Origin of the sequence: Streptomyces sp. NPDC044984 (genome assembly GCF_040646935.1) — a bacterium.
Classification (GTDB): domain Bacteria; phylum Actinomycetota; class Actinomycetes; order Streptomycetales; family Streptomycetaceae; genus Streptomyces.
In genome coordinates this window covers 1-57,671 of record NZ_JBEZBE010000037.1, presented here as the reverse complement: position 1 = coordinate 57,671, position 57,671 = coordinate 1, and the positions used below count along the sequence as shown (strand labels likewise).

Below are 57,671 nucleotides of genomic sequence, written 5' to 3'. Positions count from 1 at the left end.
GGCCTGCAGGCGACGACCTCCGCGGCCGACGGAACCGGTTCCGCCGATACGGCGGCGAAGCAGGTGCTCACCTGGACCTCCGGCGACAGCATCACCGAGTACACGTCCGCGCCGACGACCGCGGTGGCCGGTCCGGCGACCATCGTGTTCGAGAACAGCGCGGCGACCGGCAACACCACCGGGATGCCGCACACGCTGACGTTCGTGACCTCCGACCCGGAGTTCAACAACGACGTCCAGCTGAACATCCTGGCCAACCCGGCCGACGCCCAGGGCGGTAAGCACACCGCCGAGGTGACGCTCACCCCGGGCCGCTACTTCTACCACTGCACCATCCCCGGCCACGGCGAGATGCAGGGCATCCTGACGGTGACCGAGGGCGGTGGCGAGGACACCACCGCGCCCGAGGCCACGGCGAAGGTGACCGGTTCGCAGAACGCCGAGGGTCAGTACGTGGGTTCGGCGAGCGTGACGGTCGAGGCCACCGACGAGGGCTCGGGCGTGGACCGGATCGAGTACGCGGTCGGGGCCGACGGCGCCTGGCAGCCGTACACCGCCCCGGTCGTGGTCGACCGGGTCGGCACGCACACCGTGCGCTACCGCGCCCTGGACAAGGCGGGCAACGTCTCGGCGGAGAAGAGCGTCGCCTTCACGGTCGTCGCACCGCCGACGGACGACACCACCGCGCCGGAGACCTCGGCCACGGTGGACGGCGAGAAGAACGCCGACGGCGCCTACATCGACATGGCGACGGTCACCGTCACCGCGTCGGACACCGGCTCCGGCGTCAACGCCATCGAGTACGCGATCGGGGCCGACGGCGCCTGGCAGGCGTACACCGGGCCGGTGATGGTGCACCAGGTGGGCACGCACACCGTGCGCTACCGCGCCACCGACAGGGCGGGCAACACCGCGGCGCAGAAGAGCGTGGAGTTCACGGTCGTCGCCGCTCCGCCGCAGGACACCACCCCGCCGGCGACCGGTGTGACCGTGGAGGGCACCAGGAACTCCGACGGCGCCTACGTCGGTGACGCCACGGTGACCCTCAGCGCCGACGACGGGCACGGGGGTTCCGGCGTCGCCGGCATCGAGTACTCGCTCGACGGCGGGCCGTACCTGGCCTACACCGATCCGGTGGTCGTCGACCGGGCGGGCCGGCACACGGTCGCGTACCGGGCGAGCGACAAAGCCGGCAACACCTCCGAACCGCTCACGGTGAGCTTCACGGTCGTGGCGGACGGCGGGGTGCCCGCGCCCAACTGCCCGGAGTACGACGAGCGGTTGACGGTGATCGTCGGCACGGTCGACTCGGGCGTGCCGAACCGGGTCACCAACAACCGGTGCCGGATCGGCGAGCTGATCGAGGACGAGAAGGAGTGGACCTCGCAGGCGCTGTTCCTGAAGCACGTGAAGAGCGTCCTGGACAAGCTCAAGAAGGAAGGGGTCGTCGACCAGCGGGAGTACCGGGCCATCAACAAGGCGGCCCGTCAGTCCGGCATCGGCGAGCCGGGACAGACCGAGGGCTACCGCAAGATCATGGACGGCACCCGGGAGTCGTTCGCCGAGTGGGAGCAGGTGGGCGGCGGTTCGTTCGCGCTGAACCCGGACGGCTCGATCACCTCCGGCACCACCCGGGGCGGTCTCGGCATGCTGTGGTTCCCCGAGCGCACGTACGGCGACTTCTCGCTGAAGCTCCAGTGGCGTGACGACGCCCCGGGCACCGGCAACGCCAACTCCGGTGTGTTCGTGCGGTTCCCGCAGATCCACGACCACCCGGAGGAGCCACGGCCGGAGTGGGCCGCCATCAAGTACGGGCACGAGATCCAGGTGTTCGACTCGCCCGTCGGCGACATGTACAAGACGGGCTCGGTCTACGGCTTCGACCGGGTCGGCCTGGCCGGCGCGGGCGTGACGCAGAAGGGCACCTGGAACGACTACGAGATCCGGGTGGTGGACCAGCACTACTCGGTCTACCGCAACGGCGTGCTGATCAACGAGTTCGACAACACCGGCGGCCAGGACTTCACCCCGCCACGCTCGGACGACCCGGGCACGGACGGGCGGCGGTTCGCCTCCGGCTACATCGGACTGCAGGTGCACGGCACGACGGACGTCGTCTCCTACCGGGACGTCCGGATCAGGGAGCTGTAAGTCACGGGCGGTCACGACGGGGCGGGAGACCGGGGTTCGTTCCGGTCTCCCGCCCCGGCCGCATCCGGTGGGCCCCCGGCTCCCGGGTCAGGGCTTGATCAGTACCTTGACCGCGCCGTCCTGCTTCTTCTGGAACATGTCGTAGGCCCGCGGTGCCTCGTCGAGCGGCACGCGGTGGGTGGCGAAGTCGTCGACGCCGAGCGGGTCCTCGTCGGTGAGGTAGGGGATGATCTCGTCGCTCCAGCGGCGTACGTTCGCCTGGCCCATGCGCATCTGGATCTGCTTGTCGAACAGGGTGAGCATGGGCATCGGGTCGGCCATGCCGCCGTAGACGCCGCTGATCGAGATCGTGCCGCCGCGCCGCACCAGTTCGATGGCGGTGTGCAGGGCGGCGAGCCGGTCGACGCTGAAGCGTTCCGCCATCGGGCCGCTGAGTTTGCGGGGCAGCAGCGCCGAGGCGTTCTGCACCATGCGGGCCGCCGCGCTGCCGTGCGCCTCGGTGCCGACGGCGTCGATCACGGCGTCGGGGCCGCGGCCGTCGGTCTGGTCACGGATCGCGGCGACGAGTTCCTTCTCGTCGTCGAAGGAGCGCAGGTCGAAGGTCTCCACGCCCCGCTCCTTCGCCCGGTTCAGCCGCTCCGGGACCAGGTCCACGCCGAACACCCGCCCGGCGCCCTTGACCTGGGCGATCCGGCAGGCCATGTCGCCGATGGGGCCGAGCCCGAGCACGGCGACGCTGCCGCCCTGCGGGACACCGGCGTAGGCGACCGCCTGCCAGGCGGTGGGCAGGACGTCGGAGAGGTAGACGAACCGGTCGTCGGACGGCCCCTCGGGCACCTTGATCGGGCCGTACTGGGCCTGCGGGACCCGCAGGTACTCGGCCTGGGCGCCCGGAACCGCGCCGTACAGCCTGGTGTAGCCGAACAGGGCCGCGCCCATGCCCTCGGCGGTGACCTGGGTGGTCTCGCACTGGGTGGGCAGTCCGGTGAGGCACATCCAGCAGTTGCCGCAGGCGATCTGGAACGGCACCACGACCCGGTCGCCGACCTGGAGGTCGGGCACCGCCGCGCCGACCTCCTCGACGATGCCCATCGGCTCGTGTCCGAGGATGTCGCCCGGGGTCATGAACGGGGTGAGGACCTCGTACAGATGCAGATCGGATCCGCACAGTCCGGTGGAGGTGACGCGGATGACCGCGTCCGTCGGCTCCTCGATCCGGGGATCGGGCACGTTCTCCACCCTCACGTCCCGTTTTCCCTGCCAGGTCAGTGCCCTCATCGCCGCCCGCTCCCTCCGTGGTGGCCGGTGTGTCGTTCGTGCGGTGGGCGTCCGGGTACCCGAGGGGCCGCCTGCCGAACCGCCGGCCGTCGAGCCGATCGGTGGAAGCCACCCCGCGGGAGCGCCTCTGACCGCCCATGGCCAACGACGATCGGAAAAGCGCATAATCAAGACAACGGACGATATGAGGCGAATGCGGTGGCGACGGCGGGCACGGAGCGAGGGACGCGCCGACGGCGCGGCACGGGGGTGGGGATGCTGGTGGCCGCGGTGCTCGCGGCCGGACCGGTGGCGGGCTGCACGGCGTCGGACGGACCGCGCGACGACGGGCGGGGTTCACCGAGCGGGTCGCCGACAGGGCGGGGCGGCCCGCCGGTACTCGCCGTGAAGATCGACAACGCCTCCGCAGCCCGGCCCCAGACCGGCGTGGACGCCGCCGACGTGGTGTACGCCGAACAGGTCGAGGGTGGGACCAGCAGACTGATCGCCGTGTACGCCACCGAGCTGCCGGATTCCGTCGGTCCGGTGCGCAGCGCCCGGGAGTCGGATCTGGAGCTGCTGCACCAGTTCGACCGGCCGGTGCTGGCCTACTCCGGGGCGCAGAGCAAGCTGGTGCCGCTGATCGAGCGGGCACCGCTCGAGACGGTGACGCCCGGGTCGGAGCCCGATGCCTACACCCGGGACCCCGGCCGGTCCGCTCCCCACAACCTGTATCTGCGACCGGAGCGGCTCATGGACGACCCGCCCGGCGCGGCCGCCCTGACCACCGGTTTCCGCTTCGGCCGGCCCCCGGCGGACGGCGAGCCCCGAAACGAACTCACGGTGCGCTACCCGGCCGCCCGCTTCACCTTCACCTGGTCCGGTGCCCGCGACCGCTGGCTGGTCTCGATGGACGGCACCCCGGCGCTCACCGCGCGGGGCGAGCGGCTGGCGCCCGCGACGGTGGTCGTGCAGTACGTGACCGTGCGCCCCTCCGGGTTCCGGGACTTCCTCGGCAACACCACCCCGTACACCGAGACGGTGGGCTCCGGGGAGGCCACCGTGCTGCGCGACGGACGCGGGTACGAGGCGAACTGGAGCCGTCCGGCCGCCGAGGACGGCACCTCGTTCACCACCGGGGCGGGCGAGCGGATGACCTTCGCGCGCGGCCAGGTCTGGGTGGTGTACGCGGAGACGCCCTGAGTCTCAGCGCGGTGCGGCCAGGGAGGGGGCGGGATCGCGCAGTCCTTCGGCCGCGTCCGCCACCCGCCGGATCAGGTCGATGAAGAGCGCCTGCTCGCCGGCGTCGAGCGGGGCCAGGAAGACCTGGTTCATCCGCGCGGTGCGCACCGTCAGCCTGCGGTGGGTGCGCACACCGTCGTCGGTGAGGCGCAGCAGGAAGCGGCGGCCGTCCTGCGGATCGCGGACCTTGTCCAGCAGCCCGCGCCGGATGAGCCGGCCGATCACCTCGGCGATGGTGGACCGGTCGAGGCCGACCCGCTCCCCCACGGTGCGCTGGTCCAGGCCCGGCTCGGCGACGAGCGCGTTGAGGACCGCGAACTGCGGCGAGGTGATCTCCTCGGAGACCATCGTGTTCCACAGCAGGTGGTGCGCCTGCTGGAGCCGCCGGGCGAGGTGCCCGGGATGGGTGGTGAGGTCCACCGCGGCCATGTGCGCTCCCCAGTCGTTTTCGTTGGTGCACTGAACAATACCCGCACGAGTGCGTCTTCGTCGTGACCTCGCGTGTCGTTCGATGCGGAAATGACCAGGGTATTGACGCTCCGGCCCTCTCGATGGCAGCGTGAGGCCGACCTCGCGGAAATACTCAGTGCCCTGACTAACTCGGTCGGGCCGCCTCGAAGGGACGGGATTCCTCGGATGGACAAGGTGGTCGCCTCGGCTGCGGAGGCGGTGGCTGACGTGCCGGACGGCGCGTCACTGGCGGTGGGCGGCTTCGGCCTCAGCGGCGTGCCGAACGTGCTGATCCAGGCGCTGTACGAGCGGGGGGTCGACGGCCTGTCGATCGTCTCGAACAACTGCGGGGCGATGGAGTCCGGGCTCGCGGTGCTGCTGGCGGCGGGCCGGATCGCCCGGGTGACCGGTTCCTACATCGGCGCGAACAAGGAGTTCGCGCGGCAGTACCTGGCCGGCGAGCTGGAGGTGGAGCTGATCCCGCAGGGCACGCTCGCCGAAAGGCTGCGCGCCGGGGGCGCCGGCATCCCCGCGTTCTACACCCCGGCGGGTGTGGGCACGCAGGTCGCCGAGGGCGGACTGCCCTGGCGCTACGACGGCTCCGGCGGGGTGGCCCTCGCCTCGCCGCCCAAGGAGGTCCGGGAGTTCGACGGCACCCAGTACGTGCTGGAGCGCGGCATCCGCACCGACTACGCGCTGGTGCGGGCGGCGAAGGGCGACCGGCACGGGAACCTGGTGTTCAACAAGTCCGCCCGCAACTTCAACCCCCTCGCGGCGATGGCGGGCAAGGTCACCGTCGCCGAGGTGGAGGAGCTGGTCGAGCCCGGGGAGATCGAGCCGGACGCCGTGCACCTGCCGGGCGTCTTCGTGCGGCGGGTGGTCGCCCTCACGCCCGAGCAGGCGGCGGACAAGAAGATCGAGCGGCGGACGGTGAGCGGCTGATGGCCTGGACACGGGAAGAGATGGCCGCGCGGGCGGCCCGGGAACTGCGCGACGGCCAGTACGTCAACCTCGGCATCGGCCTGCCCACGCTGATCCCCAACCACCTCCCGGCCGGTGTCGAGGTGGTGCTGGAGAGCGAGAACGGCATCCTGGGCACCGGCCCCTACCCCGCCGAGGACGCCGTCGACCCGGACCTGATCAACGCGGGCAAGGAGACCGTCACCGTCCTCCCGGGCGCCTCCTTCTTCGACTCGGCGCTGTCCTTCGGGATGATCCGGGGCGGGCACATCGACGTCGCGGTGCTGGGCGCGATGCAGGTCTCCGCGCAAGGTGACCTGGCCAACTGGGCGGTGCCCGGCAAGCTCGTCACCGGCATCGGCGGCGCGATGGACCTGGTCCACGGCGCCCGCACGGTGATCGTGGTGATGACCCACACCGCCAAGGACGGCTCGCCGAAGATCCTGACGGAGTGCGCGCTGCCGCTGACCGGCAAGGCGTGCGTGGACCGGATCATCACCGACCTAGGCGTCCTCGACGTCACCGACGACGGGCTCGTCCTCGTCGAGACCGCTCCCGGTGTCACCACCGAGGAGATCACCGCCAAGACCGGAGCCGAACTCACCCTCGGGGAGGGCCTGTCGTGACCGACGCACTCACTCAAGCCGACATCGACCGGGAGATCGCGGCCGAGCACGCCGCGTACGAGAAGCGGGTCGCCGACGGCGCGCCCGTCGAGCACCAGCCGCGCCGCGACTACGCGCCGTACCGCTCCTCGGTGCTGCGCCACCCGAAGCGGCCCCCGGTCGCCATCGACGTCACCAAGGACCCGGAGCTGGTGGAGCTGTCCTCCCCCGCGTTCGGCGAGCGGGACATCACGGAGATCGACAACGACCTGACCCGGCAGCACCCCGGCGAGCCGATCGGCGAGCGCATCACCGTCTCCGGCCGGCTGCTCGACCGCGCCGGGCGCCCGGTCCGCGGCCAGCTCATCGAGATCTGGCAGGCCAACTCGGCGGGCCGCTACGCCCATCAGCGCGAGCAGCACGACGCCCCGCTGGACCCGAACTTCACCGGCGTGGGCCGCACCCTCAGCGACGACGAGGGCCGCTACCACTTCACCACCGTCCAGCCGGGCCCGTACCCCTGGCGCCAGCACCTCAACGCCTGGCGGCCCGCCCACATCCACTTCTCGGTCTTCGGCACGTCGTTCACCCAGCGGCTGGTGACGCAGATGTACTTCCCCAGCGATCCGCTCTTCCCGTACGACCCGATCATCCAGTCGGTGACGGACGACGCCGCACGGCAGCGGCTGATCGCGACGTACGACCACAGCCTGTCGGTGCCGGAGTTCTCGATGGGCTACCACTGGGACATCGTGCTCGACGGACCGCAGGCCACCTGGATGGAAGAGGGGCGCTGACCCGCCATGACGAAGATCGACACCACGCGTCCGGAGACCGTGCTGCCCACCCCGTCCCACACGGTCGGCCCCTTCTACGGCCACGCCCTGCCCTTCCCCGGCGGCGGCGACATCGCGCCCGTCGGCCACCCGGACACCATCACCCTCCACGGGTACGTGTACGACGGCGACGGCGCCCCGCTGCCGGACGCCTTCCTGGAGCTGTGGGGCCCGGACCCGGACGGCAACGTGCCCCGGGTCGACGGCTCGATGCGGCGCGACCCGGCGACGGGCGGCTTCCTCGGCCGCAACGGCGTGGAGTTCACCGGCTGGGGCCGGATCCAGACCGACGCGAACGGTCACTGGTCCGCGCGCACCCTGCGACCCGGAGCACGCGGCCGCAGCGCGCCCCACCTGAGCGTGTGCGTCTTCGCGCGGGGTCTGCTGGTACACCTGTTCACCCGGATCTACCTGCCCGGCGACGACGCGGCGCCGGCGGCGGACCCGCTGCTGTCCCGGCTCGACGAGGAGCGACGCGACACGCTGATCGCGAAGGACCAGGGCGCCGGCACGTACCGTTTCGACATCCGCCTTCAGGGCGAGGGCGAGACGGTCTTCCTGGAGTTCCAGTGACATCAGCCGACACCGACACCGGTCTGCTCGCCCCCGGGTGGGCCGGCTCCCCGGCCGCCGCCGAGACGGCAGACGCGGCGTTCCTGCGGGCGCTGCTCGACGCGGAGGCCGCGCTGACCCGCGCCCAGGCCGCACTGGGGCTCGCCCCGGCACGGGCGGCGACGGCGGTGACGGAGGCCGCCGACCCGGCCGGTTTCGACGTCGCGTCCCTCGCCGTGCGGGCGCGGGGCGGCGGGAATCCGGTGATCCCGCTGGTCGCGGAGCTGACCCGGGCGGTCGGCGAGGAGTACGGCCCGTACGTGCACCGGGGTGCGACCAGCCAGGACATCATGGACACCGCCATGATGCTGGTCGCCCACCGCGCCCTGGGCCCGGTCCTCGCCGACCTCGACCGCTGCCGGCGGGCCCTGGCCGAACTGGCCGCCGAGCACCGTGACACGCCGATGCCGGGCCGGACGCTGACCCAGCACGCCGTACCGACGACGTTCGGACTGAAGGCGGCCGGATGGCGGTCGCTGGTGCTGGACGCGCGGGACCGGGTGACGGCGGTACGCGGCTCACTGCCCGCCCAACTCGGCGGTGCGGCCGGGACGCTGGCGGCCTTCTCCGCGTACGGGGCCGAGGACGCCACCGCGCTGCCGGGCGCGTACGCCCGTGAACTCGGGCTCGTCGAGCCCCTGTTGCCCTGGCACACGCTCCGCACGCCGGTCGCCGATCTCGCCGGCTGCCTCGCCTTCGCCGCCGGCGCGCTGGGCAAGCTCGCGGCGGACGTCCTCACCCTCTCCCGCACGGAGATCGCCGAGGTCGCCGAGGGCAGCGGCGGCGGGTCCTCGGCCATGCCGCACAAGGCGAACCCGGTGCGCTCGACCCTGATCGCGGCGGCGGCACGGCGCGCACCGCAGCTCGCGGCGACGCTGTACGGCTCACTGGCGGCCGAGGACGAGCGGCCGGCCGGTGCCTGGCACGCCGAATGGGAACCGCTGAGGGACCTGCTCCGTCTGGTGGGCGGTGCCGCCCGGGACGCCGCCGAACTGACCGAGGGGCTGCGGGTGCGTCCGGAGGTCATGGCCGAGCACCTCCGGCTCACCCACGGACTGATCGTCTCCGAGCGGCTCTCCGCCGAGCTGGCGCCGGTCCTCGGCCGCGCCCGCGCGAAGGAGCTGCTCACGGAGCTGACCCGGCGGGCGTACCAGGAGGGCCGTGACCTCGGTGAACTGCTCGCCGCCGAAACCGAGTTGAAGGAGACCGACGTCTCCTCCCTCATCGACCCCGCCCGTTACACCGGCTCCGCCGGACCTCTCACCGACCGTGCTCTGGAGCGACGTTGACAAGCGCACTGCTCAATCACCGTGCCGAAGGCCCCGCTTCCGCTCCCCCGCTGCTGCTCGGCCCCTCGCTCGGCACGTCGTACGCCCTGTGGGACGAGGTGGCGCCCGAGCTGTCGGCCGCGCACCGCGTGGTCCGCTGGGACCTGCCGGGGCACGGCGGTTCGGCGGCGGGGCTGATCGGTCCCGGTGCGACCGTCGGCGACCTCGCCGGTCTTGTGCTCGCGCTCGCCGACGCGCTCGGCGTCGAGCGGTTCGCGTACGCGGGCGTCTCGCTGGGCGGTGCGGTGGGGCTGCATCTGGCCGTGCACCATCCGGACCGGCTGTCGTCGCTGGCCGTGATCTGCTCCTCGGCGCACTTCAACGGCGCGAAGCCGTGGGAGGAGCGGGCGGCGCGGGTGCGGAGCGAGGGGCTCGCCGCACTCGCGGAGGGCGCAGACGCCCGGTGGTTCACGTCCGGGTTCACCGTGCCGGGGCTGGTCCGGGACCACCGGGAGGCCGACCCGGAGGCGTACGCCGCCTGCTGTGACGCGCTGGCCGCGTTCGATCTGCGGGACCGGCTGGCGGAGGTGTCCGTGCCGACGCTGCTGGTGGCCGGCCGGGAGGATCCGGCGACGCCCCCCGAGCATCTGCGGGAGATCGCGGACGCGGTGCCGGACGCCGCGCTCGTGGAGATCCCGGGTGCCTCGCACCTGGCGCCGGCCCAGCGCCCGGAGGCGGTGCTGGCCGCGTTGCGGGCGCACTTCGACGGGACGGCCCGGCGCGGCATGGAGGTGCGCCGTGAGGTGCTGGGCGACGCGCACGTGGACCGGGCGCAGGCCCGGCAGACGCCGTTCACGGCCCGCTTCCAGGACTTCATCTCGCGCTACGCCTGGGGCGAGATCTGGACCGACCCGACCCTCAGCCGCCGCGAACGCAGCATGATCACGCTCACGGCGCTGGTCGCGCACGGCCACTACGACGAACTCGCCCTGCACGTCCGCGCGGCGCGCCGCAACGGGCTCACCCCCGAGGAGATCGGGGCGGTGCTGCTCCAGACGGCCGTGTACTGCGGGGTCCCGGCGGCGAACTCGGCGTTCGCGACGGCCCAGCGGGTGCTGGCGGAGGAGGCCGAGTAGCCGGGGGCGTCCTCCCGGGACGGAACGGCTAGCGCGGTTCCACGGCCGTCCCGAGCTCCTCCCTGGCCCGCTTCACCAGGCCGTCCGCGCCGCAGGAGCGGGCCAGGGCGAGGCCGCGTTCGAGGTCGGGTACGGAACGGGCGAGGATGCCGTACTCGACGCGGGCCGCGGCGTGTTCGTACTGGCAGGGGGAGGACTCCAGGAAGGTGACCGCCTGGGCGGCGAGGCGGACCGCGCGCTGGCCGGTCTCCAGGGCGGCGGCGACGCGCAGGGCCTCTCCTATGGCGGTGTCCGTGCCGAAGCGTTCGGCCTGCCGGCGGACGTCGACGGCGAGCCGGGCGGCACGGGCGGGGTCCTCGGTGGCGAGGGCGCGGGCGAGGTCGGCGGCCCAGAAGACGTGCACCGGATTGTGGTGGCCGCGTGCGGCCGCCGCCTTCTGGGCCTCCTCCAGTTCGTTGACGCCCTCCTGGACTCGGCCGACGGCGAGCAGCAGCCGGCCGCGCACGGAGCGCGGGTCGGGCAGCACGATGGTGGACGGGTAGGGCGGCGCGAAGTCGTGCCGTTCGGCCACCGCCCAGGCCTCGTCGACGTGACCGCGGGCGAGCAGGGTGTCGACGAGGTTGCAGGTGGCCGTCCAGTACAGGGGCAGTCCGCGGCCGACGCGTTCGGCCAGGCGCAGGGACTCGCGCAGTTCCGCCTCCGCCGCCTCCAGCCGGCCCCGCCTGCGGTGCCCGAGTCCCACGTAGGCGTGGGCCAGCGCCAGGTGGCCGCCGCTCCAGCCCGCCGTGTCGTAGGCGTGCAGGGCCTCGTTGTAGAGGCTCTCGGCGCGGTCGAGGCGGTCGGTGTAGGCATAGGCGTCGGCCAGCATCAGCAGCAGTTCGACGCCCCACTCGGAGTCGGTCCAGCCGAGGCCGGGGGCGAGGCGGCCGTTGACGAGGGCGCGGTCGCAGATCTCGACGATCTCCTCGGCGTTCTCGCCGCGCATCATGGCGTCGAAGCCGCGCACGATGAGCAGCGCGCGTTCGGAGTTGTCCCGGCCGGTGCAGGTGGCGGCGAGTTCGGCCAGCCGTTCGGAGCGGCCGGGGGAGGCGGCCTCGCCGGCGTGGATGCCCTCCCACATGAACTGCACGGTCCGCAGCCGCATCTGTGCGGGGCCGGGTTCGAGCCGGGCGGCCTCCGCCTCGACGGTGCGGACGGCCTCCTCCATCTGGTCGTTGTGCAGCAGCGCCTGGGAGAGGCGGACCACGGCGTCCACCCGTCGGTCGCCGTCGAGGCCGGGCATGCCGAGGGCGGCCCGCAGATGGCCGATGGTGCGGGCGGGCGCGGTGAGGAAGGTGGCGCAGCCCAGTTCGTAGAGGACCTGCGCGTGGACCTCGGGGCGGGGCGGTTCCTCCAGGGCGCGTTCCAGGCAGCGGCGGGCGGCGTCCGGGGCGCCGACGGCGAGGTGTTCGCGGGCGGCCTCGCGCAGTTGCCAGACGAGTTCCTCGTCGTCGTCCGGGTGCACTTCGAGGAGGTGGCGGGCCGCCGCGGCGGCGCCGTGTCCGGAGTCGGTGACGATCCGGGCGGCTATGCCGTGCATGGCGCGGCGCAGCGCGTCGGGGATGGAGTTGTAGACGGCGGTGGCGATCAGGGGGTGGACGAACTCGAGGTCGGCGGGTGCGGTGCGGCCCGTGGTGGAGGGGTCCGGGGCGGTGAGGATGCGGGCGCTGCGCAGGAGCTCGGCGCAGCGGGCGGCGTCGTCGACGTCCAGGGTGGCGAGCCGGGCCACCAGGCCGACGGTGATGTCGTTGCCGAGGATGGCGGCGGCCCAGGCGAACCGGGTGGCGTCTATGCCGAGTTGTTCCAGGCGGGCGACGAGTCCGCCGCCGCGGGCGGAGCGGTTCAGGTCGCGCAGTTCGCCGGCGTGGGCCTCGACGGGTTCGAGTTCGCTGTCCTGGACCTTGGCGAGGAGTTCGACGGTCTCGTAGGGGTTGCCGCCGGTGACGGCCCAGACCTCGCGGCAGAACGCGGCGTCGGCGTTCTCGCCCAGTGCGGCGCGGGTGAGTCCGGCCGTGGCCTCCGGGGTGAGGGCGCTGAGGGTGGTGACGGGCCGGTCGGCGGCGACGGCGTCGAGGTACCGGGCGCTCGCTCCGGAGATCTCGCCGGGCCGGCGGGCGACCACGACGAGGACGGACAGGTCCGCCAGGCGTTCGGCGAAGGAGGCGAGCCAGCGCAGGGTCTCCTGGTCGGCCCAGTGCGCGTCGTCGATCAGCAGGACCAGCGGCCAGTCCCGGCGGGCCAGCCGGCGCACGGCGGCGACCAGTCCCTCGCACACGCCCCGCGGGTCGGCGTGCCCCTCGCCGGGGTCGGCGATGCCGAGGGCGGGGCCGGCGATGTCGTACCAGTCGCCGAGGTACTCGCGTGCCTCCTCCGGCAGCATCGACACCAGTGCGGGCTGGAGGAGTTGGCGCACGACGTTGAAGGGGACGGAGCGCAGGGTCTCGCCGCCGCGGGCCGACCACACGGTGCAGCCGCGCTGTTCGGCGATGCGGCGGGTCTCGGCCAGCAGCGCGGTCTTGCCGAGTCCGGCCTCGCCCCGGAACACCAGCAGGCCGCCCGGCGAGGAGCGGTCCGCACACAGGGTGTCGACGGCCTCCGCGATCGCGGCGACTTCCTCGTCACGCTCCCACAGAGCGGCCGAGGGGACGGCCGGGGGCCGTACCTCCGTCATCCCGCTACCTCCCCAGAGTCGCCCGAACGACGTACAGGCCTTGAGCCTAGTCCTCCTGCCGTCGAAGCGGTGCCCGCTCTCGCCACGTGTTGCCGTGACGGGTGACACGGCCCCACGGAATCGACGCGCACCGTCCCCTACCAGGGGTCCTGATGGTCAACTGCTGTCAAGGGGCGGGGAGAGGGCAATCACCGGGCGGTCCGTACGGGGGTGTGACGGGGCTCTCTCATCCGGCTTTCACCGAGGCCTCATACGGTGGGGGCATGACGCAGGTGACTCCTCCCGGGTGGTACCCCGACCCCGGGCAGACGAATGAGGGGCCGGCCACCGAGCGCTGGTGGGACGGCGACGCCTGGACGGAGCAGGTCCGTCCGGTGGGGCAGGCCGCTGCCTGGGGTCCCCCGGCGCCGGGCGGCGCGGGCGGGCCGGCGTATCCGGCCTACCCGGCGTATCCCGCTCCGGCCCCGCCCGGGCGGGGCCGGCGGGTGCGGAACGGGATAGCCGTGGCGGTGGCCGTCGCCGTCCTGGCGAGCGTCGGTGTGGGTGTGTACGCGCTGACGGACGACGGCGGGAGCGGCGGTACCGCGACCTCGCAGGGGCCGGGCGGGCGGGACGGCGGGCCGTTCGGCGACCCGGACGGGCAGGACGGGGACTCCGGCGGTTCCGGTGGTTCCGGCGGTTCCGGTGGCGAGGAGCCCGCGCCGGACGGGTCCGAGGCGCCGCGGGTGGAGAGCGGGTCGGTGACCGACGGACTGAGCGGGATCAGCCTGCCCATCCCGGACGGCTGGTACGGCCAGGAGCTCCAGGTGGGTGCCTCGGTGACGTCGGAGGACTCGTACGACTGCCCCGGCGACACCTCCAAGACCTGCACCAAGGGCGGTGCGTACTCGGCGCCGGCCCTGGCGTTCGGCATCAAGGGCTCCACCGCCGAGGAGGTCGCCAAGGCGGACATCTCCGCCAACGCCGAGGAGAGTTACGGCGGTGAGGCCTACGGGAAGATCACCTCGCACGACGTCCTCGCGTCCAAGGCCGTGACCGTGGCCGGGCAGAAGGGTTACCTGGTGCGCTGGAAGGCGGTGACCAGCAAGGGCTCCGACGGGTACGTCCAGTCGCTGGCCTTCCCGTCCCCCGCGCAGCCGCAGCAGATCGTCGTGGTCCGCTTCGGGGTGGACACCGATCAGGAGCAGTCCGTGCTCGACGAGATCACCGAGGGCATCGAGGTGTCGTCGGGCGGCGGCGGCAACGGCCAGGACGTCTGACACCCGTACCGTGACGGCCGGGTGGGGCACCCCTCCGCTCAAGAGGTGTCCCACCCGGCCGGGGTGGGCGCCGCCCCCGTCCCCACGGTGCGGCGCGGTCAGGCCGCCGTACGGTCATCCCGTCGACGGCGGCCTGCGTCTCATTCGAGGCCGAGGGCCGGCAGTACGGCGGCCTCCACGAACCGGAGCAGATAGTCCGGGTCCGCGTTGCGGCCCTCCAGTATGGGCCGGACCCGCAGCACACCGAAGATCTGCGCCGGAACGTACTCCAGCGCCGGGTTCCCGGCGGTGACCTCCCCGCGCTCGACGCCGCGCCGCAGGATCTCCTCCAGCGCGCCGATCTCCGGGTCGACCAGTGCCTCGCGCAGCGCCTGCGCCAGTTCCCGGTCCTGGACGACCGCGTGCCCGAGCGCCTGGAGCAGCGTGGTGTCCTTCGGCGACCACTCCCCCGCGCACCGCGCGACCTCGCGCAGGTCCCCGGCGAGGGTGCCGGTGTCGACGCGGGCGAACCGCGCCTGCCGGCTGGAGCGCAGGGCGGCGGCGACGAACCGGGGCTTGGTCCGCCACTGCCGGTACAGCGTGGACTTGCTGCACCGCGTGCTGGCGGCGACGCCCTCCATGGTGACGGCGTCGTAGCCGCACTCGCGGATCTGGTCCAGCACGGCGTCGAAGAACTCCCGCTCACGCTCCGGCGTGATCTTGGAGCGGCGCGAGGTCCCGGCCGGCCCGGGGCGGTCCGCGTCCTGCGACGTCATCGGCTCGGCTCCTTGTCCCTCATGTGAGGCGTGCGCCATCGGTGCACCAGTGTACCGGTACGCGGACGTACCGGTACGCAACCGTATCGGTACACTGGCGTATCGGTACGAACCCGTATCGATGAGAGTCGGTACCCGCGCGCACCGTCTGCACCACGACAGAAAGGGCCGGGGATGAATGGCCGCGAGGAGCCTGGACCCGCGGGGTCCGACGCACCGGCGCGCCCGCCGCTCGTACGTGAACTCCTGCTGGTGGCGGGGCTCTTCCTCGTCTACAAGCTCGGCCGGCGGCTGGCGACCGGCCACACCGGCGAGGCGTACCGCAACGGCCACGGGGTGTGGGACCTGGAGCGCGCGCTCCGCCTGCCCGGCGAGGGCGCGGTGCAGTCCCTGCTGCTGCGCGGCGACGGGCTCGCGCACCTCGCGAACACCTACTACGCGGTCGTCCACTTCCCGGCCACCGCGGCCTTCCTGGTCTGGCTCTACCTGCGCCGCCCGGCCCACTACGTCTGGGCGCGCCGGATCCTGGCGGCGGTCACCGCCGCCGCGCTGGTGCTGCACCTGGCGTTCCCGCTCGCCCCGCCGCGGATGCTCGCCGCCACGGGCCTGGTGGACACCGCGCGGGTGTACGGGCCGTCGGTGTACGGCCCGCCGGGGACCGACCGGTTGTCGAACCAGTTCGCGGCGATGCCCTCGCTGCACTTCGGGTGGGCGCTGATGGTGGCGGTCGGCCTGGTCGTCGTCACGCGCGCGTGGTGGCGGTGGCTGTGGCTGCTGCACCCGCTGGTGACGCTGCTGGTGATCGTGGGGACGGCGAACCACTTCTGGCTGGACGCGCTCGTGGCGGCGGCGCTGCTGGGCCTCGCGCTCGTGGTGCTGCGCCCGCCGCGGCACCCGGCGGCGGGTCCGGGCCGGGTCCGGGCCCGTCAGGTGCCGGCGCGGGACCGGGCGCTCGCGGGGGCGGGCCGGTGAGCTCCGTCGTCGTGGCCGTCCTGCTGTCCCTCGTCTCCGCCGTCGCCTACGCCGCCGCGGCGGTGGCCCAGGAACGGCTGGCCTCCCGGTCCGCCGGCACCGGCACGCTGCGGCTGCTGGCCGAGGGCGCCTGGTGGTGGGCGGTCGCGCTGAACGCCTCGGCCGCGCTGCTCCACGTGGTGGCGCTCAGGTACGGCCCGCTCACCGTGGTCCAGCCGCTGGGCGCCCTCACCCTGGTCGCGGCGGTGCCCCTGGGGGCGCGGATCGCGGGGCGGCCGGTGAGCGCGGTCGAGTGGCGGGGTACGGCGTTCACCCTCGCCGGTCTGGCGGCGGTGCTGGCCACGGCGTCCGGACCGGCGCCCGATGACGTGCTGGGCGTGCCCGAGGCGCTGGCCGTCGCGGGCGGTACGGCGGCCCTGATCGGCCTGCTGTCGTGGCCGGGGGCCCGGCCCGGTCTGCGGCACGCGTCCGCGTCGGGCCTCGCCTCCGGGGTGGCCTCGGCGCTCACCCAGACCGTGACGGTCGCGGTGACGGACCGGTCCGGTCCGCTGCCCGGCGTCCAGGTGGCCGTGGTGGCGCTGCTGGTGGCCGCCTTCGCGGCCGGCGGGCTGCTGCTGTCCCAGACCGCCTACCGGGGCGGCCTGGGCGCCCCGCTCGCGGTGGTCACCCTGGCGAACCCGCTGGCGGCCGCGGTGATCGGCCTCTCCCTCCTCGGCGAACGCCTCCGCGACGGCCCGGCGGGCATCCTGCTCGCGCTGGCCGGCGCAGGGCTCGCGTCCTGGGGCGTGCTGCTGCTGAGCAGGGCGACGCCCCAGCGGACGGGAGCACCCCCGGACCCGGCTCACCTGAACCCTCCCGCGGCGCGGCAGCGGAGCTCCGCGGAGGACCACCCTGCCGCAACTGCGGGCAGTCACGCCGCCGTCACTGCGGGCAGTGGCGCCTCCCCCAGTGCCTCAAAGGCCTAGGAGGTACCCCCGGGGGCGGCACGGGCGGGCGGTGGGGGTCCCCCCGCCCATGGGGTCCCCCCGCTCGAGCGCAGCCGAGAGTGGGGGAGAAGCCGAGAGTGGGGGAGGCCCCCCGCGAACGCCGGGCTGCGTGACACCCCCGGCCCAGCCCCGACGGCGGTCAGTCCGTGACGATCGCCGGATCGCTGACGCCCGGCCGGCCGTTCTCGACGTGCCCCACGAAGCGGCGCAGGTAAGCCGGTTCGGCCGCGGAGGTGACCGTCAGGTCGTACCAGCGGTGGCCGGCGCGCAGGTCGACGGTGCGGTGCACGGTGGCGCCGGGGCGGACGGTGACGGTCGCGGGGCGGCGGCCTCCGTAGCCGTCGGCCAGCCGCAGCCGGGCCGTGCCGGAGCCCTCGTTGACGAACGTCAGCCGGACGTCGTCGCCGGTGTGGCGGGCGGTGACCTCGCAGCCGGCGGTCCCGTTCGGGCCCTTGAAGACGCGGAGGAACCCGTTCGGGCCGTGCACGGTCAGGTCGTACGAGCCCCCGGAGTACGCGGAGTTCCAGGTGTCCGAGATCTCCTTGCCGGCCTCGGTCGTGTAGGTCCAGGGACCGTCGGCGCGGTTGCCGGACGTGACCAGGAAGGCGGCGCCCGCCCGGGCACCGGAGGCGAAGGTGAGCGTGAACTTCCCGGTCGCCGGGTCGGCGGAACCGTCCACCGCCGGGGCGTACTTCAGCGGGCGGGCCGGGCGCAGCCCGCGCTCCTGGCGGGGCATGCCGGTGTCGGCCGGGGGCGTGGGCCGGTAGTCGGGGTGACGGTCGCGGTCCTGCGGCTCGTAGGCGTCGGTGTCCGGCAGGCGGGGCGGCCGGCTGTCCTTGCGGGAGAAGTCGAAGGCGGAGGTCAGATCGCCGCAGATCGCCCGCCGCCACGGCGAGATGCCCGGCTCGCGCACGCCGAAGCGGCGCTCCATGAACCGGATGACCGAGGTGTGGTCGAACGTCTCCGAGCAGACGTAACCGCCCTTGCTCCACGGCGAGACGACCAGCATCGGCACGCGCGGGCCGAGCCCGTAGAAGCCCTCGCGGTGGGTCGCGCTGCCCTCGAAGACGTCCAGGGAGACGTCGACGGTGGACCGGCCCTGCGCGGCCGACTTCGGCGGCAGCGGCGGCACCACGTGGTCGAAGAAGCCGTCGTTCTCGTCGTACGTGATGAACAGGGCGGTCTTCGCCCAGACGGCCGGGTTGGAGGTGAGCGCGTCCAGGACCTGGGAGATGTACCAGGCGCCGTAGTTCGACGGCCAGTTGGAGTGCTCGGAGAAGGCCTCCGGCGCGGCGATCCAGGAGATCTGCGGCAGCCGCCCGGCCTTGACGTCGGCACGGAGCCGGTCGAAGTAGCCGTCGCCGTTCTTGACGTCGGTGCCGGTGCGGGCCTTGTCGTACCAGGGGTCGCCGGGCCGGGCGTCGCGGTACTTGTTGAAGTACAGCAGGGAGTTGTCTCCGTAGTTGCCGCGGTAGGCGTCGGAGATCCAGCCCCAGTGGCCGGCCGCGTCCAGGCCGTCGCCGATGTCCTGGTAGATCTTCCAGGAGATCCCGGCCTCCTCCAGACGCTCGGGGTACGTCGTCCAGTCGTAGCCGAGTTCGTCGTTGCCGAGGACCGGACCACCGCCCTCGCCGTCGTTGCCGGTGTGGCCCGACCACATGTAGTAGCGGTTGGGGTCGGTGGAGCCGATGAAGGAGCAGTGGTAGGCGTCGCAGACGGTGAAGGTGTCGGCGAGCGCGTAGTGGAAGGGGATGTCCTCGCGGGTCAGGTACGCCATGGTGGTGGTGCCCTTGGCGGGCAGCCAGCGGTCGTACTTGCCGTTGTTGTAGGCCTCCTGGCCGTCGGACCAGCCGTGCGGCAGCCCCTCCAGGAACTGCATGCCGAGGTCGTCGGCCTCCGGGTGGAAGGGCAGGACCTCCGTGCCGTCGGCCTTGGTCTGGTGCCACACCGACCTGCCGCCGTCCAGGGTCACCGGGTGCGGGTCGCCGAAGCCGCGGACGCCGCGCAGCCTGCCGAAGTAGTGGTCGAAGGAGCGGTTCTCCTGCATCAGGACGACGATGTGCTCGACGTCCTCGATCGACCCCGAGCGGTGGTTGGCCGGGAGCGCGGCGGCCCGCTCGATGCTCGCGGACAGCGCGCTGAACGCCGTGGTGGCGCCCGCGAGTTGGAGGAATCGGCGCCGGTTGACTTCGGGCATGGATGAGGGCCTCTCGTGCGGTGCCGGATGCTGAGGGGGTGCGCGCGAAAGGAGTGTTCCAGGAGCAGCGAACGTCGGGGAAGGGCGTGGTGGCGCCGGCGTGAAGGTCGTCGGTACGTGGGGTGTGCCGGGTGAACGCCCTAGCCGCGCCAGGACTTCCGGCGCAGGGCCGCTTCGGCGCCGGCGAGGTAGACGGCCGTGGCGAGCCACTGGGCGGGGTAGCGGTCCTGGTCGTCGGCGGCGGGGCGGCCGAAGGCGTCGCGGCTGCGGTGCGCGGCCACCGCGCCGAGCGTGAGGGCCAGCTCCGCGCCGGTGACGAACCCACTGCGGCGCAGGGCGGCCGCGTGGCCGTGCCGGTCGTTGTCGCGCGAGGGTTCGGCAGCGGCCCGGCGGCCGCCGGCGACGGCCAGTTCGACCAGTCGGCGGACGCGCCAGAGCGGCGGGTCGTCCACGGCGGCGGCCGTGGGGACGGGCTCGGACGGACGGGGGAGGTCCGGCGGGAAGTGGTCGTCCCGGAGGTGGTCGTAGCCGAGATCGGCGCGGCCCTGCCAGTCGTCCGGCAGGCGCAGGGTCGCCCCGGTGCCGGACACCGGGGCGACGGCGAGCGGGCGGAGGGTCGTGACCCGGTCGGGGTCGGGGCGTCCGACGACCCGGATCCGCAGCCCGGGGTGCTCGCCCAGGCGCCGCAGGTTCGCGGTGTGGGCGAGGGAGGGGTGGCGGTGCGCGGGGGCCAGCCGGACCGGCCCGTCCCCCCGCCCCGGCAGTACGCGGACCAGCAGGTCCTCGCCGTCGGTGGCGGCGACCTCCACGTCGCGGACGGTCAGTGACCCGGTCTGCCCGGCTCCGCCGGGGTCCGGCGGGGTCCAGGGCCGTCCGGCGGCGTAGGAGGCGCGGACGCCCGGCTCCGGCAGCAGGCGGCCGTCCGGGGCGACGACCGCTCCGGTGACGACCAGGCCCCCGCGCGACACCCGGAAGTGGTCGCTCAGGAAGGACCGGAGGGCGACGTGGGCACTGCCGGCCCGGCGGGCGCGGGCGGGGCCGCCGGGCTCGACGTCGGGGAGCGTGTACCCGTGGCCGTCGTCGTCGACGAGGTGGGTGACCACCCCGCCGAGGCCGTCCGGTCCGATCACCGGTTCGCGGCAGACGCCGTACAGCCGCAGCGGCCCGTCGGGGCGGTGGTGGCGGCGGACGGCACCGATGAGCTCCGGATCGGGGTCGGCGGACTTCAGGCGGTGGGTGACGAGGAGGAGTTCGCGCAGGGCGTCGGCCAGCACGGTGAGGGCGCGGGGCCGGAGCGGGTCGCGCTCGTCGCGCAGGTGGCGCACGACGTCCAGGGCGGCGGCCTCCGCACGGTGGAGACCCGCGAGGCGGGCGGTGTGGGCGGCGCGCAGCAACTCCGCCTGAAGGACCGCTCCGGCCCCGGCCGTTCCGGCGGACAGTACGGCTGCCGCCGCCGTCCAGAGCCCGGAGGCCGCCCGTATCCGGTCGGCGGAGGGGACGTGGACGGACCGGCGCCCCGAACCGGCGAGCGCCTCCGTCCCGGCACCGGGACGGCCGGGGGCGGCCCGGGAGCCGTCGGCGGCGGGACGGTCCGGGTCCGTGCGGGGGGTGGTGCCGGCGGTCCGGTGCGGACCCGGCGTCCGGTCCGGACCGCGGGCTTCGCCGGGGTCACGGCCCGGATCCGCGGGACGGTCCCGTCCAACGGGCCGGGCCCGGTCCGCCGGGCCGTCCGCGTCCGCCGGACCGTCCACGTCCGCCGCGTCGGCCGCGGGCGTCGCGGCGGCGACCGGGCAGGCGCCCAGTACCGCCGCCAGGTGCAGGCAGCGCGGGGCCAGCAGGCAGGTGCAGTGGGCCTGGCCGGGGTCGGTGACGGTGCCGGACGGGCCGGGGGTCAGGGTCACCCGGGCGTCCTCGCCGCAGCGGACGCGGACGGTGCCGTCCCCGGTGGTGACCGGTGTGCCGGCCAGGGCCTCGACGGCCGCGTCCAGCCTGCCGCGGAGCCGTGTGGTGAGGTTCTCCACCGCGGAGGCGAACACCTCCGGTGCGACGGGTGGGAGGGAGGGGCTCATCGGGTCGCTCCGCGGAGGCGCTCGCCCACCCAGCGGGCGAGCGAGAGGGGACTGAGGGCGGCCACCGGCATTCCGGCCGCGACGAGTCGCCGCGCGACCGGTACCGAGTAGCGGGGGGTCCCGTCGCCGTTCAGGGCGGCGCAGCCCAGCAGGTGGACACCGGAGGAGACCAGGGACCCGACCTCGGCCAGCAGACCGTCGACCGCGCCGCCCTCCTCGAAGTCGCTGACGACCACCATCAGGGTGCGGTTCGGCACCGTCACCAGGGTGCGGGCGTGTGCGAGACCGGCCGCGATGTGCGTGCCGCCGCCGACCTTCACCTCGAGCAGCAGGGAGAGCGGGTCGTCGATCCGGTCGGTGAGGTCGACGACCCGCGTGCTGAAGGTGAGGAAGTGGGCGGAGAGCATGGGTGCGCCGCCGAGTACGGCGGCGGTCAGCGCCGACCAGACGACCGAGGACTCCATGGAGGCGGACACGTCGACGACGAGGATCAGCCGCCAGTCGCTCTGCCGGACGGCGCGGGTCCTGAAGACCGGCCGCTCGGGGACGATCCGGACGGTGCCGTCCTCCAGGCGGCGGCTGTGGACGAGGTTGGCCCGCAGGGTACGGGGCAGGTCGAGCCGGCCGCCGGGGCGCCGGGAGGGGCGCGGGGTGGTGAGGCCGGTCAGCGCGGGGCGCAGCCGGGCGGCGAGTTCCCGGGCGAGTTCCTCGACCAGCCGTCTGACCAGGGGCCGGAGGCGGGCGATCCGCTGTTCGGGCATTCCCCTGGCGAGCGACAGCACGGCGGACAGCAGCTCCACGGAGGGGCGTACCGAGTCCGGGTCGAGGTGGTCGATCACGTCCGTACGGCCCTTGGCCGCGGCACGTCCCAGGACTTCCTCCCGGATGTCCGGGCCGAAGAGCGCTTCGAGCTCCTCGGCCCAGTGCCGGGCACTGGGGTAACTCGGGCCCTGGCCGGCGGTGAGTTCGTCCGTGTCACCGCCGTGGTCCGGGACCGCCTCCCCCGCCGCCTCCGCGCCGCCGTCCCCGCCCTCGTCCCCGGTCGGCCCCTCCGCTCCGAACAGCTCGTCCAGGGCTCGGGCGTAGGGCACCAGCTCCGGGGGGAGCCGCGCCGTGTCGTGGCCGAGCAGCAGCCGCCAGCGGTCGGCGGGACCGAGGCGTCGTGGCCCGCGCTCCGTGTCGTCGCCGCCGGGCACCGGCCCGTTCACCGTGTGTCCCGGCCTGTCCGGGACGGGAGTGTCCAGGGGTGGGGGGTTCACCAGAGCCGCCAGGCCCAGTTCGTTCAGCAGGGCGAACCCTTCGTCGTCCGCCTCGGCCCACCGGCCGGTCATCTCGGCGGGCGCGGTGAGCCGGAGGTCGGGCCGGTCGCCGAGCCGGTCGGTCACGGCCGCCAGCAGCCGCCCCCGTCCCTCCGGGGTGAGTGCCTGGAAACCGCCGCGCAGCGCGGGGAGCCGGTCGAGGAAGCCCCGGTCGTCCAGGGTCTCGACGCGCTCCAGCAGCGGGTCGAGGGAGGTGGGCAGGGACGCGACCAGCGGTCCGGCGGCGACGAGCAGACCGGTGAGCCGGCGCTCCAGCCGGTGCCGGCTGTCCGGTGCCGTCGCCGAGTCGATCCAGCCGGCGAGTCTTCCGCCCAGCAGCTCCGAGCTGTCGAGGTCGAGCAGCACCCGGGCGGCCAGGGCCGCTCCCTGGACGAGCGGGGAACCGGTGCGCGCGAGGTCGTGCAACTCGCTGTCCAGGCGCAGCCCGAGCCGTTCCTCACCGCTGCGGACGGCCAGGGTCACGAGGGCGACGGCGTCCTCCGTCTCGTCGCTGCCGGCCAGCCCGGGCAGGGCACGGACGGCGGCTTCCAGCAGGAGGTCGCGGAGCGCCGCGGCCCGCAGGCGTGTCCGCCCGGTCGTACCGGGCAGGTGCTCCCTGCGTATCGACTCCGACAGATCGGCGCACCGCAGCAGTTCGGGGAGCGTGGCCGCCGCGGGCAGGACCCGTGCGGCCTGCGTGAGGCAGTCGCCGACCAGGTCCGGCAGGGCGCACCGGGCCGCCGCCTCCAGCAGTCCGATGACCCGCGCCGGGGTGACTCCGCCGGACTCCGTCGCCCGGCGGTGGTTCTCGCGCAGGGTGCCCTCGGCCGCCTGGGCGGCGGTGACCCCTCGGACGCCCACCAGGTCGAGCCGGGCCGTGACCGACGGGGTCCAGGCCGCCCGCCAGCGTGTGGTGAGGGCGCTCCCCTCCCCCGCGGCGGACACCTCGACCGGCTCCGCGTAGCCCACTCCGCACTCCTTGAGCCGCTGGAGCAGGATCTCGCGCCGGGCGTCGAGGGCGGAGCGCAGCGGCGAGAGCCGGACCTCCCGGCTGCCGGTGCTGCCCGGCCCCGGCAGCCGGAGCGAGGCGAGCTCCGCCTCCACCCAGGGCCCGAGACCGGACCGGGGCGTGCCGGGGGCGAGCCGGCCGCGGCCCGTGCCGACCAGCACCGTCTCCAGGACCCGGCCGGGTGGTGGTCCTCCCTGGCCCAGTACGGACGTCACCGCCTCCAGGAGTTCGCTCCGGCCGGGCGCCGGAAGGCCGCGCAGGGTGCCGAGGTCGCAGGCCAGCCGCAGGGTCTCGATCGCCTCGCCGGTGCCCGCGGGGTGGCCGGCCGCGCGGATCTCCCGGCACAGTTCGGTGACGACGCGCGCGGCGGCGTCGCGCGTCCGGCCGGGATCCCCACCGGCCTCGAGCACCGCCTGCTGCCAGCGCGGGTCGCGGATGCCGGCCGGGTATCCGGAGCGGGGGTCCAGCAGGGCGAAGGCGTACGGCACGAGGGAGGTGACGACCGGGGAGCCCCCGTCGGCCGCCTCCCCCGCGGCCGTGGCCCCGCCCCCGTCGGTCAGTCCGGGCGCGTGGCAGGCGCCGATCACCGCAGCGACCCGGCGCCCGCCGGTCCCGGCCGCCGCGACGGCCCGGCGCATGTGCGCCTCCCGGGCGAGGTCGACGGCCGCGATGCCGCCGCGGGCCGCCCGGTCCCGGCGCACGGCCCAGCCGAAGCCGAGGGCGGCGCGGCGCACTGCGTCGGGAGCGCTGCCGGGCGCGAGCGCCTCCACGGTGCGGTCCCACAGGTCGTCCGCGTCCGGACCGGCCGCTTCCGGGTCGGCCGCCGGGGCGGTCGTCCACTCCGGTGCCGTGAGGGGCAGGTCGCAGCAGATCACCTCCGCGCCCCGCTCCCGCGCCCAGCGGATCGCCACCAGTTCCGGGGAGAAGTCGGCGAGGGGGTACAGGCGCAGCCGTCCGTCCCCGTACGCGCCGGCCAGGGCCACCGGCGCCGTGGTGCGCGGATCGGAGAGGTACGGCAGCCAGGACTGGAAGTCGGCCGGCAGTTCGACGCAGACGGCCTCGGCGTCCGCGGCGTCCAGCAGCCGGGGCACGGCGACGGCCAGTGCGGGACTGTGGTGCCGTACGCCGATCAGGTACGGCCGCGTGCGGGCCGCCAGTGCGGCCACCTCTGCTCTTGCGGTCATGGGTCCAGGGAAGCGGTTCGGCGGGGACGGCCGTACGGGACGGCCGTCCCCCTTCGTGCGGAACTCAGCGACGGCGCTTGCGCGGTCGCGGCACCTCCAGTTCCTCCAGCTGCGGCCCGTCCCCGTCCTGGACCCGCCGCCAGGCCTCGCGGTAGAGGCCGGCGACGGGCCGGGTGGGTACGACGACGCCCAGTACGGGGCTCTCACCGTCGAGCAGGTCGTACATCGGCAGCTTCCACCGCTCCAGCGGCAGGTGCGGGTTGGCGAGCTGGGTCCAGCCGCCGGGCAGGAACAGCGAACGTCCGGCCTTGGAGCGGTTGCCCTCGACCACGAGGCCGGTGGCCGCGAGTTCGGCGCGGGCGGCGCGGAGCCGGGCCGTTCCGCCGCGCTGCGTGCCCCAGCCGGTCCAGCGCGCGGTGTTGCGGTCGGTGGGGTCCGGCATCGCGAGCAGCATCAGGTAGAGGGCGGCGGCGTCCTCTCCGATGCCGTACCGCTCGGCCACCTCGCCGACCAGGTCGGGCACGGACCGGGCCGGGTCCTGCGGCCACCACAGCCCGTCCGCGTCGCGCTCGCCCGCCACCGGGTTCCCGGGGTCGGCGAGCAGTTCGGCGAAGGACCGGTCGTGGACCAGGCGCAGGGCCCTCTCGACGGCGGTCGGCCGTCGGCCGGGGAACAGCGCCGCCAGGTGGGGGTCGTTCCCGGCCGGGTCGAGCAGGGCGGTCCGGAGGGCGACGTAGGGCGTGGAGCTCGCGACGCCCAGCACGACCGCGCCGTAGCGTTCGAAGCCGTCACCGGTCTCCGTGGGGTCGCCGGCGGCCAGGCGGTACGCCTCCAGGTCGATTTCCCCGCCGAGTGCGAGCAGCAGTCCCGGGTGGGCCAGCCGGCCGCGTATCGCGGTCAGCACGCCGGGCAGGACGGCACGGATCGGGTCGCCGGACGGGAGGCGGTGGGCCAGCCACGCGGCCAGGGGCACCGCTGCCTTCAGGGCATGCTCGTCGAAGCCGGCCGTGTCTTCGGTGGGTTCGGGACGGTAGCGGCCCGCCGTCCAGGTCAGGTCCCGGCTCAGCCGTGGTTCGGCGCTCACGTCGAGGAAGCCGCGCAGTGCCTCGCCCGGTGCCCATCCCCGTGGCTCCACGGTGCGGGCGGCGTCGTGCAGCACCTCCTCGGGGACGGGAGCGCGCCGGCCCAGCCGCTCGTTCCAGACCTCGGCCGCCGCGGCCACGTCGGGGCCGTCCGTCCACAGCCGGGACGGCTCGGTGGGCAGCAGCGCCGCCACGACGGCCCGCAGTGCGCCGATGTCGAGGGACCTCAGCTCGTCCTTGGCGACGCGGGCGTCGGCCGCCTTCACGCCGATCACCTTCAGGGTCGCGGAGGGTACCGCCTCGCGCTTGTCGTCGATCTGCGGCATGCCGGCGAGTACCAGCCGGGCCGTGGTCGGGGTGAGGCCCGTGAGCCGGGCGAACTCCTCGGCGGCCGCGGGGCGCCAGGGTGCCGGGCCGCGTTCGGCGAGCTCGGCCCGGAAGGCGGCGACCCAGCCGGGTGCCCTGGTCGGCTCCGGGACGAAGGGTTCGTCGGACACCAGGGTGTAGGGGGCGGGCGTCTCGAACCGGCCGGACGGATCGTGGTAGACCGCGCCGTAGTGCCTTCCGCCGGTATGGGCCGGGTCGTACTCCCGGACGAACCTGTACCACTCGCCGGCGAAGACGAGGAACGCGCCGCCGCCCAGGTCGAGCACGGCCCCCTTCGTGTAACCCTGCACAGCCTCGGGCCCCTGGAACAGGCTGTGGTCCAGCATCACTCGGACACGACGCCAGTGGCCGGGATCCAGCTCCGTCAGCTCCTGCGCGTCCAGTTCCGTGAGGAAGACTTCCAAGGCCTGCCGGTGCTCCTCCACGGTGGCCTCCGAAGCGGCCCGCAGGGCCAGTACGGCGGGCAGTTCGGGCAGGGCCAGGGCATTCAGGTGCTCCACCGACTCCTGCTTGGCCATGGACAGGTGTACGCGGCCGGCGGGGGACGGTTCGCCCTGACCCTGCACCGACCGGGCGAGCAGGTGCGGGAGCTTGAAGATGCCGTGGTCGAAGTCGTAGTACATGCGCTTGTCGCGCTCGGTCAGGCCGACGCCGTTCAGCGCCGAGGCGAGCAGGCGGTCGCCGAGCGCGGGGCGCGGCTCCTCCGGGGTGGCGCCCTCGGTCTCCAGGTCGAGCCGGGCGCGCGCCGCGTCCAGGACGCGCTGCTGCTCGGCGGCGAACCGCACCACCCCGGTGATGCCCGCGCGCAGCGCCTCGTGGCCGACCTGCGGCAGGAGTGTGCGGACCAGGCCGTCCACCACGTCCCGGCCGTCCTTCTCCGCCCGCTCCTTCCCCCGCTCGTCGTCCTGCTCGGCTTCCAGCGCCGCCACGGCCCCCGTCAGAAGCGCCTGCGCGGTGTCCTCGCCGATCTGGCGGAGCGCGGCGGACCCCTGCGGATCGCGCGGCTGGAGGAAGTGCCAGTAGCGCAGGTGCGGAAGCAGGGCCGTACCCGCGGTGAAGGGGCCGGACCGGTAGCCGTACCCGCTCTCGGCGACCAGCGTGCCGTCGGTGTCGAGCAGCCGGACCGTACCCGACTTGTGGATCACGGCCACCGGCCGGTCGGTGCCGGGGAACACCAGCGCGTGCCGCGGTTCCCCGTCCGCTCCGGGTGGCACGACGACCGAGCGTCCGGCCAGGTCCTCGCCCCGCCGCGAGCCGTCGGGGAGGGTCACCACGCGCCAGCCGAGCACCCCGTCCACCGGAGCGCACACCGGCCCCGGTACGGCGGAGGGGGCGGGCAGCAGCCAGGCATTCCCCAGGGTGCTGCCCTCCGGAGCGGTGTGCAGGGCCCCGTCGATCCACTCCGGTGCGCCGGGCTCGCCCAGCGTGTCGCCGACCGGGTCGTACGCGTGCCAGGTGTACCGCCCGTCCTCCCCGTCCTTCCTGGCCCACACCCAGTACGACGTGCCGTCACCGATCACATGCCGCGTCCCCGGCACGAAGGCGTCTCCTCGGCGCAGCACCCCGCGTCCGGTGGTCCGGCCGCCTCCGGGGAGGGGCAGGGACGCGGGGGCCATGCCCCCGTTGACTCCTCCGCTCCCGTCCACCTCGCAGGGCCACCAGGCGTGGACGTCGCCCTCGACCGCCGTGCGCGGCGAGTCGGTGGTGCCGTGCCAGTACCCCTGCCAGGTGTAGGGGAGGTTGGCTGCGGAAGACAGCCGCCACCAGACGAACAGCCCGCCGTCGACGTACTGGCAGGTGAACGACCCGAACAGGTCCGAAGGGTCCGGGAGGTTGGGCTCATGTGCGAGGACCGTGCCCTCCGCCCCGATCACCCGGGCCTCTCCGCCGGACAGGACGATGAGGTACGGCCAGCCGTCGACGACCCTGATGCCCCGGTCCTTCTCCCGCGACGCGGCGGCCCGCAGGGCCTCGTCCCAGGCGGGCCAGCCCAGTTCGTCGAGGACGCCGGTGCGCAGGGTGCGGGCCAGCGCGGGCGCGATGCCGGTGGCCAGGGCTTCCCGTACCTCGTCGGCGGCGACGGCCAGCACCTCCCCCGGCAGCCAGGACAGGGTGCGCAGGGTGCCGGAGTAGCCGGTGAACGCGGGCAGTTCGCTGGTGAGGTACTTCCGGCTGACCTCCGCCACCCAGGTGGCGAGCATCGGTCGTCCGCCGGGTGACCTGGCCAGGTTGACGACGGTCCGCTCGCTGTCGCCGAAGTTCGAGTCGGGGCAGCTGTGCCGGAACGCCGGATGGAAGCGGGTGTCGGCCGCCAGCGCGAGGAGATCTCGCCGGTGCTCGCAGGCCGCCCAGACGTGCAGGTTGAGCCACCGGCCGTCGCCGGGATCCGCCACCGGTATGTCCAGGGCCAGAAGCTGGTCGAGCAGGTTCACGTCGCCGCCGGGGGGCCGCAAGGCGTCCCCGCGGTCCCGGAGTTCGGCACGCAGCACGTCGGCCATGCGGTCGACCAGCGGATACAGTTCCGGCGGCGCGGCGTGTTTCCTGTCGGTGTCGCACAGGGCCAGGAACCTGCGCACCCATCCGGCCGTGCCGTCGGGGGAACGCACCTCGGCGGGCAGTGCGGCGTCGCACAACCCGGCGGTGGCTCCGGCCTTCTCCAGCAGGTCGAGCCACTGGGGCAGTTCCTCCCGCTCCCACTCCGCGGGCAGCAGCCCCAGCAGCGTGCCGCGGACGGCGGGCTCCCGCCGGGCCAGTTCCAGCAGGGCGGCCCGGTGGGCCTTCCACCAGCCGGGCGGTGCCTTGACCGTGCCGGGCAGCGGCAGCATTTCGCGGAGGTAGGCCATCTCCTCGGCGAGCGCGTTCCTGCCCGCGACCGACTTCGTCAGCCGGCGCAGGTCGGCCGCGCCCGGACTCGACGGCGGCACGCCGTGCGCGGCGAGCCGGACGAAGAGCCCGCGCAGGTGCCGGAAGGCCGTCGCGGCCGGTACGCGGGACGACAGGCCCTTGGCGTAACTGGAGAGGATCTTCGTCGGCACGGCACCGGCCAGGGCGAACTCGAGGAACACCGCGTCCATGCGCGCCTCGTCGAACGGCAGCCCGTGGGCCGTCTCGGCCTTGCGCGCGTTGACGAACATCTGGGACGCGTACGCCGTCTCCTCGGCGGCCAGGAACACCCGGCCCGCCTGCTCGTAGAAGGTCGGCAGGAAGTGCGGTACGGAGCCGGCGAGCCGTTCGCCGATCGACTCATAGGCGGCACGGGCCCGCTTCGGGCTCGATCTCGCCTTCCGCGCCACCTTGTTCATCTCCTCGACCAAGGACATGGCGAGGTGACCGTCCGAGGGACGGTGGACCAGCACCCAGTCGGGGAAGCCCAGGGCGCGGGGCCGGCCGAGACCGACCTCCACCGGCTCGCCCTCGGGTTCGAGGCCGAGGAAACCGGTGCGCGGGCCCTCGGTCTGCTCCTCGGTGGTGAGGCGTACGACGATCCTGCCGTCCAGGCCCGGATGGCGGTAGGCCTGGGTGTACATGGGCACGGCCCGGTCGCCCGCCCCGCTGGTGCCCGGCGGCAGTACCGCACCGGCACGCAGGAGTTCCTCCGGGTCCGCCGGCGCGCCGTTCCGTGTCGTCGGGTCGTTCATGAGCGCGTGCCTTTCCTGGGTGTGCGCTGCCGTCGTGTCGTTCACGCGGCGCCGTCCTCGGTCACGGTGCGGCCCGCGTGCAGGGCCGCGGCCATGCGCATGCCCTCGGACCAGGCCACGGGGCCGACCTCGGACAGCGGCAGGCTCCGGTGGCCGTCCTCGTCGCTCCAGCTGAGGCTGCCGGTCCAGGCCTTCTCCTCGGTGTAGGGGTCGCTCATGCCGACCGAGGCGGTGACGACGCGCCCGCCGTCCAGGATCCGGTCGACGGCACTGTTGCCGGAGACCTTGTAACCGAGGGACGTGATACGGGAGGAGAGGTGGAACCACGAGCGGTACTCGGCGCCGGCGAACTCGCGTACCGAGTGGGCGGGCCCGTCGATGCCGGCGGGCTTGTGCCAGGTGGCTCGGTGGATCTGCTCGACGCCCTGTGTCACGCCCAACTCGGCGGCGAACGTGCGGAGTTCCTCCAGGTCCGGGAGGAGGACGGGGTGGGGCATGGTCACCGTGCGGGAGGCCAGGCGGACGGTCTCGCCGTCGAGGGTGACCACCCGCAGTCCGCCCGAGTCGTCCGCGTCGCGCAGGAAGCCGGTCTCGTCGGGGCCGTCACCGACGACGACGATGTCACGCAGCGCGGACCGCCACGCCTCGTCGGGCCAGAGCCGGGCCAGCAGCCCGGTCGGCACCGGCAGCGAGGACACCATCCAGGTGTCGACCTGTGCCGCGCACTCGGCCGCGTGCCACTCCAGCCACTCGGCGAACCGCTGGAGTTCCCGTACTTCGGGGCGGTCCCGTATCTCCTCCGGCAGAGTTCTCGCCTGCTCCGCCGGGGACGGTCCCGACGCGGACCGCGCCACCACCCTGCCCTCCACCAGAGCGACTTCGTACGTGTCGCCCGCTGCCAGCCAGCCCATGGGTTACTCGCCTCTCCCACCACTCGGAATCCGGCACAGCTCGTCCGGCGACGGCCTGATCGGCGTGCCTCGCTGTGACGACGGTCGAAAGACTAGAGGCACCCACCGACAGTCCATCGGCGCTCGCCGCGGGCCGGGTCGGCGGGGAGGTCCCGGGCAGCGCGGTCCGTCCGGGTGGGCGGTGGAATTCACGCCAGATTGGACGATGGCTGTTTCCGGCCGAACCCCGGACGGGCGAACTCGCTGCCCGGTTCCCCTCGTCCGGCGGGGGGTACGGCCGCTCCGGCCGGCGATGTGCCGTCGTAACCAGGGCAACGGGGCCGCCGGCGTGGGCGTGACGGCCGGCTGCCGTGTTCCGCGGGGCGGACACCGTCCGCCGGAGGGCGTGTGGCTCCGTCGTTTTCGGCCGGGCGGACAGGGCCGTTCCCCTCCTCGAGGGGCACTGGGAACGGCGGATTACGTCCGGTGCGGTTCGCACGTGCGTACGTGTCGTGTTGGTCCGGGGCGGATCAGGGCACACGGCTCGTGGCGCGGGAGGGGTGTGGTCGGCTGCCGCAGGCGCAGCCGCTGACAAGAGGTGGGGGAGATGGTCCGTACTGTCGTGGTGCACGACGAGGAACTGCTGCGATCGGCACTGGTGCAACTGCTCAGATCCGATGTCGCGCTGGAGGTCTCGTCCCTGTCACCCGGCGCCGATCTGCCGGATCACGAGGCGGTGCCGACGGACGTGTGGGTCGTGGACGGTGACTGCCTGCGGGGGCCGGGGCAGGCGCACGACGCGCCCTTCCGCGCGCGGTGCGGGGACCGGCTCGTCGTCCTGGCGACCGCCAAGCGGCCGGGGATCCTCCGCCGGGCGTTCGACGGCGGTGCTCTCGGGCTGGTCGACAAGAACGCCCCGGCGGACCGGCTGATCGCGGCGGTGCACACGGTCGCCAAGGGGGAACGTTTCCTCGACCAGACGCTCACGGTCGCCCTGCTGGAGGGCGCGGAGATGCCGCTGACCACCCGCGAGCTGAGCGTGCTGTCCCTCGCCTCCCAGGGGACGCCGATGGCCGAGATCGCGGCCCGTCTGCACCTGTCCCGGGGAACCGTCCGCAACTACATGGCCACGGCGATCCGGAAGGTGGGCGCCCGTAACCGGGTCGACGCGATACGCATCGTCCAGAGCGCAGGATGGACGTGACGGGCCGTGCGGTGACCCCGTAGCCCGCCCGGGGCGGCCGGCCGCGGTCAGGGCTCCCGGGCCGGGCCGCCGTTCCAGTGGCCCGTCAGGTCGCGGTAGAGCGGTGAGCGTTCCAGCACCTCCTCGTGCGTGCCGCACACCGCCTCCGTCCCGTCCAGCACCAGCACCCGGTCGGCGCGGACGGCCGACGACAAGCGGTGCGCCACCACCAGCAGCGTTCCCGGGCGCCGCGCGAGGGCCTCCTCCGCGCGCGCCTCGGACGCCGGGTCGAGGTGGCAGGTGGCCTCGTCGAGCAGCAGCAGGGACGCGGGGGACAGACAGGCGCGGGCGAGCGCGACGAGCTGCCGTTCGCCCGGGGACAGGTCGGCGGGCCGCACCGGTGCGTCGAGCCCGCCCAGGCGTTCGACCAGCGGCCACAGACCGAGGACCCCGACGGCGGCGTCGAGGTCCGCGCGCTCCGCGTCCGGACGCAGATACGCGAGGTTGTCAGCCACGGTCCCGGAGAAGACGTAGGCCTCCTGGGGCACCAGCACGCGCAGCGCGGCGAGTTCGGCGGGGTCGCGCCCGGTCACCTCCCGGCCGGCCACCCGTACCTCGCCGCCGCTCGGCGCGAGTGTCCCCGCGACCAGGCGGGTGAGCGTCGACTTGCCGATGCCGCTCGGTCCGACGACCGCGAGGTGCTCGCCCGGGGCGACGCGCAGGTCGAGCGAGTCGAGGACCGGTTCCGCGCGGGCGCCGTAGGACAGGGTCACGGACCGCAGCTCCACCGCCGCGGTCGGTCCGCCGGGCGCCGGACGTCCCCCGTGAGCCGGTGGCCGGGCGCCGGCGTCAGCGGGGCCGACGGCCGGACGGCACGCGGCCGGGTGCGCGGGCTTCGGCCGCGCGTGGTGCCCGACCGTCGGCGCCCCCGCCCCCGACCCCGTCGGCTCCGGCTCCGGCTCCGGCTCCGGCTCCGGGCCGATGATCCGGTCGAGGACGACCAGCAGCCGGGCCCCCGCCGCACCGAGCGCGGTCATCAGCGTGTGCAGGGCGGGCAGCAGCGACTGGACGAGATAGGTGAAGGCGCCCAGCAGTGCGCCCGCCGTCACCCCTCGTCCGCGCAACCACGGCACCGCCAGCAGAAGCGCGAGGACGGGCAGCTGACCCGCGACACCGAGCGCCGCCGTGCGCACCGCCGCCCAGCCGGCCAGGACACGGGCCGCCGCGGCGGCCCCGTCGACCAGCTCCGCGCCGCGCCGTGCCGCCCCGGGCCCGGTTCCGCAGGCCGTCAGGTCCCGCAGCGCCGCCCGTGACCGGGCCGCGTGGTCGCCCAGCGCCTCGTCGGCCGCCAGAGCGCGTCGCTGAGCCGCCGCCATGGGCCGCAGCGTCGCCAGGAACAGCGCCAGGCCGGCCGCCAGCGGTGGCAGCACCACCACGAGGAGGGCGGGGTGCAGCGACAGCAGCCCCAGCAGCGCTCCGGCGGCGGTGAAGACGAAGGAACGCAGCGTCAGGACGAGACCGGCGAAGCTGTCCCGGGCGATCTCGACCTGATTCGTCAGCCGGGAGACGGCCGCCCGGTCCGTCCCGCCGGCCCCACCCGGGACGGACCGGGCGAGGGACCGGTCGACCGCACGCCGCACCAGGCCGTCGCGCAGCGGCTCCGTCAATCCGGCCAGCTGGGCGAAGACGCCCCGGATCACCGGGGCACCGAACAGTACGGCGACCAGCGCGATCGCGAGCCACAGCAGCCCCCGGGGCGCGTCACCGGCGAGGAACCCCCGGTCGACGGCGCGGGCGACGCCGTAGCCCACGAGGAACGCCTGCCCGGTCTCGGCCAGCGACCAGAGCGCGAGCCGCGCCAGCACCCCTGTGCGGCGGGCGAGGAAACGGCGGGCGGGCGGCGCGACGCGGCGCAGCGCCCCGGACCCGTCGCCCGTGCCCCGCGCGCCCGCGTCCGCGGCGCGCGTCACGACCGCGCCTCCTCGGGCCGGGGCCGGCGCGTGGTGCTCGCCCCCGGTGCCGCGGTCCCGGTGTCCCCGGCGCCGAAGACCGCCCGGTAGTCGGCCACGTCCCACAGTTCGCGATGGGGCGCGACGGCCCGCACTCCCCCGTCCTCCAGCCAGATCACCAGATCCGCCCGGGCCGCCACCGACGGGCGGTGCGCGACCACCAGCCTGGTTCCGGGCCGCACCGAGTGGCGCAGCGCCCGGTCCACCTCGTGCTCCGTGGCGGTGTCCAGACTGGACGTCGCGTCGTCCATGATCAGCAGCCGTCCGGCGTGCGCGAACGCCCGGGCGAGCCCGAGGCGCTGGTACTCGCCGCCCGAGAGCGGCGCCGCGGACAGCGGGGTGTCGTAACCGCTCGGCAGCCGGCGGACGAAGCCGTCGGCGCCCGCGGCACGGCAGGCCTCCCTGACCTGCTCGGGCGACACCCGCCGGGGGCCGGCGGCGACCGCTTCGGCGACCGTGCCCTCGGCCGGCGCCGGGCGCTCGAAGGCGTAGGCGACCTCGGTGCGCAGCGCCTCCCGGGTCAGCCGGTCGAGGCGGACGCCGTCCAGCAGCACATGTCCCTCGTCGGGGTCGATCAGCCGCCCCGCCACGGCGGCCAGGACGGACTTCCCCGCTCCGCTGCGGCCGACCACCGCGGCGGTGGTGCCGCCCGGCACCCGCACACCGTCGACGCGCAGGACCTGCCTGCCGTCGCGCACCACCCGCACACCGCGCAGTTCGAGATCGCCCGGCCCGGCCGGGGGAAGACGTCGCGTCCCGTGGTCCAGCGCGGGCATGCGTGCCAGCGCCAGGGTCCGGTTCCGCGCCTCGCGGCCCCGCACCACCGCGCCCAGCAGTGACGCGGCGCCGCCGACGCCGGCCGTCAGCTGCGCGTACCGGCACACGGCGAGCAGCTCGCCCACGCTCAGGGCGCCCGACGCGAGGCGCAGGCCGCCGACGGCCGTGGCGGCCAGGGTGAGCAGGGGTACCAGGACACCGCTCCGGCCCAGGGCCCGTCCGTGCAGCGCCCACATGCGCCGGCCCAGGGCGTCGAGTTGCGTCAACGGCTCGAGCACGCGCGCCCGTTCACGGGCTCCGGTCCCCGCGGCGGCGATCGTCGCCGCGCCCTCCAGGGCCTCCAGCAGCCGGGACGCGAGCTGTGACTGCGCGTTCTGGTAGGCGGCCACCGAGGCACCGGTGTCGCGGGCGAAGGTCCGCAGCACCAGCGCCAGGGCGGGCAGGCCGGCCAGTACGCAGGCCGCCACCCACACGTCGACGACGGCCAGCGCCGCGAGCGCGCCCACCGGCGTGACCATCGAGGCCGCCAGCGCCGCCCGGGCGGCCGGGGCGCCGCCCGCGTCGGCGGCGTTGAGGGTCAGGCGGGTCCCGACGTCCCCCGGGGTGAAGGGCCGCGCGCGGTCCGGTACGGCGCGCAGCAGACCGTCGAAGGCGCGGGAGCGGACGGATGCCGTCCACACGGCGTTGCAGCGGCCGGTGAACAGGGAGGTGAGGCTGTCGAGCAGCAGTTCGCCGACGAGCAGCGCGGCACTCAGCGCCAGCCAGCGTCCCGCGGCGCCGTCGGCTCCGCCGGTGCCGTCGCGCAGGAGCAGATCCAGTGTGCGGCCGAGGGCGAAGGGCTGGGCCACCGTCGCCGCGGCCGCTCCCACCGAGCACAGCAGGACCAGTACCTCGGGCGCGCGCCCCGGCACCGTGCCGCCGGCTCCGTCCCGCGTCCTGCCCGTCCGCCGCGCCCGGAACCCGGTCGTCGGCACCAGCCGGTCTCCTTCCGTCCGTCCACCGTGACCGGACACCGGCCGCCCCGGCGTGCCGGGTGGCCGGTGTCCGCCGAAGCGGGCACCGGCGCCCCGGGTGAGAACCCGGGGCGCCGGAACCGAGCGACGTGACTCACCGCGTCACCGCGGCGGTCGACACCCGCGTCAGTTACAGGTGGTGACGCTCAGGCTGCTGTCGCCGCAGAGCAGCAGGCTCGCGCGGCTGCCGGTCTCGACGTCGCCCATGGCCTCTTCCTTGGGGGTCTCCATCGACTGCAGGTCGAGCAGGTTCATGACATCTTCCTTTCGTAGGACAACGGATTCTCTTGCATCACGACCCCGGGTGGGGCCGAGTCATGGGGCCGCCTGCGTGCGCGGCGGCGGAAGGAACGGCAGCCCGGCGGACGGGACGCCGTGGACGGAGGCGACGGCCAGCAGGCACCCCGCCGTGCCCGTGGACAGGTCCATGGACAGGCGCATCATCTGCTCACCGGGGAAGGCGAGCCGGTCGCGGTAGGCCATGGCGTGCCAGGACAGCGCGTCGAGCTGGCGCCGGACGGCCTCCGGACCGGTGCCGGGCACCTCGGCCGTCGTGCGGCCGAGGTACAGCACCATCCCGGCCACACCCCGGTACAGGCCCGGCTGGGCGTAGAACATGGCCTGCGCCGCGGCCACGATCTCGCCTCTCGCCCGCGCGAACTCCTCGTCCTCCCGGTGCGCCAGGTAGTCGTCGAGCACCATGCCGATGCCCACGCTGCCCGCGCCCAGGTAGGGCATGGTGCGCCAGCCCTCGTCCACCTGCAGGGCGCCGCCCGCGCCGCGGACGCAGCGGGCGAGGTCCCGGCGCAGGGCGTCCCGCGCGAGGTCGAGCAGGGCGGGGTCCCGGTCGCGTTCGTACAGCCGCAGGAAGAGCAGGGCGCGTCCCGCGGCTCCGTACAGCAGTCCCGCGCGGCCCCGGCCGGTGTTCCCGTCCCCGGCCGGCCCGCCCCGGGCGGTCAGCTCGGCGCAGCGCCGGGCCGCCGCGTGCAGGGCGGTCTCCCCGGTGGCCGCGGCCAGCGAGTCCAGTGCCAGGCCCAGTCCGGCGGTGCCGCTGTGCAGGTCCGGGGCCAGGTGGTCGAAGGGCTGGTCGAGGAGCAGTTCGGCGAGGTCGAGGGCGCGGTCGCGGTGGCCGAGGTGCTCCAGCGTCCAGGCGAGGCCGGCGAGCCCGTCGTGGAAGCCGGGCGGCATGCCGGACGGTGGCTGCTTGGTCCGCTCCAGCAGCCACTCCTCCCCGTCCTCGTCCCTGCCCGCGCCGCTCCCGGCCAGGGCGTACAGCACTCCCGCCGCGCCGTGGCCGAAGGCCAGTCCGCCGCCGGCGGTGGCGAACTGCGCGATGTCGCCGGGGAAGAGGCGGTCGGTGCGGGACGGTGTCGCCGACGCGCGGATGGCGGCGGCCATCGAGTCCCGGCTGCGGGGCCAGTCGTCCGGCCGGACCGGCACCACCGGCCCGTCCGTCCGGCGCGCCGCCCGGGCGCCGGTGGGGGCGGTGGTGCCGCCCGTGATCTCGTCGACCGCCGCGTCCAGGAAGGCCCGGTCCACCGGGAACTGCCCCGCCACCACGTCGGCGAGATGGGCCGCCTTGCGCCGGTCCAGCGCCAGCAGGCTGGTGAGCGGGAGGAACAGCGCGAGCCGCAGACAGGCCAGCGCGTACCGGTCCACCGCGACACCCCGCCGGTCGGACGGCGCCACGAACCCCGGGTTGGCGACGGTCTGCCGGCCGGCTTCGCCGACCTGGTGCGCCGCCTCGAAGTCCAGCAGGACGACGCTGTCGTCCTCGCGGAGCATGATGTTGAACAGGTGCAGGTCGTTGAAGACCACGCCCCGGGCGTGGACGTCCTCGACGGCGCGTTCCACCCGCGCGTGGACGTCGAGGGCCCAGGCCGTGTACTCGGCCAGCCGCTCCTCACCGGGGTCGGCCTCGATGAGCGGGTGGCGGCGGGCGAAGAAGGTGTTGAGCGGCTTGCCGTCGATGTACTCAAGGACCAGGAAGTGGTGCTCCCCGACCGTCAGGTGGTCGAGCACCTCGGGTGTGCAGTCGAGGCCGGACAGCCGCTCCAGCGCCCGGCGTTCGCGGTGCAGCCGGGTCACGGCGTCCGCGCCGTCGGCCGCCAGACCGGCGTGCGGACGGGCCTCCTTGAGGACGACCCGCTCCCCGGTGCGGGAGTCACGGGCGAGGTAGACACCGCCGCCGTTGGAGAAGTGCAGCGCCGACTCGACGGCGTAGGGCAGGCCGCCCACGGTCAGCGCGTCCCGGGCCTTCAGGTGCGGGCGCAGGAAGGCCGGCGGATCCACCCAGTCCGGCACGCGGAAGACGGGGCCGCGCAGGTCGGGCACCAGCACTCCGTCGGGCCCTGTCACGGCCGGCCGCAGCTCGCCCTGCGCGTCGTAGCAGTCGCGCCGGGTGAAACCGCCGTACCGGACGTGCACAGGTCCTTCGCCGAGCCGCAGATCGCTCAGGATGTACGGTCCGGGTTCGCCCGCCAGCAGCTCCGACAGCTCGCCCGCGAGCCGTTCGAACCGCGCCTCGTCCGCCGGGTACACGGTGATGAACTTGCCGCTGCCCGCCCGGTCCGCGTACTTGGCGTTGCGCTGGTGCAGCAGGTAGCGGCTGGGGACGAACTTGAAGGCCGTGCCGCCGGCGACGCAGTGCCGCCACACGCGCTCGAGCACGGACTCGGCGTTGTCGAGACAGGCGGAGACGTGGATCTTCCAGCCCTGGTCGGGCAGTTCGGCGTCGACCGGACGCAGGGCGAGCCAGTCCCCGCTCTCGTTGCGCTGCCATCCCTGCGGGACGGGCCACGAGGCCGCGGCGTACCGGGAACCCCCGGTGCCGGCCGGGGAGACGGTGCGGTGCGGAGCGTCGTAGAAGTACGGGTCCGCGTCGCAGTACACGGCATAGCCCTTGTTCACGCCGGCTCCTTCCCACCGATCGCTGACGGGCATGACGCTGTCACGCGGCGTACCGCCTCGCACAGTCACCGCTGTCATCACTCCGGCGTGCGGAACGCACGGGTAACTTCGTCCGTCAAGCCCTCGACCTCCTCCGCGCCGAGGGCCTCGTGGACCGTCTCCCCGGCGTCGGCACGGTGGTCGTCGCCCGGAAGTGCCCCCACGGCCTCGGCCGTTTGACGGGCCTCGCGGAGACCTGCGCGAACACGGTCACGTCACCAACGAGGTCCGCACCATGGCCCCGTACCCGCTCCCGTCGTCGAACGCCGGCTCCGCAGGGCCGCTGCGGCGGCCCTGCCCCTGCACCGGGCCACCGAGGACGCCCGAACGGCCCTGGCCACGGCGGTGACGGACCCGGACGCGGACGTCAGGGCCTACGCGGCCCGGGCCCTGTGAGGGCACCGCTGTGCCGGTGACGTCCCAGGGCCCGGTCACCGCCCCGGAGCCGTCAGCGATCACGTGGGGCGTCGTGGGCTCCCGGCGCCGGCGAAGGGGACCTGAGCGGTGGGCCCCGCATCCGCCGCCGTGCGGAAGGGGTGGGTCCACAAGCCCTGTGCCGCGAGTTTCGGCAGGACGCCCTCGCCGAACCAGTACGCCTCCTCCAGGTGCGGGTACCCGGAGAGCACGAACTCGTCGATGCCGAGCCGGTGGTACTCGGCGATCCGCTCGGCCACCTCGGTGTGGCTGCCGACCAGCGCCGTGCCCGCGCCGCCTCGTACCAGCCCGATGCCGGCCCAGAGGTTCGGGTGGATCTCCAGGTCGTCGCTGCTGCCGCCGTGCAGGGCGAGCATCCGCTGCTGCCCCTCGGACTCGCTGCGAGCGAGCCCGGCCTGGACGGCCCGTACGGTCTCCGTGTCGAAGCCGGCCAGCAGCCGCCGGGCCTCCGCCCACGCCTGCTCGCTCGTGTCCCGGGTGATGACGTGCAGACGGATGCCGAAGCGGACGCCGCGGCCCTCCTTCTCGGCCAGCGCCCGGATCCAGGCGATCTTCTCGGCGACGGCGGCCGGCGGCTCGCCCCAGGTGAGGTAGACGTCGACATGCCGGGCGGCGATCTCCCCGGCGATCGGCGAGGAGCCGCCGAAGTACACCTCGGGGACCGGGTCGGGCACCCGGGCCAGCTTCGCGTCCTCGACCTGGAGGTGCTCGCCGACCAGGTCGACGGTCCTGCCCTGCCACAACTCCCGGACGATCTGCAGGAATTCTCCGGTACGGCGGTAACGGCCGTCCTTGTCGAGGAAGTCGCCGTAGGCGCGTTGCTCGTGACCTTCGCCGCCCGTGACGACGTTGAGCAGCAGCCGTCCGCCGGTCTGCCGCTGGAAGGTGGACGCCATCTGCGCGGCGAGCGTGGGTGAGACGAAGCCGGGCCGGAAGGCGACCAGGAACTTCAGTCGCTCGGTGTTCTGGCTGACCATCGCGGTGGTGAGCCACGCGTCCTCACACCAGGCACCGGTGGGGGTGAGCGCGCCGACAAAACCGAGGTCCTCGGCGGCGCGGGCGATCTGGCTCAGGTAGGCGACCGTCGGCGGCCGGTCGCGACCGGACTGCGTGGCGGGGGTGCCGTGGCCGCCGCCGACGACGTGGCGGCTGTCGCCGTTGGTGGGCAGGAACCAGTGGAAGGTGAGGGACACGTGGGGGTCTCCGTTCGAAGGGGCGTCGGTCTACAGCAGTCCGTGCCGGGGCGGCCGGGTGCCGTTCAGCACGTAGCGGCCGATGTGCTGGACCTTCCAGCGGGCCGGATCGTGCAGGGTGTGGGTGCGGGCGTCACGCCAGTGGCGGTGCAGGCCCAGGGAGTCGAGGGCGGCGCGGGTGCCGGCGACCTCGAAGAGAGCGCTGCCGACCTCCACGGCGGCCTCCGCCGCGGTCACCTTGGCCGCGGCGACCGCGATCGACGCCTCGGCGGCGGAGTCGTCGGTCAGGTCGTCCCGGGCGGCGTCGACCGTCCGGGCGGCCTCGCGCAGCAGTGCCTGCGCCGCCCTGACCCGGAGGTCGAGCTCGCCGAACCGCTGGACGAGCAGCGGGTCCTCCGCGGCCGTCTCGAACCCGCTCTCGAACCACGGCCGGCTCCTCGTGCGGACGAAGTCCACGGCCTCCGCGAGCGCGCCGGAGGCGATGCCCGCGTCGATGGCGGCGTGCAGCAACTGGGCGACCGCCCCGTGGAGTTGGGGGCCCTGGAAGGTGAGGTGGTGCGGCACGACCCGGTCGGCGGGGACGGGCACCGACTCCAGGCGGACGGTTCCGCTGGCGGTGGTGCGCTGTCCCATGCCGTCCCAGTCGTCCACGACCGTGAGGCCGGGCGCGTCGTGCGGTACGTACGCCACGTGCAGGGTGTCGTCGTCGGCACGGGCGAGGACGGGGATCCAGTGGGCGAACAGCGCGCCCGTGGAGTAGTGCTTCACGCCGTCGAGGACGTACGACCCGTCCGGGCGTCGCGCGAGCCTGGTACGGATGTCCTGCACGTGCTTGGTGCCCGCCTCGGACTGGGCGTTGCCGAATCGCTTGCCGCGCAGCACCTCACCGAAGAAGAACTTCTGCTGCTCGTGCGTCCCCTGCCGGCGCAGCACGTTGACGTAGACGAAGTGGCTCTGCGGGATCTGGGCGAGGCTGGCGTCGGCGGCGGCCAGCAGCCGGAAGACCTCGGCGAGCGTCTCCGCGCGGACGTCCGCACCGCCGAACTCGGCCGGGACACTCACGGCCAGCAGCCCGGAGGCGGAGAGCCGTTCCAGCTCCGTGTGCGGCAGCCGGCGTACCGCGTCCCGCTCCGCGGCGTCCTTGCGGAAGTCCGCGGCCAGATCGGCGGCGACGGCGAGGGCCTCGCCGTCGCCACCGATCACGACCGGGGCGCTCATCCGGTGGCCGCCAGCAGTGCCGTACGACCGCCCAGCGCGAGCGAGAACTGGTCCGTGACCTGGGCCAGCGCCTCGGCCGAGCCCGGCGCGACGATCAGCGAGCCGTCGTCGCCCACGGTGAGGTCCTTGTCGAGGGTGAACCAGCCCGGGACGATGTGCGTGGCACCCATGGAACTCAGCACGGGGCGCAGGGCGTAGTCGATGGCCAGGACGTGGGCGGTGGAGCCGCCCGTGGCCAGCGGCAGCACCGTCTTGCCGGCCAGCGCGTACTGGGGGAGCAGGTCCAGCAGGGACTTCAGCAGCCCGGAGTAGGCGGCCTTGTAGACGGGGGTACCGACCACGACCCCGTCGGCCTGCTCGACCAGGGCGGTGGCCCGGATGATCTCCGGGTGCCGGAAGTCCGCCCCGAGCAGGGCCTCGGCGGGCAGGGTCCGGACGTCGAACGGGATCACCTCGTGCCCCTGCGTGGTGAGCCGGTCGTCCAGGTGGCGCAGCAGTCGGGCGGTGCGGGAGGTGGCGGACGGACTGCCGGAGATGGAGAGGATGGTGGCCATGCGAGGACCTTTCAGGAGTACCAGGTGGGCTGCGGCAGTTCGCCGGTGAGGACGTGCCGGCCGATCTCGCGGCGCTTGTAGGCGACCGGGTCGTGGAGCGAGTGGGTGCGGACGTTGCGCCAGAAGCGGTCGAGGCCCTCCGCGGAGGCGGTGGCACGCGCACCGGTCACCTCGAAGATGCGATTGGTGATGTCCAGGGCCACGTCGGTGGCGCGGGTCTTCACTGCGGCCACCCGGACCTCGAACTCGCCCCGGGCCTGTTCGGTGACCGCGTCCGGGTCGTCGTGCAGCTTCTGCCCCTCGGCGGCCACGGCGTCGGCCAGGGCCTCGACGGCCCACAGCTTGGCGGTGAGGTCGCCGTAGATGTCGATGACGTACGGCTCGTCGACGGCGTGCTCGTGGCCGCCGTGCAGCCAGGGCCGTGACTTGGTCCGGGTGTAGGTGGCGGCGGTCTCCAGTGCGCCGGCGGCGATGCCGAGGTAGAAGTTGACGAAGACGAGCTGGATGGTGGGCACGTTGAGGGTGTTGTAGACGCGCGGCTGGAACCGCTTGTCGACGTAGCCCGCCGCGGCCGACCAGGGGACCCGTACGGCGTCGAGGGTGACGCCGCCGCTCTCGGTGAGGCGCTGGCCGATGTTGTCCCAGTCGTCGTGGAAGGTCACGCCCTCACTGTCGGACGGGACGATGGCGAAGACGTGGTCGTCGGTGCCGGCCAGGACGCCTTCCAGCACGGTGACGTCGGAGACCTTGCTGCCGGTGGAGAAGGACTTGCGGCCGGTGAAGGTGAGCGTGTCGCCCTCGTCCCTCACCACCACGTCCTCGTCGCGCGGGTTGACCGCGCCGCCGAAGAACCACTGGTTGCGAGCGGCCTCGGCCTCTACGTGCTCCCACTGCTCGCGGGTGCCGACCAACCGGGCGGCCCAGTTCCACAGGTAGTGGTAGCCGAGCAGCTGGCCGATGGAACCGTCCGCCTTGGCGACTTCGCGGACGACACGGTAGGCAGTGGGCCAGTCCTGGCCCCCGCCGCCGTGCTCGACGGGGCCGAGGAGGGTGACCAGGCCGGACTCCTTCAGCAGCCGGACCTCGGCGTACGGGGTGGCGGCGGTCTTGTCCCGGGCGGCGGCGTCGGAGGCGAGGATGGCGGCGACCTCGGCGGCGCGGGCGATCCAGCCGGCGGCGTCGGTCGGGGCGGGGACGGTCTTCCAGTCGGCCGGTGCGGCGGTGCTCATGGGGATACCTCTCTTACTGTCGGTGTCGGTCACGGGTGGTCAGGCGCGGGCGGCGGCGGGCTCGGACTCGGGCTGCCGGGCCTCCAGTTCGCGTACGAGGGGCAGCACCCGCTTGCCGAAGTACTCGACCTCCTCCAGGTAGTGCAGGAAGCCGAGGAGGAAGAGGTCGACGCCGAGCCGCTTGTAGGCGACGATCCGCTCGGCGATCTGCTCGGGTGTGCCGATGAGGCCCGTGCGGAAGCCGTCGTTGTACTGGACGAGGTCCTCGAAGTTCGAGTCCTGCCACATGCCCTTGCCGTCAGCGGTGGACTGCCCGGCCTGCTGGACGGCGTCCCGGAAGCCGTGCACGGCCGGGGTATCGGCCTTGGCGACGATCTCGCGGAGCGTGTCGCGGGCCTCGGCCTCGGTGTCGCGAGCGATGAGGAAGCCGTTGAGGCCGAACTTCGGTGGCGTACGGCCCGCTTGGGTGGCGGAGGCGCGGACGTCGGCGATCTGCTCGGTGACGCCGTCGAAGTCCTTGCCGTTGCTGAAGTACCAGTCGGAGACGCGGCCCGCCATGGCGCGGGCGGCGGTGGAGTTGCCCCCCTGGAAGATCTCCGGGTGCGGACGCTCGGGGGTGTTCAGCGGCTTGGGCTTGAGGGAAAAGTCGCGCACCCGGTAGAAGTCACCGGCGAGTTCGGCGTGGTCCTCGGTCCAGATGGTGCGCAGGGCGGTGATGAACTCCTCCGCGCGCCGGTAGCGTTCGTCGTGCTCCAGCCAGGGCTCGCCGAGGGCGGTGAACTCGCCCTTGAACCAGCCGCTGACGACGTTGACGGCGAAGCGGCCGCCCGACAGGTGGTCGGCGGTGGCGCCGAGCTTGGCGAGGACCCCCGGGTGCCAAAGGCCGGGGTGGACGGCGGCGATGACCTTCAGCCGCTCGGTGGCAAGCAGCAGGGCGAGGCTGAAGCTGGTCGACTCGTGCTGGTACTCGGCGCCGTAACTGGCCATGTAGCGGACCTGGCTGAGGGCGTAGTCGAAGCCGTTGTTCTCGGCGAGGACGGCCAGTTCGCGGTTGTAGTCGTAGCCCCAGTCGGTGCGCTGCTCGATGGTGCTGGTGACCAGGCCGCCGCTGACGTTCGGCACCCAGTAGGCGAAGCGGGCGGGGTCGGGTCCGGGGATTGCGGGCATGGGGAAACTCCTGGCATGAGTACGCACGCGCAAGGGGCTCGTGCGTGGCAGGGAAACATGTTCAGTGACCGGGATCCGGACGTGCGGGGACGACGTTCCCGGGAAAAGCCGAAATCACCGCGGACAACGGCTTGCAGTGGAATTCACGAAGAAAGATCAGCGCGAGTGCGAGGGTTTCCCTCGGATGCGCTCAGATCCGACAGCGACAGCAGGAGCTGGAGACACGCGCAAGGTCGACGTGGCGTCGCCGCGTGAGGTCCTGTCGCTTCATGTCATCGATCAAAGCAGCGGGGAGTCCGGCCGGTCAAGAATGCCCGAGCTGATTCCACATGCTGAGAGCAGGAATTCACGAGGTTGTGACAGGGGTTCCCTTGAACCCGGTCGGCGGCGATGGGCAGCCTCGCTGTCGTGCGTATAGAACAGCTTGAATACCTCGCGGCCGTCACCCGGTCGGGTTCACTGCGGCGGGCCGCGGAGGAACTGCACCTGTCCCAGCCGGCGCTCAGCGAGACCGTGCGCAATCTGGAGCGCGAGCTGGGCGTGGACCTGCTGGAGCGCAAGCGGTCCGGGGCGAAGGTCAGCGACGAGGGCCGGGAGCTGCTGCCGCACATCATGGGCGTACTGGACGCGGTCGACCGGCTGCGCAGCGCGGCCGGCGACCAGCATCGCATCAGCCGCATGGTCCGGCTCGGCACGGTCAACACGGCCACCGTTCCCCTGGTGATCCCGACCGTGCGGGAGTTCCGGGCCGCGCACCCGCGCACCCAGGTCGAGCTGGTCGGCGCGCAGCAGTCCGAGATCCATCGCGGGCTCCTGGAGGGCGCTTTCGATCTGGGGCTGGTGAACTACCTCGAGGGCGACGACCTGCCGCCCGGCTTCGAGACCACCGAGTTGCTGCGCGGCCGGCCGGTGGTGTGCGTGCGCCCGGACAGTCCACTGGCCACCCTGGAGACGGTGGACGCGGACAGCCTCCTGGCCGAGCCGCTGGTCGTGATGCGGTCCGGCTACGTCATGCACCGCTTCCTGCACCGGCTGCTCGACGGCCGTACGCCGTCCTTCTCGTACTCCACAGACGGCGCCGAGATGGGCAAGCTGATGGTCGCCGAGGGCCTGGGAGCCACGGTGCTGCCCGACTTCAGTGTCATCGGCGATCCCCTGGAACGGCGGGGCACGATCACCGTACGGCCGCTCGCCGGGGACGCGACCGACGTGCTGCTGGTTCTGCAGCGCCGACACTCCGGTTCCCTCCCGTGGGCCGTCCGCGATCTGCACGCGCTGTTCGTGCGCAACGCCCGTGCGTACCGCGCCCCTTCGTGAAGCGAACGGCCGAGCTGGTGCGCGCATGCCCCTGTGTGGTTACCTGACTCCATGACCGTGCTCGTGACCCGCCGCCACGTCGACTACGTGCGTGTCACCACCACGGGTTGTTCCGCCGTGAGTTGACTTCGTCCTCCGGCGCCCGACCAGCCTTTTCCCACTGTGTCGCGCTGACCGCTGCTGCGGCCCCCCGGGCTCCTCCCTCCGCCCGCGAGCGGCCGCCCCTGTCGCAGGGGGTTCTGGACGGTACCGGCCTCCTTGTCCCCTCTCTCCCCTCTCTGACCATCAGCGCCGTATTCCGCAGGAGTGCACATGACCGTCCAGGATTCCTCCACCGACATCGGCACCTTCGCCACGGAGTGGGAGGCGTGGCACCGGCGAAAGGATTCCGCCCTCGCCCATGAGCACGGATTCCTCGCCGTCACCGGCCTGCACTGGCTGGCCACCGGCCCCCAGCGCTTCCCCGACGCACCCGGCACCTGGTCGACGGGCGAGGACGGCGTCACCGTCGTGCTCGGCGAGGGGGAGGAACTCGTCGTCGACGACGCCGTGGTGCGCGGACGGCACGCTTTCGGCGTCATCCCGGAACGCGGCGGCGTCAACGCCGTCTGGGGGGACGCGGTGATCGAGGTCGCCAAGCGCGGCGGCCACGACCTGATCCGGCCGCGGCATCCGGAGCATCCGCTGCGCACCGAGTTCACCGGGACACCCGCGTACGCGCCGGACCCACGCTGGGCGGTCACCGGCACGTACCTCCCGTTCCCCGGGCCTCGGCCGACCACCGTGGGCGCCGCCGTCGAGGGGCTGCAGCACGTCTACGACGCCCCCGGTCGGATCCGCTTCCGCATCGAAGGCCGCACACTGGGTTTGACCGCGTTCAACGGGCACGCACCGGGCAGCCTCATGGTGCTGTTCACCGACGCGACATCGGGCGTGACCACGTATCCGGCCAACCGCGCCCTGCACATCGACGCACCGGGGCCCGACGGCACCGTGGTGCTGGACTTCAACCGCGCCACCAACCTGCCGTGCGCCTACACCGACTTCGCGACCTGCCCGCTGCCGCCCGCCGAGAACCGGCTCCCGGTCGCGATCGAGGCCGGTGAGAAGATCCCCCACGAGCGGAGTTGAGGCGCTCGTACGAACAGTGAACCGTCGCCCTGTCGCGGGCGGCAGGATGACCCCGTGTTTGTCGTGATCGGCGGCCTGCCCGTCACCGGGAGGACCACGCTCGCCCGTCTACTGGCTGCGGAGATCGGCGCGGTTCACGTGCGCGTGGACACCATCGGGCAGACCCTGGTCCGCTCCGGTCTGGCCCGGTACCCGGTCGGTCCGGCGGGCTACGTCATCGGGTACGCCCTGGCCGAGGAGCATCTGCGGCAGGGTCTGACCGTGAGCGCGGAATCGGTGAACCCTCTGGCGGTGACGCGGAACGCCTGGCGTGGTGCGGCCGAGCGGGCGAATGTCCCCTCCGTCGAGGTGGAGGTGGTCTGCTCCGATCCGGTCGAGCACCGGCGGCGCGTGACGTCGCGATCGGTCGACGTCCCGGACCTGCCGCTGCCCGACTGGCAGCACATCCTCGACCGGGAGTACGAGCCGTGGGACCGGGACCGTGTCGTCGTCGACACCGCGGGACAGGATTCAGAGGCGTCGTCGGCCCTGCTGCTGGGAGCTGTGCTGTCGGCGGCTGCCGGTGGATCCGAATAGCAGGACCCAAGTTCCAGAGAGTGGACGCCCCTTGGTGAAGCGCTGCGGCTGCTGTACAAATGGGCCATGGTTCCCGAGCCCTTGGTGCGACGCCTGGTCATCGACCTGTGTCGGCGCCCGGGCTCGTGTTGTTGCTGACCCGGCCTTTCTGACGCGCCCCGGCATCCTTCCGCGCAGGGCGCCTGTCCGTTCCGTTCAGCATCACTCTCGCTCGGGGCCGGCCGCCCATGTCTGTCGACGGCAGCTGCTCATGTCCCGGCGCCCATGGAGGACGCCCGTGTCCGCAACTTCCCGTCTGTCCAAGCCTGATCACTCCGCGGCGCCCGCCGACGTGCTGCCCGAGCCTCGCTCGTCCGTAGGCAGCTTGGGGGTGCGCGTGCGCCATGCCGCGCTGCCGTTCGGCTCGCTCCTGCTGTTCCTCGTCCTGTGGCAGCTTCTGGCGGCGAGCGGGACGTGGAGCGAGACACTGGTCCCGCCGCCCGCCAAGGTGTGGGACGCGTTTATCAACGTGTCCACGACGCACGACGGCGTGCGCGGATACAACGGCACCTACCTCATCGAGCACCTGGGAATCAGCTTGCGGCGCATCGCGATCGGAGCCGGCATCGGCATCGCACTCGGGGTGCTGTTCGGGCTGCTCATGGGCACCGTCGGCTGGCTGCGCTCGCTGTTCGAGCCCTGGATCACCTTCCTGCGGACGCTGCCGCCGCTGGCGTACTTCTCGCTGCTCATCATCTGGCTGGGCATCAACGAGGAGCCGAAGGTCACGTTGCTGGCGGTCGCCGCATTCCCGCCCGTGGCGGTGTCCACCACCACGGCCGTCGCGGCCGTACCGAAGAGCCTGGTCGAGGCCGCCCGTGCGCTCGGTGCGTCGCATGGGGACGTCGTCAAGGACGTCGTCGTCCCGTCCGCCCTGCCGGAGACGCTCACCGGGGTCCGGCTCGCCGTGGGTGTGGCCTACTCCTCCCTCGTCGCCGCCGAGTTGGTCAACGGTCTGCCCGGCATCGGCGGCATGGTCAAGGACGCCGCCAATTACAACAACACCCCGGTGGTCCTGGTCGGCATCATCGCCATCGGCGTCTCCGGCCTGATCATCGACGGTCTGCTGCTGCGGCTCGAACGCGCCGTCGTGCCGTGGCGCGGCCGCGCGTAGGACCGCCCGTACCCGTAGCACTCCCCTCCCCTTGCACAGAAACGGCTCCGTCATGTCCCGTGTCCCCCAAGGTCCGTCCCGCCGTCTCCTCCTCGCCGGCGCCCTGGCCGCCGTATCCGCGGCCGTCACCGGCTGCTCCTCGGACAGTGAGGCGTCAACGTCCGGCGGCTCGAAGCGGCTGCGCATCGGCTACTTCGCCTTCCCCAGCGGCGACTTGATCGTGAAGAACAGGAAACTGCTGGAGAAGGCGCTGCCGGACTACAAGATCACCTGGATCAAGTTCGACTCCGGCGCCAGCGTCAACCAGGCGTTCATCGGCGAGTCCCTCGACATCGCCGCGCTGGGCTCCAGCCCGTTCGCCCGCGGGGTGTCCGGCAGCTCGCCCATCCCGTACAAGGTGGCGTGGATCCTCGACGTCGCGGGCGAGAACGAGGCCCTCGTGGCGCGCAAGGCCACCGGCATCACCGACGTCGCCGGGCTCAAGGGCAAGAAGATAGCCACTCCCTTCGCCTCCACCTCGCACTACAGTCTGCTGGCGGCGCTGGAGACGGCGGGCCTCAAGCCGTCCGACGTCCAGCTCATCGACTTGCAGCCGCAGCTGATCCTCGCCGCCTGGCAGCGGGGCGACATCGACGCCGCCTATGTCTGGCTGCCCACTCTGGACGAGCTGCGCAAGACGGGCACTCAGCTCACCAGCAGCACGGAGATCGGCGCGGCGGGCAAGCCGACCCTCGACCTGGCCGTCGTCTCGGACGAGCTGATCGCCAGGGACCCACGGGCGATCGACGCCTGGCGCAAGGCGGAGGCCGAGGCGCTGCGTCTGCTCAAGTCCGACCCCGACGGCTCGGTCGAGGCCGTCGCGGCCGAGCTCGGCATCAGTGTCGCGGATGCCAGGGCACAGCTCGCGCAGGGGGTGTTCCTCACCCCGGAGCAGGTGGCCTCCGCCGACTGGCTGGGCACCGAGGGCAGCCCGGGCAAGCTGCTCACGTACGTGACCGACACCGGCCGGTTCCTGGCCGACCAGAAGCAGATCGACGCCGCACCGTCCGAGGACGTCGTCCGCAAGGCGTTCTATCTCAAGGGGCTGTCCGATGTCCTCAAGTGAGCTCACCCAGGCCGTGGAAGAGGCCGACTCCGCGCGCGCCGGTTCCGTCCGTCTCGACCACGTCACCCACCGGTACGGCCGGGGCGGCGAGGCCTTCACCGCCGTAGGGCCTGTCGACCTGACCGTTCCGGCCGGGGAGTTCCTGGTCCTGGTGGGTGCCTCCGGCTGCGGCAAGAGCACCCTGTTGCGGCTGATCGCCGGGTTCGAGCGGCCCACGCACGGCTCGGTGCGGGTCTCCGGCACCGAACCGCGGCCCGGCAGGGCGGCCGGGGTGGTGTTCCAGACGCCGCGGCTGTTCCCGTGGCGGACCGTACGGGGCAACATCGACCTGGCGCTGCGGTACGCGGGTGTGGACCGCGCCCGATGGGCCGAGCGACGCGCGGAGTTGCTGGCCCGGGTCGGTCTGGAGGGCACCGAGAAGCGGCGTGTCTGGGAGATCTCCGGCGGTCAGCAGCAGCGCGTCGCCATTGCCCGGGCCCTCGCCGCCGAGAACCCGCTCTTCCTGCTCGACGAGCCGTTCGCGGCGCTGGACGCGCTGACCCGGGAGCGGCTTCAAGAGGACGTCCGCCGGGTGACCGAACGGACCGGGCGGACCTCGGTGTTCGTGACGCACTCGGCGGAGGAGGCGGTGTTCCTCGGCTCCCGCATCGTGGTGCTGACCAAGAGCCCGGGCACCGTGGCCCTGGACCTGTCAATCACCCTGCCGCGCGGCGACGTCGACGCCGAAGAGCTGCGCAGCTCAGGCGAGTTCGCCGAGCTGCGCGCGCAGGTCTCCCACGCCGTCAAGGCCGCCGCGACGGTCTGATCCCTTTGAGGGCCGCCGGGCTGCGCGCGGGAAGCCCGGCGGCGGTCTCCCGATTGTCGGGCCTCCCGCTCACCTCCGGCTCCACTCCTGCGCAAGCAGTTCGTACGACTTCACCCGGTCGGCGTGATCGTGGGTGATCGTCGTGATAATCAACTCGTCGGCCCCGGCGGCCTCTTGGAGCTGCACCAAGCGGTCGGCCACCTGTCCAGGTGGCCGACGAACTGCGTGTCCACGCGGTCCCGCACCAGCTCCCGGTCCTCGTCACTCCACTCGAAGGCCCGGGCCGGCTCCGGCGTCGGGTACTCGATGGCGCCCTCGGCGGTGCGGATGCTGCGGACCCAGGCCGCGTAGCCGGTGGTGAGCTCGTGGGCCGTCTCCTCGTCCTCCGCCACGACCACGTCGGCCGAGGCGCTGACGTACGGCTTGTCAAGGAAGTCGGAGGGCTGGAAGAAGGCCCGGTAGCCGTCCACGGCCTCCAGCACGGCGGCGGGGCTGACGTGGTAGTTCGCGGCGAACCGCAGCCCCCGCGCGCCCGCGACCTCGGCGCTCTGGCCGCCGCTGCTGCCCAGGATCCACACCTCGACGTCGGCGCCCTCGCCCGGCACGGCGTGCGCCTCGACGCCCTCCGGGGACCGGTAGGTGCCGGCGAGCAGGGCGAGGATGTCGTCGATCTGCTCGGCGTAGTCCTGCGACTCGGCACCGGGCAACAGGAGCAGCTTGCGCTGCAAGGCGATGCGGGGTGAGCCGAGGAGGCGTTCGAAGGAGAAGCGGGGCGGGATCAGGAGGCCGTTCGGGGCCCGGCCGTCCACGACGGGGTGACGGTCGCAGGGGCTGTGGTCGGTGTCCCGGCGGGCGGCCGCCCGAGCGGCCCGGGCCGAGGTCGAAGCGGCCGGGATGCAGGGCGTCGGTCAGGCCGAACTCCTCGACCGTGCTCAGCACGGTGCGGTGGCCGAGCCGTACGGCGCCGGAGCCGAGCCGGATCGTGGAGGTGGCGGAGACGGTCAGCACGAGGACGACCGCGGGTGACTTGCCCGCGACGCCCGGGTTGAGGTGGTGCTCGGCGAACCGGTACCGGGCTTACCCGAAGCGCTCGGTCTGCTGTGCCAGGTCGATGGAGTTGCGCAGGGCGTCGGCGGCTGTCGAGCCGGACGGTGTCGGCACCAGGTCGAGGACTCCGAGGGGAATGTCAGGCATGGGCGGGCTCCTCCTCGGTGACGGGCAGGACCGGTCCCCAGACGAAGGGCGGGTCCGGGATGTCGCGGCGCAGTACCGGGGCGACATCGGACTGGAAGAGCTGGAGCGAGGCGCGGTGCTGTGCTTCCGTCAACCCGTTGGCATCCGCCTGCAGATGGAGCACCGTGTGCCCGAACTGCTCGTGGTAGCGGTGCACCTTGTCGATGACCTGCTGCGGGCTTCCGATCAGGGCGGAGCTGCGCTCAACGAAGTCCTCCACGGTCTCGAAGACCACCGGCAGGCCGAACTGCCTCTGGAACGCCAGCGTCGACTCGAAGATCGGCCGGTAGACCTTGAGTGCTTCCTGGGAGGTGCGGGTCACGAGGAGCCCGGCCGTGCCGGCACCGACCGCGATCTTCGCCGGGTCGTGGCCGTGGAACTCCCAGCGTTCGCGGTAGTACCTGATCAACTCGCTGTACGGCTCGATGGGGTTGGTGACGTTCGCCGAGAACAGCGGGTCGCCGTAGCGGGCGGCCAGATCCACCGACTCCTTGCTGGTGGCGCTGCCGTGCCAGACCCGGACGGGCCGCTGGTAGGGCCGCGGCCACACCTCGGCGTCCTTCAGCGGCGGGCGGAAGCGGGTCGCCGCGGTCACCTTGTCCTGCCGCCAGATCTGCCGGAACACCTCATAGCTCTCGGCGTTGCGGTCCCACTGGTCCTCGGAAGTGACATGGAACAGCTCGCGCTGGGCGGCGCCGTTGCCCTTGCCGATGATCAGCTCCAGTCGTCCGCCGGAGAGATGGTCGAGGGTGGCGTAGTCCTCGTAGGCGCGCACCGGGTCCAGGAGGCTGAGCGTGGTCACGGCGGTGAACAACCTGATGCGTCGGGTCAGTGCCGCGACGTGGCTGAGGACGACGGTCGGCGAGGAGGAGATGAAGGGCCGCTCGTGCCGCTCCCCCACGCCGAAGCCGTCGAAGCCGAGTTCCTCGGCGAGCAGGGCGTTGTCGAGGACCTCGCGGAAGCGGTCATGGGTCGGCTTGTGCACCCCGGTGATCGGATCCGGCCGGTGCACGATCAGGGTGATGGCGAGGAACTTCACGACGCTGCCCGTTCGTCGCGGATGTCGTCGGTGGGGGTCCCCCCGCTCGAGCGAAGCCGAGAGTGGGGGAGGGCCAGGCCGAGGTGGTCACGCAGGGTCGGGCCCTCGTACTCCGTGCGGAACACGCCTTGCTCCTGCAGGAGCGGGACGACCTTGTCGGCGAACTCGTCGAGGCCGGTCGGGGTGATGTGCGGGACGAGGATGAAGCCGTCACTCGCGTCGGCCTGCACGAACTCGTTGATGGTACGGGCGATCGTCTCGGCCGAGCCGATGAAGTTCTGCCGGTTCCCTGTCTCGATGACCAGGTCGCGGATGGACCAGTTGTTCGCGGCGGCGAGCTCGCGCCACTCGCGGGCGGTGGCCAGCGGGTCGCGGTACATGCGGACCTGGGCACGGCCCTTGGAGATGTGGTTGTCGCTGACATCGGGGTCGATGTCGGGGAGCGGCCCGTCCGGGTCGTAGGAGGACAGGTCCCGGTTCCAGACGAACTCCAGGTGCTTGAGGGCGGTGGCGCCGCTGACCTGCCGGCGGCGCACCTCCTTGGCGAGCTCCTCCGCCTCGGCGTCGGTGTCGGCGAGGGTGAAGGTGGCGGCGGGCAGGATCAGCAGGTGGTCGTGGCGGCGGCCGTACCCGGCGAGGCGGTTCTTGACGTCAGTGTAGAAGGCCTGGCCGGCTTCGAGGGTGGCGTGTCGGCTGAAGATCACGTCGGCTTCGGAGGCGGCGAACTCGCGGCCCTCCTCGGAGTCGCCGGCCTGGAAGATCACCGGGCGGCCCTGCGGGGAGCGCGGCACGTTGAACTGCCCGTGGATGTCGAAGTGCTGTCCGGTGTGGACGAAGGCGCCGGCCTTGGCGTCCCGCAGGAAGGTGCCGGTCTCCTGGTCGGCGAGGATCTCGTCGCCGTGCCAGGAGTCGAAGAGTTCGTTCGCCGCGGCCAGGAACTCCTTCGCGCGGGAGTAGCGCTCCTCCTGCGGCAGGAAGCCACCGCGGCGGAAGTTCTCGCCGGTGAAGGCGTCCCAGGAGGTGACGACGTTCCAGGCGGAGCGCCCGCCGGAGAGGTGGTCGAGGCTGGCGAACTGGCGGGCGACCTCGTAGGGCTCGTTGAAGGTGGAGTTGATGGTGCCGGTCAGGCCGAGGTGCTCGGTGACGGCGGCGAGTGCGGCGAGCACGGTGAAGGTGTCGGGGCGGCCGACGACGTCCAGGTCGTAGATCTTTCCGCCCTGTTCGCGAAGCCTGAGCCCTTCGGCGAGGAACAGGAAGTCGAACTTGGCGCGTTCGGCGGTCCGCGCGAAGTGAACGAAGGAACTGAACTCGATGTGGCTGCCGGCGCTCGGGTCGCTCCACACGGTGGTGTTGTTGACGCCCGGGAAGTGGGCGGCCAGATGAATCTGCTTGAGCGGCTTGGTCATGACTGCGGTTCCTTCCGGCTCAGGCGGTGGCTGCGGCTGCGTAGCGGTTGGCGGGGCGGGCCAGGCCCAGCAGGCCGCGCAGGGTGTCGGCCTCGTAGGCGCGGCGGAAGGCGCCCCGGCGCTGCAGTTCGGGGACCAGCCCCCGGGTGATCGCCGGGAGGTCATGGCCCGCGACGGCGGGGCGCAGCCGGAAGCCGGTCAGCCCGGCGGTGTGCAACTCCTGCAGTAGATCGGCGAGTCGATCAGGCGTACCGGCAAAGATCCGGGCGTCGCTGGTGTACGGCTCCCCCACGAGGGCGTCGAGGCGCGCGCGCCGGTTCTCCGCGGCAGCCTGGTCGTCGTCCAGGAAGACCACCACGTCACCGAAGACATGCAGGGGTTCGCCTGCTCGCCCGGCCGTCTCCTGCTCGGCGCGGATCTCGGCGACGATCGCGCGGGCCTGCTCGGCGTCGTGCGGGGTGACGTAGCCGATGTCGGCCTGGCGGGCCACGAGCCGGTACGGAACGGTCTGGTGGGCGAGGGCGGTGACCAGTGGCTGGCCCTGCGGCGGGCGCGGGGTGATGGAGGGGCCCCTGACGCTGAAGAACCGGCCTTCGAAGTCGATGTAGTGCAGCTTGTCGCGGTCGATGAAGCGGCCGGTGGCGGCGTCCCGGATCTCGGCGTCGTCCTCCCAGCTGTCCCAGAGGCGGCGCACCACCTCCACGTGGTCGGCGGCTTCGTCGAAGAGGTCGGCGACCGCCTCCCGGGTGTCCGGGTGGTCGTAGGCCTCGATGCGCGGGATGGTGCGGCGGCCGAAGTGCGCGGCCTCGTTCGGGCGGGCGGTGATCTGCACGCGCAGGCCTGCGCGGCCGGTGCTGACGTAGTCGAGGGTGGCGATGGCCTTGGAGACGTGAAACGGCTCCGTGTGGGTGGAGACCACCGTCGGGACCAGGCCTATGTGCCGGGTCAGCGGGGCGACGCGGGAGGCGACGAGGACGGCGTCGAGGCGGCCGCGCACCTGGTCGCTGCGCTCGTCCGGGTCCAGGAAGTGGGAGGACTGCGGTCCGAGGCCGTCCTCGATGGTCACGAAGTCGAGCAGACCGCGTTCGGCCTCGGTGACCAGATCGGCCCAGTATCCGGCAGTGAACAGGTCGCGCGGGCGGGCCACCGGCTCGCGCCAGGAGGCGGGATGCCAGCCGGTGCCGTCCAGGGCGACGGCAAGGTGGAGGGAAGAAGGAGGTGTCGAGGACACGAGTGAGTGCCTTCCTGGAGGTCCGTGACGAGAACGCCGGCCCCTCACACAGGAGGAGGCAACGGCGGTGAAGGAACGGGTCAGGAACAACAAAGCGCACCAGCCACGCGCTGGAGGTCCATGTGGGGCCGGGAGTGGAGGTGGACGGCGTGGAATAGGTGCGCCACGTCCGCCACCTCCGTCCCTGGGGTCATGCGTGGATTCGTCCGCCCGGTGCGCCGAGAGCTGCCGCCGGCGCACCGGGCGTGGACGTGAGCAGGCTCGACAGCAAGGCGGTGGGTCCCTTTGAACCCGGGCTCAGGCCGAGTGCGGTGCTCGCAACGGCCAACCGCCACGACGCCGAGCCCGGTGACGGCCAGGGACACTCCGTGGGCGGCCGCACCTGGCGCCGATGTCGCTCACAGCGTGCCGAACAGGCGCGCGGCGTTGCGCAGGGCGTGTGTCGCCACCCGCTCCCCGAGGACGAGACCGGCCTCGTCGGCCGAGCGGGTGTGGATGCCGGAGTACACGCGGGCGTCCACGTTCTCCTGGGACAGTCGGCTCCAGGTCGTGTAGGTGCGGGTCACTCCGGGGGCGGTGGGGCTGGTCAGCTGGAAGGGTGCCGTGCGCGGCCCGACGAGCGCCGACAGGACCGCTTCCGCGGCGCCCGAGTACGTGTTGTGGCCACTGGGGTGGTCGGGATGGGCCGGCGTGGTGTGCAGCGGCGTCCATGCGGGGTCGGGGTCGACCGAACCGGTACGGATGGCCGTGACCGGGCGCCACCGCAGATGGGCGTACTTGCTGTCGGAGGTGGCGATCTGCGTGTCCACCAAGGCGACGTGGAACAGGGCCACCAGCCTGGCCCGTCCGGCGCTGGAATGCGGTGACCGGGCGAGAGCCACCCGCAGTGGCTCGGTGTACAGCGTCAGTGAGGAACCGAGCCAGAAGGCGGCGGTCTCTGTCTGCCTCTCCGTGCGTACGGTGCTGTCCACGGCCCCGTACGCACGGACTTCGGCCAGATCGGCGCGGTAACGCGCGGAGTCCGGGGCGGGCGGCGCGGGCAGCCGGTACTGGTCGGGGCTGTCCAGCAGGAAGGGCCGGGCGAGCCGGTTGCCGAACTGCGCGGCCGGGGCGTGGGCGGGCGGGGTCGGCTGCCACACTCCGGGAGCCGCCGGTGGGACGGTGAACGGCGCGTCGACCGAGGCCGGGTCGAGGCCGTCACCCTCGCGGGCGGCGAGCACCAGCCGCGCCTGGCGGGCGCCGGCCGCCACGCCCTTCGACTCGGCCGCTCCGTCGGGAACGCCCTGAAGCGTCGTGCGCAGAGCGGCGTCCAGTTTCTGAGTGCGGGAGGGGACCAGCGCCACCAGAGCGTCGTGTACGGCGGACGCCAGGGCCGCGTCCTGGAAGTCGCCCCGGTCGACGCCGGACGGCACCACGCGGGTGGCTCGGGCCGCCGCGAGCCAACTGACGGCCCAAGTACGGCTGTTCGTGATCTGCGTAGGGGCGCCGTCCGCCGCGATGGTGGCCGCTGTCGTGTCGTACCAGTCGAGCGCGACGGACGAACGCGGCTGTTCCTCCACCACGGCAGCCGCGGCGGACGGGACGGTGACGGAGGCGGCCAGCAGGACGGCCGAGCCCAGCGCCACCAGGACGGGACGACGGGGTCTGAACCAGTTCACGCGTACTCCTTCGCGGACGTGCGGACGACCGGCGGTGTTGTTGACGCCGGGGAGTGAGCGGCGAGGTGAACTCGCCTGCGGGGTTCGGTCGTTGCGGTGGTCGTCATGGTGACGGAGAGGTGGAGATCGTGAGGCGTGGCCTCGTGTCCTGTATGGAGGCGGGGGTGCGCAGGCGTCGCACGGCCTGCGCACCCCGGGCCGGCTATTTGTTGGTCCTGGGCAGGCCGGGCGGGTTGATCTCCGACTTGGTCACGGCCTCGTCGGTCAGGCCCCAGCGCTCGAGCACCTTCGCGTAGGTGCCGTTGTCGATGACGTGGTTGAGGGCGTCGGCGAGCGG

42 protein-coding genes and 3 pseudogenes (1 of these 45 running past the window's edge) are annotated in these 57,671 nt (G+C 73.3%); 19 read left to right on the top strand and 26 right to left on the bottom strand.

The genetic code is table 11. The features are described from left to right. A protein-coding gene (locus AB0A94_RS31555) for a family 16 glycoside hydrolase (RefSeq protein WP_361749410.1) crosses the window boundary here: on the top strand, positions 1–2,151 show its 3' portion. Its footprint begins 39 nt before the window's first position; the window shows 2,151 of its 2,190 coding nt (coding positions 40–2,190); its start codon lies off the left edge, out of view; it ends in the stop codon at positions 2,149–2,151. A gap of 87 nt (positions 2,152–2,238) precedes the next feature. Here the strand turns inward: AB0A94_RS31555 and AB0A94_RS31550 are convergent, their stop codons facing one another. Beyond that, positions 2,239–3,429 (bottom strand): zinc-dependent alcohol dehydrogenase, encoded by a 1,191-nt coding sequence (locus AB0A94_RS31550; protein ID WP_361749408.1) that lies wholly within the window; start codon positions 3,427–3,429, stop codon positions 2,239–2,241. A 255-nt stretch (positions 3,430–3,684) separates the two neighbouring features. Between AB0A94_RS31550 and AB0A94_RS31545 the strand changes: the two genes are divergently transcribed. After that, the gene (locus tag AB0A94_RS31545; RefSeq protein ID WP_361749406.1) at positions 3,685–4,611 is read left to right on the top strand and encodes a DUF3048 domain-containing protein; all 927 of its coding nucleotides are present in this window, start codon (positions 3,685–3,687) and stop codon (positions 4,609–4,611) included. A gap of 3 nt (positions 4,612–4,614) precedes the next feature. Here AB0A94_RS31545 and AB0A94_RS31540 read toward each other — a convergent pair whose 3' ends face one another. Further along, complete coding sequence (locus AB0A94_RS31540) at positions 4,615–5,079, bottom strand: MarR family transcriptional regulator (RefSeq protein WP_361749404.1); 465 nt, start codon at positions 5,077–5,079, stop codon at positions 4,615–4,617. Positions 5,080–5,286: 207 nt separating this feature from the next. Here AB0A94_RS31540 and AB0A94_RS31535 point away from each other — a divergent pair, with 207 nt between their 5' ends. The 6 genes from AB0A94_RS31535 to pcaD are packed head-to-tail and all read left to right on the top strand — an operon-like array spanning position 5,287 to position 10,517. Next, complete coding sequence (locus AB0A94_RS31535; RefSeq protein WP_361749402.1) at positions 5,287–6,042, top strand: CoA transferase subunit A; 756 nt, start codon at positions 5,287–5,289, stop codon at positions 6,040–6,042. Next, positions 6,042–6,686, top strand: a complete 645-nt coding sequence (locus AB0A94_RS31530) for a CoA transferase subunit B (protein WP_361749400.1) — start codon at positions 6,042–6,044, stop codon at positions 6,684–6,686. Before AB0A94_RS31535 ends, AB0A94_RS31530 begins: the two co-directional genes overlap by 1 nt. After that, entirely contained in the window at positions 6,683–7,462 is a 780-nt protein-coding gene (gene pcaH / locus AB0A94_RS31525; RefSeq protein ID WP_361749398.1) for a protocatechuate 3,4-dioxygenase subunit beta, read from the top strand. Before AB0A94_RS31530 ends, pcaH begins: the two co-directional genes overlap by 4 nt. A gap of 6 nt (positions 7,463–7,468) precedes the next feature. Continuing rightward, positions 7,469–8,074 (top strand): protocatechuate 3,4-dioxygenase subunit alpha, encoded by a 606-nt coding sequence (gene pcaG / locus AB0A94_RS31520; RefSeq protein WP_361749396.1) that lies wholly within the window; start codon positions 7,469–7,471, stop codon positions 8,072–8,074. Next, positions 8,071–9,402, top strand: coding sequence for a 3-carboxy-cis,cis-muconate cycloisomerase (gene pcaB / locus AB0A94_RS31515; protein ID WP_361749394.1), 1,332 nt, complete (start codon positions 8,071–8,073; stop codon positions 9,400–9,402). Before pcaG ends, pcaB begins: the two co-directional genes overlap by 4 nt. After that, positions 9,399–10,517 (top strand): 3-oxoadipate enol-lactonase, encoded by a 1,119-nt coding sequence (pcaD, locus tag AB0A94_RS31510; RefSeq protein ID WP_361749392.1) that lies wholly within the window; start codon positions 9,399–9,401, stop codon positions 10,515–10,517. The genes pcaB and pcaD overlap by 4 nt, the downstream gene beginning before the upstream one ends. 28 nt (positions 10,518–10,545) lie before the next feature. On the opposite strand, the gene AB0A94_RS31505 is transcribed toward pcaD, so the two are convergent. After that, complete coding sequence (locus AB0A94_RS31505; protein WP_361749390.1) at positions 10,546–13,227, bottom strand: AAA family ATPase; 2,682 nt, start codon at positions 13,225–13,227, stop codon at positions 10,546–10,548. Between the two features lie 263 nt (positions 13,228–13,490). Between AB0A94_RS31505 and AB0A94_RS31500 the strand changes: the two genes are divergently transcribed. Further along, positions 13,491–14,486: a DUF2510 domain-containing protein gene (locus AB0A94_RS31500; RefSeq protein WP_361749388.1), complete on the top strand. Its 996-nt coding sequence runs from the start codon at positions 13,491–13,493 to the stop codon at positions 14,484–14,486. Between the two features lie 140 nt (positions 14,487–14,626). Here the strand turns inward: AB0A94_RS31500 and AB0A94_RS31495 are convergent, their stop codons facing one another. Continuing rightward, positions 14,627–15,241 carry a TetR/AcrR family transcriptional regulator gene (locus AB0A94_RS31495; RefSeq protein WP_361749386.1) on the bottom strand — a complete coding sequence of 205 codons (615 nt, stop codon included), beginning with the start codon at positions 15,239–15,241 and terminating at the stop codon, positions 14,627–14,629. A gap of 174 nt (positions 15,242–15,415) precedes the next feature. Here AB0A94_RS31495 and AB0A94_RS31490 point away from each other — a divergent pair, with 174 nt between their 5' ends. Further along, positions 15,416–16,213 (top strand): phosphatase PAP2 family protein, encoded by a 798-nt coding sequence (locus AB0A94_RS31490; protein WP_361749384.1) that lies wholly within the window; start codon positions 15,416–15,418, stop codon positions 16,211–16,213. After that, positions 16,210–17,178 carry a hypothetical protein gene (locus tag AB0A94_RS31485; RefSeq protein WP_361749382.1) on the top strand — a complete coding sequence of 323 codons (969 nt, stop codon included), beginning with the start codon at positions 16,210–16,212 and terminating at the stop codon, positions 17,176–17,178. Before AB0A94_RS31490 ends, AB0A94_RS31485 begins: the two co-directional genes overlap by 4 nt. 160 nt (positions 17,179–17,338) lie before the next feature. Here the strand turns inward: AB0A94_RS31485 and AB0A94_RS31480 are convergent, their stop codons facing one another. From AB0A94_RS31480 to AB0A94_RS31460, 5 genes are all read right to left on the bottom strand, one after another. Then, on the bottom strand, positions 17,339–19,396 hold the full coding sequence (locus tag AB0A94_RS31480; RefSeq protein WP_361749380.1) for a phosphocholine-specific phospholipase C: 2,058 nt from the start codon (positions 19,394–19,396) through the stop codon (positions 17,339–17,341). Between the two features lie 140 nt (positions 19,397–19,536). Beyond that, a complete protein-coding gene (locus AB0A94_RS31475) occupies positions 19,537–21,465 on the bottom strand; it encodes a hypothetical protein (RefSeq protein ID WP_361749378.1) in 1,929 nt (642 codons plus the stop codon). Continuing rightward, positions 21,462–24,956: a DUF5682 family protein gene (locus tag AB0A94_RS31470; protein ID WP_361749376.1), complete on the bottom strand. Its 3,495-nt coding sequence runs from the start codon at positions 24,954–24,956 to the stop codon at positions 21,462–21,464. Before AB0A94_RS31470 ends, AB0A94_RS31475 begins: the two co-directional genes overlap by 4 nt. A gap of 64 nt (positions 24,957–25,020) precedes the next feature. Beyond that, positions 25,021–30,063 carry a DNA-binding protein gene (locus AB0A94_RS31465; RefSeq protein ID WP_361749429.1) on the bottom strand — a complete coding sequence of 1,681 codons (5,043 nt, stop codon included), beginning with the start codon at positions 30,061–30,063 and terminating at the stop codon, positions 25,021–25,023. 41 nt (positions 30,064–30,104) lie between these two features. After that, a complete protein-coding gene (locus AB0A94_RS31460; RefSeq protein WP_361749374.1) occupies positions 30,105–30,974 on the bottom strand; it encodes a DUF4132 domain-containing protein in 870 nt (289 codons plus the stop codon). Positions 30,975–31,560: 586 nt separating this feature from the next. Here AB0A94_RS31460 and AB0A94_RS31455 point away from each other — a divergent pair. After that, complete coding sequence (locus tag AB0A94_RS31455) at positions 31,561–32,157, top strand: response regulator transcription factor (protein WP_361749372.1); 597 nt, start codon at positions 31,561–31,563, stop codon at positions 32,155–32,157. Positions 32,158–32,204: 47 nt separating this feature from the next. Here the strand turns inward: AB0A94_RS31455 and AB0A94_RS31450 are convergent, their stop codons facing one another. The 4 genes from AB0A94_RS31450 to lanKC form a co-directional block, all read right to left on the bottom strand. After that, on the bottom strand, positions 32,205–34,106 hold the full coding sequence (locus AB0A94_RS31450) for an ABC transporter ATP-binding protein (RefSeq protein WP_361749370.1): 1,902 nt from the start codon (positions 34,104–34,106) through the stop codon (positions 32,205–32,207). Further along, entirely contained in the window at positions 34,103–35,896 is a 1,794-nt protein-coding gene (locus AB0A94_RS31445; protein ID WP_361749368.1) for an ABC transporter ATP-binding protein, read from the bottom strand. The genes AB0A94_RS31450 and AB0A94_RS31445 overlap by 4 nt, the downstream gene beginning before the upstream one ends. Before the next feature lie 165 nt (positions 35,897–36,061). Then, positions 36,062–36,190 (bottom strand): SapB/AmfS family lanthipeptide, encoded by a 129-nt coding sequence (locus tag AB0A94_RS31440; protein ID WP_030855946.1) that lies wholly within the window; start codon positions 36,188–36,190, stop codon positions 36,062–36,064. Positions 36,191–36,250: 60 nt separating this feature from the next. Further along, a complete protein-coding gene (lanKC, locus tag AB0A94_RS31435; protein WP_361749366.1) occupies positions 36,251–38,845 on the bottom strand; it encodes a class III lanthionine synthetase LanKC in 2,595 nt (864 codons plus the stop codon). A 62-nt stretch (positions 38,846–38,907) separates the two neighbouring features. Between lanKC and AB0A94_RS31430 the strand changes: the two are divergent. Next, positions 38,908–39,151: pseudogene (locus AB0A94_RS31430) on the top strand (GntR family transcriptional regulator); the annotation flags it as partial. A 188-nt stretch (positions 39,152–39,339) separates the two neighbouring features. On the opposite strand, the gene AB0A94_RS31425 reads toward AB0A94_RS31430, so the two are convergent. From AB0A94_RS31425 to AB0A94_RS31400, 6 genes are all read right to left on the bottom strand, one after another. Next, entirely contained in the window at positions 39,340–40,512 is a 1,173-nt protein-coding gene (locus AB0A94_RS31425) for an LLM class flavin-dependent oxidoreductase (protein ID WP_361749364.1), read from the bottom strand. Between the two features lie 30 nt (positions 40,513–40,542). After that, a complete protein-coding gene (locus AB0A94_RS31420; RefSeq protein ID WP_361749363.1) occupies positions 40,543–41,730 on the bottom strand; it encodes an SfnB family sulfur acquisition oxidoreductase in 1,188 nt (395 codons plus the stop codon). Then, the gene (gene ssuE, locus AB0A94_RS31415) at positions 41,727–42,284 is read right to left on the bottom strand and encodes an NADPH-dependent FMN reductase (protein ID WP_361749362.1); all 558 of its coding nucleotides are present in this window, start codon (positions 42,282–42,284) and stop codon (positions 41,727–41,729) included. The genes AB0A94_RS31420 and ssuE overlap by 4 nt, the downstream gene beginning before the upstream one ends. Positions 42,285–42,295: 11 nt before the next feature. Beyond that, positions 42,296–43,513, bottom strand: coding sequence for an acyl-CoA dehydrogenase family protein (locus tag AB0A94_RS31410; protein ID WP_361749361.1), 1,218 nt, complete (start codon positions 43,511–43,513; stop codon positions 42,296–42,298). 39 nt (positions 43,514–43,552) lie between these two features. Then, positions 43,553–44,680: a dimethylsulfone monooxygenase SfnG gene (sfnG, locus tag AB0A94_RS31405; RefSeq protein ID WP_361749360.1), complete on the bottom strand. Its 1,128-nt coding sequence runs from the start codon at positions 44,678–44,680 to the stop codon at positions 43,553–43,555. 190 nt (positions 44,681–44,870) lie between these two features. After that, the gene (locus tag AB0A94_RS31400; RefSeq protein ID WP_351187348.1) at positions 44,871–44,951 is read right to left on the bottom strand and encodes a putative leader peptide; all 81 of its coding nucleotides are present in this window, start codon (positions 44,949–44,951) and stop codon (positions 44,871–44,873) included. 137 nt (positions 44,952–45,088) lie between these two features. Here AB0A94_RS31400 and AB0A94_RS31395 point away from each other — a divergent pair, with 137 nt between their 5' ends. The 6 genes from AB0A94_RS31395 (at position 45,089) to AB0A94_RS31370 (ending at position 50,767) form a co-directional block, all read left to right on the top strand. Then, positions 45,089–45,997 carry a LysR family transcriptional regulator gene (locus tag AB0A94_RS31395; RefSeq protein ID WP_361749359.1) on the top strand — a complete coding sequence of 303 codons (909 nt, stop codon included), beginning with the start codon at positions 45,089–45,091 and terminating at the stop codon, positions 45,995–45,997. Positions 45,998–46,309: 312 nt separating this feature from the next. Beyond that, complete coding sequence (locus AB0A94_RS31390) at positions 46,310–47,128, top strand: DUF1684 domain-containing protein (RefSeq protein ID WP_361749357.1); 819 nt, start codon at positions 46,310–46,312, stop codon at positions 47,126–47,128. Positions 47,129–47,182: 54 nt separating this feature from the next. Then, complete coding sequence (locus AB0A94_RS31385; protein WP_361749356.1) at positions 47,183–47,704, top strand: AAA family ATPase; 522 nt, start codon at positions 47,183–47,185, stop codon at positions 47,702–47,704. Between the two features lie 331 nt (positions 47,705–48,035). Next, positions 48,036–48,857, top strand: coding sequence for an ABC transporter permease (locus AB0A94_RS31380; protein WP_361749428.1), 822 nt, complete (start codon positions 48,036–48,038; stop codon positions 48,855–48,857). A gap of 52 nt (positions 48,858–48,909) precedes the next feature. Continuing rightward, positions 48,910–49,962, top strand: a complete 1,053-nt coding sequence (locus AB0A94_RS31375; protein ID WP_361749355.1) for an ABC transporter substrate-binding protein — start codon at positions 48,910–48,912, stop codon at positions 49,960–49,962. Continuing rightward, positions 49,949–50,767, top strand: a complete 819-nt coding sequence (locus tag AB0A94_RS31370) for an ABC transporter ATP-binding protein (RefSeq protein ID WP_361749354.1) — start codon at positions 49,949–49,951, stop codon at positions 50,765–50,767. Before AB0A94_RS31375 ends, AB0A94_RS31370 begins: the two co-directional genes overlap by 14 nt. 69 nt (positions 50,768–50,836) lie before the next feature. Here AB0A94_RS31370 and AB0A94_RS31365 read toward each other — a convergent pair. From AB0A94_RS31365 to AB0A94_RS31335, 7 genes and pseudogenes are all read right to left on the bottom strand, one after another. Continuing rightward, positions 50,837–51,961 (bottom strand): annotated as a pseudogene (locus tag AB0A94_RS31365) (LLM class flavin-dependent oxidoreductase). After that, positions 51,954–53,039 carry an LLM class flavin-dependent oxidoreductase gene (locus AB0A94_RS31360; protein WP_361749353.1) on the bottom strand — a complete coding sequence of 362 codons (1,086 nt, stop codon included), beginning with the start codon at positions 53,037–53,039 and terminating at the stop codon, positions 51,954–51,956. The pseudogene AB0A94_RS31365 and the gene AB0A94_RS31360 overlap by 8 nt, the downstream one beginning before the upstream one ends. Continuing rightward, positions 53,036–54,445 carry an NtaA/DmoA family FMN-dependent monooxygenase gene (locus tag AB0A94_RS31355; protein WP_361749352.1) on the bottom strand — a complete coding sequence of 470 codons (1,410 nt, stop codon included), beginning with the start codon at positions 54,443–54,445 and terminating at the stop codon, positions 53,036–53,038. Before AB0A94_RS31355 ends, AB0A94_RS31360 begins: the two co-directional genes overlap by 4 nt. 19 nt (positions 54,446–54,464) lie before the next feature. After that, positions 54,465–55,676 carry an LLM class flavin-dependent oxidoreductase gene (locus AB0A94_RS31350; RefSeq protein ID WP_361749351.1) on the bottom strand — a complete coding sequence of 404 codons (1,212 nt, stop codon included), beginning with the start codon at positions 55,674–55,676 and terminating at the stop codon, positions 54,465–54,467. Between the two features lie 80 nt (positions 55,677–55,756). Continuing rightward, positions 55,757–55,870 carry a putative leader peptide gene (locus tag AB0A94_RS31345; RefSeq protein WP_361749350.1) on the bottom strand — a complete coding sequence of 38 codons (114 nt, stop codon included), beginning with the start codon at positions 55,868–55,870 and terminating at the stop codon, positions 55,757–55,759. Between the two features lie 204 nt (positions 55,871–56,074). Then, entirely contained in the window at positions 56,075–57,334 is a 1,260-nt protein-coding gene (locus AB0A94_RS31340) for a vanadium-dependent haloperoxidase (RefSeq protein WP_361749349.1), read from the bottom strand. Positions 57,335–57,536: 202 nt separating this feature from the next. Beyond that, positions 57,537–57,671, bottom strand: a pseudogene (locus tag AB0A94_RS31335) (ABC transporter substrate-binding protein); the annotation flags it as partial.

Coding starts and splice junctions, on each gene's coding strand:
- AB0A94_RS31410 (WP_361749361.1), bottom strand. CDS start 43,513: ATGAGCACCGCCGCACCGGCCGACTGGAAGACCGTCCCCGCCCCGACC.
- AB0A94_RS31540 (WP_361749404.1), bottom strand. CDS start 5,079: ATGGCCGCGGTGGACCTCACCACCCATCCCGGGCACCTCGCCCGGCGG.
- sfnG (WP_361749360.1), bottom strand. CDS start 44,680: ATGCCCGCAATCCCCGGACCCGACCCCGCCCGCTTCGCCTACTGGGTG.
- AB0A94_RS31440 (WP_030855946.1), bottom strand. CDS start 36,190: ATGAACCTGCTCGACCTGCAGTCGATGGAGACCCCCAAGGAAGAGGCC.
- AB0A94_RS31420 (WP_361749363.1), bottom strand. CDS start 41,730: ATGAGCGCCCCGGTCGTGATCGGTGGCGACGGCGAGGCCCTCGCCGTC.
- AB0A94_RS31470 (WP_361749376.1), bottom strand. CDS start 24,956: ATGACCGCAAGAGCAGAGGTGGCCGCACTGGCGGCCCGCACGCGGCCG.
- AB0A94_RS31535 (WP_361749402.1), top strand. CDS start 5,287: ATGGACAAGGTGGTCGCCTCGGCTGCGGAGGCGGTGGCTGACGTGCCG.
- AB0A94_RS31345 (WP_361749350.1), bottom strand. CDS start 55,870: ATGACCCCAGGGACGGAGGTGGCGGACGTGGCGCACCTATTCCACGCC.
- ssuE (WP_361749362.1), bottom strand. CDS start 42,284: ATGGCCACCATCCTCTCCATCTCCGGCAGTCCGTCCGCCACCTCCCGC.
- AB0A94_RS31455 (WP_361749372.1), top strand. CDS start 31,561: ATGGTCCGTACTGTCGTGGTGCACGACGAGGAACTGCTGCGATCGGCA.
- AB0A94_RS31460 (WP_361749374.1), bottom strand. CDS start 30,974: ATGGGCTGGCTGGCAGCGGGCGACACGTACGAAGTCGCTCTGGTGGAG.
- AB0A94_RS31550 (WP_361749408.1), bottom strand. CDS start 3,429: ATGAGGGCACTGACCTGGCAGGGAAAACGGGACGTGAGGGTGGAGAAC.
- AB0A94_RS31390 (WP_361749357.1), top strand. CDS start 46,310: ATGACCGTCCAGGATTCCTCCACCGACATCGGCACCTTCGCCACGGAG.
- AB0A94_RS31375 (WP_361749355.1), top strand. CDS start 48,910: ATGTCCCGTGTCCCCCAAGGTCCGTCCCGCCGTCTCCTCCTCGCCGGC.
- AB0A94_RS31465 (WP_361749429.1), bottom strand. CDS start 30,063: ATGAACGACCCGACGACACGGAACGGCGCGCCGGCGGACCCGGAGGAA.
- AB0A94_RS31355 (WP_361749352.1), bottom strand. CDS start 54,445: ATGACCAAGCCGCTCAAGCAGATTCATCTGGCCGCCCACTTCCCGGGC.
- AB0A94_RS31370 (WP_361749354.1), top strand. CDS start 49,949: ATGTCCTCAAGTGAGCTCACCCAGGCCGTGGAAGAGGCCGACTCCGCG.
- AB0A94_RS31475 (WP_361749378.1), bottom strand. CDS start 21,465: ATGAGCCCCTCCCTCCCACCCGTCGCACCGGAGGTGTTCGCCTCCGCG.
- AB0A94_RS31530 (WP_361749400.1), top strand. CDS start 6,042: ATGGCCTGGACACGGGAAGAGATGGCCGCGCGGGCGGCCCGGGAACTG.
- AB0A94_RS31505 (WP_361749390.1), bottom strand. CDS start 13,227: ATGACGGAGGTACGGCCCCCGGCCGTCCCCTCGGCCGCTCTGTGGGAG.
- AB0A94_RS31400 (WP_351187348.1), bottom strand. CDS start 44,951: ATGAAGCGACAGGACCTCACGCGGCGACGCCACGTCGACCTTGCGCGT.
- AB0A94_RS31500 (WP_361749388.1), top strand. CDS start 13,491: ATGACGCAGGTGACTCCTCCCGGGTGGTACCCCGACCCCGGGCAGACG.
- AB0A94_RS31480 (WP_361749380.1), bottom strand. CDS start 19,396: ATGCCCGAAGTCAACCGGCGCCGATTCCTCCAACTCGCGGGCGCCACC.
- pcaG (WP_361749396.1), top strand. CDS start 7,469: ATGACGAAGATCGACACCACGCGTCCGGAGACCGTGCTGCCCACCCCG.
- AB0A94_RS31495 (WP_361749386.1), bottom strand. CDS start 15,241: ATGACGTCGCAGGACGCGGACCGCCCCGGGCCGGCCGGGACCTCGCGC.
- AB0A94_RS31545 (WP_361749406.1), top strand. CDS start 3,685: ATGCTGGTGGCCGCGGTGCTCGCGGCCGGACCGGTGGCGGGCTGCACG.
- AB0A94_RS31490 (WP_361749384.1), top strand. CDS start 15,416: ATGAATGGCCGCGAGGAGCCTGGACCCGCGGGGTCCGACGCACCGGCG.